General features: G+C 43.8%; 57 protein-coding genes and 1 riboswitch (1 of these 58 running past the window's edge). Of the genes, 36 read left to right on the top strand and 21 right to left on the bottom strand.

All coding sequences use genetic code 11. The annotated features are described in order from the left end of the window. On the top strand, nt 1-199 hold the end of the coding sequence (locus tag ACKLNH_RS13940; RefSeq protein WP_413112872.1) for a bifunctional metallophosphatase/5'-nucleotidase. 1,457 nt of this gene lie to the left of the window's left edge; the window shows 199 of its 1,656 coding nt (coding positions 1,458-1,656); its start codon lies off the left edge, out of view; its stop codon occupies nt 197-199. Between the two features lie 272 nt (nt 200-471). Here the strand turns inward: ACKLNH_RS13940 and ACKLNH_RS13935 are convergent, their stop codons facing one another. Next, on the bottom strand, nt 472-1,380 hold the full coding sequence (locus ACKLNH_RS13935; RefSeq protein WP_413112871.1) for a hypothetical protein: 909 nt from the start codon (nt 1,378-1,380) through the stop codon (nt 472-474). 153 nt (nt 1,381-1,533) lie between these two features. Here ACKLNH_RS13935 and ACKLNH_RS13930 point away from each other — a divergent pair, with 153 nt between their 5' ends. Together ACKLNH_RS13930 and ACKLNH_RS13925 are read left to right on the top strand one after the other, a co-directional pair. Continuing rightward, the gene (locus ACKLNH_RS13930) at nt 1,534-1,704 is read left to right on the top strand and encodes a hypothetical protein (RefSeq protein ID WP_413112870.1); all 171 of its coding nucleotides are present in this window, start codon (nt 1,534-1,536) and stop codon (nt 1,702-1,704) included. 115 nt (nt 1,705-1,819) lie between these two features. Next, a complete protein-coding gene (locus tag ACKLNH_RS13925; protein WP_413112869.1) occupies nt 1,820-2,098 on the top strand; it encodes an HlyU family transcriptional regulator in 279 nt (92 codons plus the stop codon). 40 nt (nt 2,099-2,138) lie between these two features. On the opposite strand, the gene ACKLNH_RS13920 is transcribed toward ACKLNH_RS13925, so the two are convergent. Both ACKLNH_RS13920 and ACKLNH_RS13915 read right to left on the bottom strand, forming a co-directional pair. Further along, nucleotides 2,139-2,819, bottom strand: a complete 681-nt coding sequence (locus ACKLNH_RS13920; protein ID WP_413112868.1) for an MOSC domain-containing protein — start codon at nt 2,817-2,819, stop codon at nt 2,139-2,141. Nucleotides 2,820-2,902: 83 nt separating this feature from the next. Then, nucleotides 2,903-3,703, bottom strand: coding sequence for an AraC family transcriptional regulator (locus ACKLNH_RS13915; protein WP_413112867.1), 801 nt, complete (start codon nt 3,701-3,703; stop codon nt 2,903-2,905). A gap of 131 nt (nt 3,704-3,834) precedes the next feature. Here ACKLNH_RS13915 and ACKLNH_RS13910 point away from each other — a divergent pair, with 131 nt between their 5' ends. From ACKLNH_RS13910 to ACKLNH_RS13875, 8 genes are all read left to right on the top strand, one after another. After that, complete coding sequence (locus ACKLNH_RS13910) at nt 3,835-4,785, top strand: bile acid:sodium symporter family protein (protein WP_413112916.1); 951 nt, start codon at nt 3,835-3,837, stop codon at nt 4,783-4,785. A gap of 341 nt (nt 4,786-5,126) precedes the next feature. Then, nucleotides 5,127-6,677, top strand: coding sequence for a Re/Si-specific NAD(P)(+) transhydrogenase subunit alpha (locus ACKLNH_RS13905; protein WP_413112866.1), 1,551 nt, complete (start codon nt 5,127-5,129; stop codon nt 6,675-6,677). A 13-nt stretch (nt 6,678-6,690) separates the two neighbouring features. Continuing rightward, complete coding sequence (gene pntB / locus ACKLNH_RS13900; protein WP_413112865.1) at nt 6,691-8,067, top strand: Re/Si-specific NAD(P)(+) transhydrogenase subunit beta; 1,377 nt, start codon at nt 6,691-6,693, stop codon at nt 8,065-8,067. 84 nt (nt 8,068-8,151) lie between these two features. Continuing rightward, a complete protein-coding gene (locus tag ACKLNH_RS13895) occupies nt 8,152-9,582 on the top strand; it encodes an ATP-binding protein (protein ID WP_462476586.1) in 1,431 nt (476 codons plus the stop codon). Continuing rightward, a complete protein-coding gene (locus tag ACKLNH_RS13890) occupies nt 9,557-10,222 on the top strand; it encodes a response regulator transcription factor (protein WP_413112863.1) in 666 nt (221 codons plus the stop codon). The genes ACKLNH_RS13895 and ACKLNH_RS13890 overlap by 26 nt, the downstream gene beginning before the upstream one ends. Before the next feature lie 2 nt (nt 10,223-10,224). Next, nucleotides 10,225-11,100, top strand: coding sequence for a DUF2861 family protein (locus tag ACKLNH_RS13885; protein WP_413112862.1), 876 nt, complete (start codon nt 10,225-10,227; stop codon nt 11,098-11,100). 101 nt (nt 11,101-11,201) lie between these two features. Next, nucleotides 11,202-11,345, top strand: a complete 144-nt coding sequence (locus ACKLNH_RS13880) for a YoaH family protein (protein ID WP_413112861.1) — start codon at nt 11,202-11,204, stop codon at nt 11,343-11,345. A gap of 82 nt (nt 11,346-11,427) precedes the next feature. Further along, nucleotides 11,428-11,937, top strand: a complete 510-nt coding sequence (locus tag ACKLNH_RS13875) for an HD domain-containing protein (protein ID WP_413112860.1) — start codon at nt 11,428-11,430, stop codon at nt 11,935-11,937. 29 nt (nt 11,938-11,966) lie between these two features. On the opposite strand, the gene nadE is transcribed toward ACKLNH_RS13875, so the two are convergent. Continuing rightward, nucleotides 11,967-12,803 carry an NAD(+) synthase gene (nadE, locus tag ACKLNH_RS13870; protein WP_413112859.1) on the bottom strand — a complete coding sequence of 279 codons (837 nt, stop codon included), beginning with the start codon at nt 12,801-12,803 and terminating at the stop codon, nt 11,967-11,969. Between the two features lie 131 nt (nt 12,804-12,934). On the opposite strand from nadE, the gene ACKLNH_RS13865 reads away from it, so the two are divergent. Both ACKLNH_RS13865 and ACKLNH_RS13860 read left to right on the top strand, forming a co-directional pair. Continuing rightward, nucleotides 12,935-13,459, top strand: a complete 525-nt coding sequence (locus ACKLNH_RS13865) for a nicotinate-nicotinamide nucleotide adenylyltransferase (protein WP_413112858.1) — start codon at nt 12,935-12,937, stop codon at nt 13,457-13,459. Beyond that, entirely contained in the window at nt 13,456-13,902 is a 447-nt protein-coding gene (locus ACKLNH_RS13860) for a hypothetical protein (protein WP_413112857.1), read from the top strand. The genes ACKLNH_RS13865 and ACKLNH_RS13860 overlap by 4 nt, the downstream gene beginning before the upstream one ends. A gap of 28 nt (nt 13,903-13,930) precedes the next feature. On the opposite strand, the gene ACKLNH_RS13855 is transcribed toward ACKLNH_RS13860, so the two are convergent. After that, nucleotides 13,931-14,557 carry an AraC family ligand binding domain-containing protein gene (locus ACKLNH_RS13855; RefSeq protein WP_413112856.1) on the bottom strand — a complete coding sequence of 209 codons (627 nt, stop codon included), beginning with the start codon at nt 14,555-14,557 and terminating at the stop codon, nt 13,931-13,933. A 204-nt stretch (nt 14,558-14,761) separates the two neighbouring features. Here ACKLNH_RS13855 and ACKLNH_RS13850 point away from each other — a divergent pair, with 204 nt between their 5' ends. Further along, nucleotides 14,762-15,868, top strand: coding sequence for a 1-acyl-sn-glycerol-3-phosphate acyltransferase (locus ACKLNH_RS13850; protein ID WP_413112855.1), 1,107 nt, complete (start codon nt 14,762-14,764; stop codon nt 15,866-15,868). A 19-nt stretch (nt 15,869-15,887) separates the two neighbouring features. Here the strand turns inward: ACKLNH_RS13850 and ACKLNH_RS13845 are convergent, their stop codons facing one another. From ACKLNH_RS13845 to ACKLNH_RS13835, 3 genes are all read right to left on the bottom strand, one after another. Continuing rightward, nucleotides 15,888-16,787 carry a LysR family transcriptional regulator gene (locus ACKLNH_RS13845; protein ID WP_413112915.1) on the bottom strand — a complete coding sequence of 300 codons (900 nt, stop codon included), beginning with the start codon at nt 16,785-16,787 and terminating at the stop codon, nt 15,888-15,890. 1,180 nt (nt 16,788-17,967) lie between these two features. After that, nucleotides 17,968-18,948, bottom strand: a complete 981-nt coding sequence (gene nagZ, locus ACKLNH_RS13840) for a beta-N-acetylhexosaminidase (protein ID WP_413112854.1) — start codon at nt 18,946-18,948, stop codon at nt 17,968-17,970. A gap of 25 nt (nt 18,949-18,973) precedes the next feature. After that, entirely contained in the window at nt 18,974-20,077 is a 1,104-nt protein-coding gene (locus ACKLNH_RS13835; RefSeq protein ID WP_413112853.1) for an anhydro-N-acetylmuramic acid kinase, read from the bottom strand. 163 nt (nt 20,078-20,240) lie between these two features. Here ACKLNH_RS13835 and ACKLNH_RS13830 point away from each other — a divergent pair, with 163 nt between their 5' ends. Together ACKLNH_RS13830 and ACKLNH_RS13825 are read left to right on the top strand one after the other, a co-directional pair. Beyond that, entirely contained in the window at nt 20,241-21,347 is a 1,107-nt protein-coding gene (locus ACKLNH_RS13830; RefSeq protein WP_413112852.1) for an efflux RND transporter periplasmic adaptor subunit, read from the top strand. A 6-nt stretch (nt 21,348-21,353) separates the two neighbouring features. Beyond that, on the top strand, nt 21,354-24,506 hold the full coding sequence (locus ACKLNH_RS13825; protein ID WP_413112851.1) for an efflux RND transporter permease subunit: 3,153 nt from the start codon (nt 21,354-21,356) through the stop codon (nt 24,504-24,506). A 106-nt stretch (nt 24,507-24,612) separates the two neighbouring features. Here the strand turns inward: ACKLNH_RS13825 and ACKLNH_RS13820 are convergent, their stop codons facing one another. Continuing rightward, nucleotides 24,613-25,599: a lipid A deacylase LpxR family protein gene (locus tag ACKLNH_RS13820; protein WP_413112850.1), complete on the bottom strand. Its 987-nt coding sequence runs from the start codon at nt 25,597-25,599 to the stop codon at nt 24,613-24,615. A 191-nt stretch (nt 25,600-25,790) separates the two neighbouring features. On the opposite strand from ACKLNH_RS13820, the gene ACKLNH_RS13815 reads away from it, so the two are divergent. Further along, nucleotides 25,791-26,651 carry a sulfurtransferase gene (locus ACKLNH_RS13815; protein ID WP_413112849.1) on the top strand — a complete coding sequence of 287 codons (861 nt, stop codon included), beginning with the start codon at nt 25,791-25,793 and terminating at the stop codon, nt 26,649-26,651. 48 nt (nt 26,652-26,699) lie between these two features. Here ACKLNH_RS13815 and ACKLNH_RS13810 read toward each other — a convergent pair whose 3' ends face one another. Both ACKLNH_RS13810 and ACKLNH_RS13805 read right to left on the bottom strand, forming a co-directional pair. Continuing rightward, nucleotides 26,700-27,533 (bottom strand): phosphate ABC transporter substrate-binding protein, encoded by an 834-nt coding sequence (locus ACKLNH_RS13810; RefSeq protein ID WP_413112848.1) that lies wholly within the window; start codon nt 27,531-27,533, stop codon nt 26,700-26,702. An 80-nt stretch (nt 27,534-27,613) separates the two neighbouring features. Continuing rightward, nucleotides 27,614-28,555, bottom strand: coding sequence for a LysR family transcriptional regulator (locus ACKLNH_RS13805; RefSeq protein ID WP_413112847.1), 942 nt, complete (start codon nt 28,553-28,555; stop codon nt 27,614-27,616). Nucleotides 28,556-28,667: 112 nt separating this feature from the next. Between ACKLNH_RS13805 and ACKLNH_RS13800 the strand changes: the two genes are divergently transcribed. Continuing rightward, nucleotides 28,668-30,005, top strand: a complete 1,338-nt coding sequence (locus tag ACKLNH_RS13800; protein ID WP_413112846.1) for an MATE family efflux transporter — start codon at nt 28,668-28,670, stop codon at nt 30,003-30,005. A 20-nt stretch (nt 30,006-30,025) separates the two neighbouring features. Here ACKLNH_RS13800 and ACKLNH_RS13795 read toward each other — a convergent pair whose 3' ends face one another. Beyond that, nucleotides 30,026-30,925 (bottom strand): endonuclease/exonuclease/phosphatase family protein, encoded by a 900-nt coding sequence (locus ACKLNH_RS13795; RefSeq protein WP_413112845.1) that lies wholly within the window; start codon nt 30,923-30,925, stop codon nt 30,026-30,028. A 374-nt stretch (nt 30,926-31,299) separates the two neighbouring features. On the opposite strand from ACKLNH_RS13795, the gene nrdD reads away from it, so the two are divergent. The 3 genes from nrdD (at nt 31,300) to ACKLNH_RS13780 (ending at nt 35,557) form a co-directional block, all read left to right on the top strand. Beyond that, nucleotides 31,300-33,426, top strand: coding sequence for an anaerobic ribonucleoside-triphosphate reductase (nrdD, locus tag ACKLNH_RS13790; protein WP_413112844.1), 2,127 nt, complete (start codon nt 31,300-31,302; stop codon nt 33,424-33,426). Between the two features lie 76 nt (nt 33,427-33,502). After that, nucleotides 33,503-33,967, top strand: coding sequence for an anaerobic ribonucleoside-triphosphate reductase-activating protein (nrdG, locus tag ACKLNH_RS13785; RefSeq protein WP_413112843.1), 465 nt, complete (start codon nt 33,503-33,505; stop codon nt 33,965-33,967). A gap of 609 nt (nt 33,968-34,576) precedes the next feature. Beyond that, nucleotides 34,577-35,557, top strand: coding sequence for an OmpA family protein (locus ACKLNH_RS13780; protein ID WP_413112842.1), 981 nt, complete (start codon nt 34,577-34,579; stop codon nt 35,555-35,557). Between the two features lie 45 nt (nt 35,558-35,602). Here ACKLNH_RS13780 and ACKLNH_RS13775 read toward each other — a convergent pair whose 3' ends face one another. Next, nucleotides 35,603-36,409 carry a M48 family metallopeptidase gene (locus tag ACKLNH_RS13775; RefSeq protein ID WP_413112841.1) on the bottom strand — a complete coding sequence of 269 codons (807 nt, stop codon included), beginning with the start codon at nt 36,407-36,409 and terminating at the stop codon, nt 35,603-35,605. 132 nt (nt 36,410-36,541) lie between these two features. Between ACKLNH_RS13775 and ACKLNH_RS13770 the strand changes: the two genes are divergently transcribed. Further along, nucleotides 36,542-36,973, top strand: a complete 432-nt coding sequence (locus tag ACKLNH_RS13770) for a hotdog fold thioesterase (RefSeq protein WP_413112840.1) — start codon at nt 36,542-36,544, stop codon at nt 36,971-36,973. After that, the gene (locus tag ACKLNH_RS13765) at nt 36,973-37,206 is read left to right on the top strand and encodes a DUF3389 family protein (protein ID WP_413112839.1); all 234 of its coding nucleotides are present in this window, start codon (nt 36,973-36,975) and stop codon (nt 37,204-37,206) included. The genes ACKLNH_RS13770 and ACKLNH_RS13765 overlap by 1 nt, the downstream gene beginning before the upstream one ends. Before the next feature lie 17 nt (nt 37,207-37,223). Here ACKLNH_RS13765 and ACKLNH_RS13760 read toward each other — a convergent pair whose 3' ends face one another. Continuing rightward, on the bottom strand, nt 37,224-38,036 hold the full coding sequence (locus ACKLNH_RS13760; RefSeq protein WP_413112838.1) for a DUF2797 domain-containing protein: 813 nt from the start codon (nt 38,034-38,036) through the stop codon (nt 37,224-37,226). A gap of 217 nt (nt 38,037-38,253) precedes the next feature. Beyond that, nucleotides 38,254-38,955, bottom strand: coding sequence for a DUF2786 domain-containing protein (locus ACKLNH_RS13755; RefSeq protein WP_413112837.1), 702 nt, complete (start codon nt 38,953-38,955; stop codon nt 38,254-38,256). Between the two features lie 194 nt (nt 38,956-39,149). On the opposite strand from ACKLNH_RS13755, the gene ACKLNH_RS13750 reads away from it, so the two are divergent. After that, complete coding sequence (locus ACKLNH_RS13750) at nt 39,150-39,488, top strand: XRE family transcriptional regulator (RefSeq protein ID WP_413112836.1); 339 nt, start codon at nt 39,150-39,152, stop codon at nt 39,486-39,488. Nucleotides 39,489-39,553: 65 nt separating this feature from the next. On the opposite strand, the gene ACKLNH_RS13745 is transcribed toward ACKLNH_RS13750, so the two are convergent. Next, nucleotides 39,554-40,270 carry a DUF3581 family protein gene (locus tag ACKLNH_RS13745; RefSeq protein WP_413112835.1) on the bottom strand — a complete coding sequence of 239 codons (717 nt, stop codon included), beginning with the start codon at nt 40,268-40,270 and terminating at the stop codon, nt 39,554-39,556. A gap of 539 nt (nt 40,271-40,809) precedes the next feature. Between ACKLNH_RS13745 and ACKLNH_RS13740 the strand changes: the two genes are divergently transcribed. After that, nucleotides 40,810-41,094: a hypothetical protein gene (locus ACKLNH_RS13740; protein ID WP_413112834.1), complete on the top strand. Its 285-nt coding sequence runs from the start codon at nt 40,810-40,812 to the stop codon at nt 41,092-41,094. A 45-nt stretch (nt 41,095-41,139) separates the two neighbouring features. On the opposite strand, the gene mobA is transcribed toward ACKLNH_RS13740, so the two are convergent. After that, nucleotides 41,140-41,727, bottom strand: a complete 588-nt coding sequence (gene mobA / locus ACKLNH_RS13735; protein ID WP_413112833.1) for a molybdenum cofactor guanylyltransferase MobA — start codon at nt 41,725-41,727, stop codon at nt 41,140-41,142. A gap of 337 nt (nt 41,728-42,064) precedes the next feature. On the opposite strand from mobA, the gene ACKLNH_RS13730 reads away from it, so the two are divergent. Both ACKLNH_RS13730 and cobB read left to right on the top strand, forming a co-directional pair. Continuing rightward, nucleotides 42,065-42,559, top strand: coding sequence for a L,D-transpeptidase family protein (locus tag ACKLNH_RS13730; protein WP_413112832.1), 495 nt, complete (start codon nt 42,065-42,067; stop codon nt 42,557-42,559). A gap of 100 nt (nt 42,560-42,659) precedes the next feature. Continuing rightward, nucleotides 42,660-43,379: a Sir2 family NAD+-dependent deacetylase gene (cobB, locus tag ACKLNH_RS13725; RefSeq protein ID WP_413112831.1), complete on the top strand. Its 720-nt coding sequence runs from the start codon at nt 42,660-42,662 to the stop codon at nt 43,377-43,379. A 49-nt stretch (nt 43,380-43,428) separates the two neighbouring features. On the opposite strand, the gene ACKLNH_RS13720 is transcribed toward cobB, so the two are convergent. Together ACKLNH_RS13720 and ACKLNH_RS13715 are read right to left on the bottom strand one after the other, a co-directional pair. Further along, nucleotides 43,429-46,476 carry an efflux RND transporter permease subunit gene (locus ACKLNH_RS13720; RefSeq protein ID WP_413112830.1) on the bottom strand — a complete coding sequence of 1,016 codons (3,048 nt, stop codon included), beginning with the start codon at nt 46,474-46,476 and terminating at the stop codon, nt 43,429-43,431. Continuing rightward, entirely contained in the window at nt 46,476-47,546 is a 1,071-nt protein-coding gene (locus ACKLNH_RS13715) for an efflux RND transporter periplasmic adaptor subunit (protein WP_413112914.1), read from the bottom strand. Before ACKLNH_RS13715 ends, ACKLNH_RS13720 begins: the two co-directional genes overlap by 1 nt. 241 nt (nt 47,547-47,787) lie before the next feature. On the opposite strand from ACKLNH_RS13715, the gene ACKLNH_RS13710 reads away from it, so the two are divergent. The 5 genes from ACKLNH_RS13710 (at nt 47,788) to pepT (ending at nt 52,075) form a co-directional block, all read left to right on the top strand. Continuing rightward, on the top strand, nt 47,788-48,381 hold the full coding sequence (locus ACKLNH_RS13710) for a TetR/AcrR family transcriptional regulator (protein ID WP_413112829.1): 594 nt from the start codon (nt 47,788-47,790) through the stop codon (nt 48,379-48,381). Between the two features lie 115 nt (nt 48,382-48,496). Continuing rightward, nucleotides 48,497-49,291 (top strand): DUF2189 domain-containing protein, encoded by a 795-nt coding sequence (locus tag ACKLNH_RS13705; RefSeq protein ID WP_413112828.1) that lies wholly within the window; start codon nt 48,497-48,499, stop codon nt 49,289-49,291. A 4-nt stretch (nt 49,292-49,295) separates the two neighbouring features. After that, nucleotides 49,296-50,066, top strand: coding sequence for a glucosaminidase domain-containing protein (locus ACKLNH_RS13700; protein WP_413112827.1), 771 nt, complete (start codon nt 49,296-49,298; stop codon nt 50,064-50,066). Between the two features lie 10 nt (nt 50,067-50,076). Continuing rightward, nucleotides 50,077-50,652: a DUF2987 domain-containing protein gene (locus ACKLNH_RS13695; RefSeq protein ID WP_413112826.1), complete on the top strand. Its 576-nt coding sequence runs from the start codon at nt 50,077-50,079 to the stop codon at nt 50,650-50,652. Nucleotides 50,653-50,839: 187 nt separating this feature from the next. Continuing rightward, the gene (gene pepT, locus ACKLNH_RS13690) at nt 50,840-52,075 is read left to right on the top strand and encodes a peptidase T (RefSeq protein ID WP_413112825.1); all 1,236 of its coding nucleotides are present in this window, start codon (nt 50,840-50,842) and stop codon (nt 52,073-52,075) included. Between the two features lie 70 nt (nt 52,076-52,145). Here the strand turns inward: pepT and ACKLNH_RS13685 are convergent, their stop codons facing one another. Continuing rightward, complete coding sequence (locus ACKLNH_RS13685; RefSeq protein WP_413112824.1) at nt 52,146-52,634, bottom strand: ATP-dependent zinc protease family protein; 489 nt, start codon at nt 52,632-52,634, stop codon at nt 52,146-52,148. A gap of 264 nt (nt 52,635-52,898) precedes the next feature. On the opposite strand from ACKLNH_RS13685, the gene yciH reads away from it, so the two are divergent. Together yciH and ACKLNH_RS13675 are read left to right on the top strand one after the other, a co-directional pair. After that, complete coding sequence (gene yciH, locus ACKLNH_RS13680) at nt 52,899-53,219, top strand: stress response translation initiation inhibitor YciH (protein ID WP_413112823.1); 321 nt, start codon at nt 52,899-52,901, stop codon at nt 53,217-53,219. Beyond that, a complete protein-coding gene (locus ACKLNH_RS13675; RefSeq protein WP_413112822.1) occupies nt 53,220-53,471 on the top strand; it encodes a hypothetical protein in 252 nt (83 codons plus the stop codon). It abuts the gene before it with no gap. Nucleotides 53,472-53,485: 14 nt separating this feature from the next. On the opposite strand, the gene ACKLNH_RS13670 is transcribed toward ACKLNH_RS13675, so the two are convergent. Further along, on the bottom strand, nt 53,486-54,661 hold the full coding sequence (locus ACKLNH_RS13670; protein ID WP_413112821.1) for a cation:proton antiporter domain-containing protein: 1,176 nt from the start codon (nt 54,659-54,661) through the stop codon (nt 53,486-53,488). Between the two features lie 67 nt (nt 54,662-54,728). Then, nucleotides 54,729-54,815: riboswitch (Fluoride riboswitch) on the bottom strand. 163 nt (nt 54,816-54,978) lie between these two features. On the opposite strand from ACKLNH_RS13670, the gene ACKLNH_RS13665 reads away from it, so the two are divergent. After that, complete coding sequence (locus ACKLNH_RS13665) at nt 54,979-56,313, top strand: alpha-amylase family glycosyl hydrolase (protein ID WP_413112820.1); 1,335 nt, start codon at nt 54,979-54,981, stop codon at nt 56,311-56,313. Between the two features lie 45 nt (nt 56,314-56,358). Beyond that, nucleotides 56,359-57,630 (top strand): MgtC/SapB family protein, encoded by a 1,272-nt coding sequence (locus ACKLNH_RS13660; protein ID WP_413112819.1) that lies wholly within the window; start codon nt 56,359-56,361, stop codon nt 57,628-57,630. Nucleotides 57,631-57,671 lie beyond the last annotated feature (41 nt).

Here is a 57,671-nt window from a genome sequence, read left to right as displayed (position 1 = left end):
TATTGTGGATGATGAGAGTTATTGGGTAGTATCTTCGCGGTATACCGCCATGGGAAAAGGCGGATATGAAACACTCGCCGGCCTCGGTTTATCCTATGAACCCCTTGGCTATACGATGGCTGAAGCGTTTATTCACTATGCGGCAGCGTGTGAAACTCTGACGCCACCAACAGAAAACTTAACAGTGATTCTAGAATAGCGCATCAGAGTTGATGGAATAGACCCCGTTTAAAGAGCAAAGTATGAATTAAAGGCCGATAAGCGTTGTGCAATCGGCCTTTTTTCAGCCTCATAGAAATAGCCCACGATTACATTTATTCTTAGCGGAACGTTATTAACGAACTTATGGGTGAGTTAGTGAGGTGTGTATGTTTAAGCGAGAATGGAAATGTGTTTTATTGGTGATCGTTTGGGTTTCGGCATGGGGAGGCCTAGCATGGTTAGTGCCCCCCACGGGTATATAATTCACTTTTATTTCATCAGCGCATGCAGTTTCTTCACGATTATAGGTTGCATATAGATAGGAAGCTGTAAAGCGCCGATTAGCGCGAGGTATTCTGAGCCTAAAAAAGGACCTGCAACGGTCCATGTCAGTAATACATTTCTGTTACCAGAGGTAATTGCAGCAGTAAGTGCGGCATCTTTCCCTTGTGGCCAATAAAAAGCAAGCAGCAAGCTAAAAAAGCTGACACACAGAATACATGCAATTAGCATCAACGTGATCGCGTAACTTGGCTGGTAGTCAAATACCTGCCGATACTCTCCGATAAGCCCTAATGGAAAACTAAATACCAATATGATGGTAACTTGCGAGAGTTGTTTATGGCAACGTTGCAGTGACGCTTTGGGCACGAAGCGGTATAGCAATACTGAGGAAATCATCGGTAATGCGATAAAGAGACATAAGCGTTTTAAATATTCAATTAAATCTAAATGAAATGCGTTTGCCTGTAAGATCGTAAGGCACACATAGAGCACTAATGGCATCAATAATGTGGTTGCGATGGTTGTAGCCATACTCGGTATAGGATTAAGTCCAATGGAGCGCACAATGGCGGGTGTCGCGAACAACGATCCTGTCGCGCCAATTGCAGCTAAAGCGAGAAGTAGTTGTGAATTAATGCCGAGCCACTTTCCAATGCAAACCAGGAGCAGGGTTATAACGACATTATGGGTTAGAGCATACGTCCAAGTCTGCGGTTGTTTTAAACAGTGAAGCACATCTGACTGCTGCATACCAGCGAGGGTAAACAACATCAGAAAGAACAAAATATAGGGTAGTGAAGGAAAAACCGCCGCTGATAGGCTGGGGAATAGGAAACCAATTATGGCAGCGAGCAATAAAAAAAGTGCACTGTGTTTGGCGAGATAACTCAGCATATTACTCTTTCCTTGAAAATGTGTGGCTGTGGATAGCCGAAGGACTTTTAAATTAGAAAAACTAATCCATAAATGAACAATTTGTCATTGGCTCAATAGGGCGTTGGACGGTTAAAATATACCCATATATTGAATGAGTTAACAGAGGCAATTATGGTAAATGTAGTATATTGTGAAGACACAGTAGCAGCACGAAAACCCTATGCACTGACATTCAAAGGATTGATAGCACATGTGTGGGATATTTTGTTTGTTCGAAGCGAGCAGAAAGTGATGAATGTATCAGCACTCTCAGAGCACATGCGCAAGGATCTCGGCTTGTAATGATAAATAACAATAGAGAAAAGTTCGTTTAAATGCGGGGCAGGTAGCGTAAAAACAGTGACCCTATTGGCACTTCATGGCATCATTGATGCCTACAGCAGAAGGAGTGTGTTTAGTGGGTTTTTTTTCGAAATTGTTTGGTAAATCAGACAATGAGACGGCCAAAGTTGTTGAACCGATAGAGTATAACGGTTTTCTTATCTACCCTGAACCAGTAAAGGAAGGGGGTCAGTACCGCATTGCAGGCCGCATTTGTAAGCGAATTGATGATGTAGAGAAAGAACACCGTTTCATTCGTTCTGATCTGCTTTCATCAGAGCAAGATGCCGTTGAGTTTATGCTGAATAAAGCTCAAATGTTTATCGATCAAACGGGCGATAAAATGTTTAATTAAGGGCCTAATGGCCCTTTTTTGTCGCGGCTTTTTCAAGGCTTTAACCAAAGAGGCGAGATGACCACTCTTCAACATGCCCAGTCTCGATTCTATGCTCAATAATTTTTTGCCAGTCATTTTCGATAGGCACTTGGCGCGCTTGGATTAGTTGTTGCTTATCAAGAACGCCACCATAGATCAGTGTCAGCAAGCGAGAAAATGGCCAATCCGGATTTGGGCGTTCAAGCAGCTCTATTTTATCGCCCGCAGTTATCGTGCCCGTTTCAAGAACCCGAAAATACCAGCCACAACGTTGGGTCATCTGCACGCGCAGCGCCATATCGGAGACTGAAAATCGTTCGTTAAGCTTCCAGCAAGGCATTCTACCTTCTGAGAACTGCAACAGGGTTGAACCTATTTTTATCTTGTCATTTAGACAGATTGTATCTTCGGTTATCCCTAATGTGCTGAGGTTTTCGCCAAATGCGCCAGCGCTATTTAACGCATCTAAATGGCCAAGTTCGTTTTGCCATTGCTGATAATGCTCGAAGGGGTAGAGGTGCAACGCTTTACCTTCTCCACCATGAAATCGTTTATCCGCTTGTTCATCGCCAGTTACGCCAGTGAGGGTCACCAATACCGGCCCATTGATAGGTTGCTTGTTAATGGCGCTGGACTCACCTCTAGCAAAGGGTTTTATTTTACCAACGAGCACATGCTGAACGGTTCCAATTATTGTCATGGTGACACTGTCCTTATCGTGAATTACTGGCAGAATTTTAGCGAAAAAGTCCTTAGAGCTAAACCATTGCAATACTGCGGCGATTATAACGGCGACTTGGGGTCTGAAGGAAAGAACTGTCCAGGTGTAATACCAAAATGTTTTTTAAATGCGGCGACAAAGGCGGAAATTGAATCATAACCACACTCTAACGCGACATTGGTGACGCTGTCACCTGACTCTAGCAGAGACAAAGCATGGTATAAACGCAGTCGTTGACGCCATTGCTGGAAGGTTATCCCGGTTTCGGCACGAAAGTGGCGGCTGATACTTCGGCCAGTGAGATTTATTTTTTCCCCTAACGCTTCGATGCTTAATTGACTATCTGGATGGGCCTGAAGGTAACGGCACAGTGTAACCAACCTTGTATCTTTCGGCATCATTAATTTACTGTGGTTCTCTTTTAACTGATTTAGCTCATCGATGAGGACTTGCACAAGGCGTGACTGTTGTTCGCTCTGCGTATAATCAGGGTCTGATTGACAGAAACGAACAATTAATTCTCGGCACAGGGGGGTAACTTTACACACGAAGGGAAACGCCCATTTTTCCTCGCGGAGAAGACGATTGTCCACATATAAACTTTGCATCGTTGCTGCGCCCGTAGAAATCACCTTGTGCTGAGTATGTGAAGGAACCCAAATGGCAAACTGTGGGGGAGCGGTATAGTAACCGTCGTTCGTGGAAACACTCAGTACGCCTTGGCTAGCATAGGTGAGCTGCCCCCAGCAATGGCAGTGCCATTCTGTCGTACTTCCTTCTCTACCCCAACTTTCAGGCCTTGCATAAATAGGGTGTGGCAGAGCCTCTAACGAAGGAATTTGCCGTCGATGTCCTTTTGTCACTATTTGTTGTCCTATTATCGGTTGTAGGAAATAGAGAAAAGCGTACGATAACGTGACTGATCAATGATGGCAACGAATGGAATGCGATTAACGTGGTAAAAGTGATAAAGAAAGAGTGGTTCTTGGTCGGGATGGTGGTCGCTATTGTATTGGCGGGGCTGATCCCTAATGTGGGGCGTTCTGGCGGTGTACTTCATCTCGACACTGTAACAGGTTTTGGTATTGCAGCCATTTTCTTCTTACATGGTATTGGTTTATCTCCTCAGGCGATAAAAGCGGGCGTCAGCAATTGGCGGCTCCATATTTTTGTTCAAGCCGCGACATTTGTCGCTTACCCACTGCTTTGGGTTGTTTTTGGTCCAGTGCTACATATTATGATGCCGAGTGCCTTGGCATTTGGCTTTTGCTACTTATTTGTCTTGCCAAGTACGATATCGTCATCTGTCGCGATGACAAGTATCGCAAAAGGAAATGTACCGGGAGCGATATTTAACGCTTCTCTTTCTGGGGTTATTGGTGTGTTCATTACCCCAGCCCTGATTCAGGTCTTTATGGGGCTAGATGGCGTTGAGATGGACTTGCTTGGGACTGTTTTGTCAATCTCGCGTTTATTATTGTTGCCAATGGTAGCTGGACAACTACTGCGTCCGGTATTAAAGCCATTTTTAGATAAGCATAAAAATGTTGTTAATAAAGTTGATAAGAACGTTATTCTATTAATTGTTTTTAATGCATTTAGTGACTCAGTGGCACAGGAAATCTGGAATGGTTTTTCATATGCGGCTCTATTGGTTGCTTTGGTACTCTCTTTTGCTGTGTTGATGCTAGCCGCGCATACTATTACTTGGGTTGCAAAACGTATTGGTTTTAGCAAAGAAGACGAAATTGCGGCTGTTTTCTGTGGAACTAAGAAGACGTTGGCTGCTGGGGTGCCGATGGCGAAAGTTATTTTTGGTGCTGATCCTATGCTGGGTATGATCTTGCTACCAATTATGTTCTATCACCCTATGCAAATATTTTACTGTGCCATTTTGGCCAACCGTTATGCTGCAAGGCAGTTAGCTGAAACGGTAGCGAAATAGTCTCTTCTATAAAACACGGTCAAATAAGTCGTAGTAACAGTCTGTTTACTATGACTTATTCTATTTTCACTCTCTTTTACCTTCCTCTGTTGGTATCGCATGTCATGCAACCCTGAATGACGTGCCTTTCGCTGTGCAAATTTTATATTTATCTATGCAGCCTATCGCACATTTTTACTTATCAAGCTATCCTAGAATATGGGCTGTAACAATATGTTACGCGTTATTTCATCTGTTGGCGCTATAAAGGAAGAACATCGTAGTGAGCGGCGCTAGGGTATCGACCCAAGCTATGTTGCACTCATTTTGGATGTTTAATTGAGTTACGTTAAGGATAGACAATGCAAATAGGAATACCTAAAGAAACCCTTGTTGGTGAGAATAGGGTAGCTGCAACCCCAAAAACAGTGACACAACTGATTCAGCTTGGATTTGACGTTGTGCTTGAAAGTAATGCAGGGCTAGCCGCTAGCTTTGACGACGCCGCTTACATTGAAGTGGGTGCCGATATTATCCCTGCACCAGAAGTGTGGCAAAGCGACATAGTATTTAAGGTTAACGCACCCCAGATAGAAGAAGAGCTTGACGAAGTAAGCCTAATGAAAGAAGGCGCGTCTTTGGTGAGCTTTATTTGGCCAGCCCAACAAGAGGAACTGCTTAATCGATTAGCAGAGCGGCAGTTGACGGTGATGGCGATGGATGCTGTTCCGCGTATATCCCGTGCGCAGGCATTAGATGCCTTAAGCTCGATGGCAAATATTGCTGGGTATCGTGCTGTAGTAGAAGCTGCGCACGAGTTCGGACGCTTCTTTACTGGGCAAATTACTGCGGCAGGAAAAGTTCCTCCAGCGAAAGTGCTGATAGCTGGAGCGGGGGTAGCAGGTCTTGCTGCCATTGGGGCGGCAGGCAGTTTAGGTGCCATTGTACGTGCGTTTGATGTTCGTCCTGAAGTTAAAGAGCAGGTTGAAAGTATGGGCGCTGAGTTTTTATCTGTTGATATCGATGAGGTAGCGGGCAGTGGCGACGGTTATGCTAAAGAGATGTCTGAGGAGTTTAACCGCGCGGCCGAGGCTTTGTATGCAGCGCAAGCCAAAGAGGTCGATATTATCGTCACAACAGCCTTGATCCCGGGTCGGCCAGCGCCACGGCTAATTACTAAAGAGATGGTGGACTCGATGCAGGCAGGCAGCGTGATTGTTGATCTTGCGGCTGCCAATGGGGGGAACTGCGAATACACAGTCGCGGATCAAGTTATTACGACAGAGAATGGCGTTAAAGTGATCGGCTATACCGATATGGTTTCTCGACTACCGACGCAATCCTCTCAGCTTTATTCTACCAACTTGGTTAACCTTATTAAGCTATTGTGCCCAGAGAAAAATGGCGAAATAAATGTCGATTTTGACGATGAGGTTATTCGTGGTTTAACCGTTGTTCGTGATGGTGAGCTAACATGGCCTGCTCCACCAATTAAAGTCTCTGTTCAAAGTGCGCCCGAGGTTGTTGAAGTGCCACTAAAACAGCAGCGTGAGGAAGCCCCTCCGTCACCGCTAAAAAAAGCCCTCTTGGTGTCTGCTGCCATCGCGGTCTTTGGTTTTATTGCGCATTATTCTCCCGCTGAATTTTTAACGCATTTCACCGTGTTCGTATTGTCTTGCGTGGTGGGGTATTACGTTGTTTGGAATGTTACTCATGCATTACATACGCCCTTAATGTCAGTAACGAATGCGATTTCAGGCATCATCATTGTTGGTGCGCTATTGCAAATCGGTCAAGGTCATGGATTGGTGAGTGTATTGGCATTTATTGCGGTGCTGATTGCGAGTATTAATATTTTTGGTGGATTTACAGTAACGAAACGTATGCTGGAAATGTTCCGTAAGGATCGATAATAAGGAGTGGAACATGTCTGAAGGAATAGTACAGGCTGCGTATCTCATTGCTGCCGTGTTGTTTATTTTGAGTTTGGCAGGTCTGTCAAAGCAAGAAACCGCAAGAATGGGTAACTATTATGGCATTATGGGGATGGCGATCGCGTTAATCGCAACGATTTTTGGTCCGTATTCACAAAGTACTGGGCTTATTTTGATTGCGATGTTGATAGGTGCAGCGATTGGCATCTACTACGCGAAGAAAGTTGAGATGACCGAAATGCCAGAGCTGGTGGCAATGCTGCATAGTTTTGTTGGTTTAGCGGCAGTGTTGGTTGGTTTTAATACCTACCTGCATCATGGTGAACTAACGGGAGCAATGCTCAATATTCATCTGATTGAAATCTTTTTAGGGGTGGTTATCGGTGGTATTACCTTTACGGGGTCGCTGGTGGCATTTGGTAAGTTGCGTGGCTTGATTTCCAGTAAACCACTAATGTTACCTCATCGTCATAAGATGAATTTAGCCGCGCTTATTGTATCGTTAATCCTGCTGTATATTTTTGTTCAAGTAGAAGGATCGGCGTTTGTATTGATTGTCGCTACGATCATTGCTTTAGCGGTGGGTTATCACCTGGTTGCATCCATTGGTGGTGCCGATATGCCTGTCGTGGTTTCAATGCTGAACTCATACTCCGGCTGGGCTGCGGCTGCGGCTGGTTTTATGTTGGCGAATAATTTGCTGATTGTGACAGGGGCACTGGTTGGTTCCTCAGGCGCAATTCTTTCTTATATTATGTGTAAAGCAATGAACCGCTCGTTTATTTCTGTTATTGCAGGGGGCTTTGGCAGCGATGGGACAGCTTCGGCGGATGAGCAATCTTATGGCTCTCACCGAGAAACTTCCATTGATGAAGTGGTCGAGTTATTGCAAGAGGCAAAGAGTGTCATTATTACTCCTGGATATGGCATGGCTGTCGCACAAGCGCAATACCCAGTCCACGAAATTACAGATAAGTTGCGACAGCGTGGTGTCGAGGTTAGATTTGGTATTCATCCCGTCGCTGGACGTTTACCCGGGCACATGAATGTGTTGCTCGCTGAGGCTAAAGTGCCATACGATATTGTTTTAGAAATGGACGAAATCAACAGCGATTTCAAAGAAACGGATGTGGTACTCGTGATTGGTGCGAATGATACGGTTAACCCAGCTGCGCAAGAAGATCCGGGGAGTCCGATAGCAGGAATGCCAGTATTAGAAGTGTGGAACGCAAAACAGGTGATTGTGTTTAAACGTTCGATGAACACAGGCTATGCCGGTGTACAAAATCCTCTGTTCTTTAAAGACAATTCAGCCATGTTATTTGGTGATGCGAAAGCAACATGTGTCGAAATTTCATCCAAATTATAACCTAAGTCGATAAAAGGGGCAGTAAAGCCCCTTTTCTTCACGAAAAGCTGACATTTCCACTGATGGTAGTGTTACCATTTTTATATGAGATGGCTTGTAGTATGCATTCTAGTGTTTTCTCACGTGGCAAAGGCAACCACGGTTCCGCAACGCTTAGAAATGATCAAAGCGGATTTTGCGGTAGAGCAGAGCATTACGGATTACGATTATCGACAGTTTCAGGTAAATTTCCCTGAGGCTTTACTGTTGCCGGAATATCAGCTTCCACAAACGGCTAAATACCCGATTGATGCGTTACAGCGATTGTATCAAAATGCTCAGAACTGCAAAGGGCCGTGGCCTGTAAACCCTTTAGTAACCCAACCAGTTGTTTTTACAAGGGCAATGTGTAATCGCATTGTATTACCTGTTGGTTGGTTTGCGCGTGCTGGCTATATACACCCCGGTGGTGGATCGTTTGCTCGACGTTATGTTGCGCTTTTCCCCGAGCGCCATGAAGAGTTACTTCCGTTTTTCCATATTAGCGAACGGTCTTTGGGAGAGGATGGCTCTCTACTCTATCGTTTACAAACTATGCCTGAAGACGCACTACGATCTTTAATTGCAGGCGCCGACTTTTTACTGGCTGGCGATGAGTTGTGGGTAAGACATGAAGATAGGTATAAGCTCTATGATCAGAATATTTGGACGAAAACATTAGAGCGTTACAAGCTAACATTTAACTTAGTGAGAGACGTAGAATATTGCGTAACCTATAGTGGCAACATTTGCTGGCAAAGTGAAGAGCAAGCTAAGTGGCCTTATTACTTAGCAATTCTATTGATTAGTTTAAACGTTGTGTTTTTATCCGGTTACGGCTATCACCGGTATAAAGATCATCAAAAGATGTTAGCAGAAAGAATGCTAGTGTTGCAGATTTTAACCCACGAGTTAAGAACACCGATTGCCAGTTTAGGCCTTACGGTAGAAGGCTTTCGGCGAGAATTCGATACATTGCCGGAATCGGTATATGATGAATTTAGACGATTGTGTGAAGACTCACGACGATTAAAGCAGTTAGCAGAGGCGAGCAAGGACTATTTGCAATCAACGCAGGGACAGTTAAGCGTTGAGCATGTCCCGTCGTTTAACGAATGGGTGGAGTTTGTCTGTGAGCCATTTGAGGTCTCATTGTCACTGGGTAAAGACTGTGCTGTAGATATAAATGTTTATTGGTTAGCAACATGTTTGAGTAATTTATTAGCAAATGGACAAAAATATGGCTTAGCACCAATGACATTGGAGACAAAAAGTTCCAATGGAAGGATTGTAATACGTATTTGTGACCAAGGGCATTTAAGTGCAAAAGATTGGCCACGGATACGTAAACCGTTTGTTAGCGAACGAGGCATGGGCCTAGGGCTGACAATTGTAGAGTCAATGATTAAACGTATGGGGGGTAAGATATCATTACAGGGCCCCCCAACAACATTTGTAGTGGAGATTCCTTGTGAACCAAAAACTCCTACTGGTTGAAGATGACATGAACCTGGCCGTTGGTCTATTGGCTGTATTGAAAGACGCCGGGTATGATTGTGTCCATGCAGAGTGTGCTGAGGCTGTGCCTGCACTCTGGAACAGTGCGGATTTAGTTATTTTAGACCGACAGTTACCCGAAGGTGACTCGTTAGACTTTCTAGATAACTGGCTAAAACTTAAGAAGTTACCTGTCATTTTACTGACAGCGATGGTATCGGTTGATGATCGTGTTCGTGGTTTAGACTCAGGAGCCAATGACTACTTAACCAAGCCATTTGCTGAACAAGAGTTATTGGCGCGTATTCGTAGCCAGTTACGCCATACTCAAAATGATGATGGGGAAGCCCCAGAGCTATTAGTGGTTGAGCCGGTTAGTATTGATGTAGAAAGCCGTGAAGTCATCGTGGATGGAGAGAAAGTCACATTAACGCGAACAGAATTCGATCTTCTCTATTTCTTAGCTAAACACGTTGGTCGTGTCTTCACGCGTGATGAATTGCTCGATCATGTTTGGGGTTATAATCATTATCCAACAACGCGTACTGTCGATACACATATCTTACAGTTACGACAAAAACTGAAAGGGATCAGCATTGAAACGTTGCGTGGTGTTGGTTACCGGATGAAAGCAAGTTAGTTATGTTTCGGCTATTGGTTGTTACTGCTGCTTTTTTATCGTTTTTTACTAATGCTCGTTGGTTCGAAGACCAAGGTCCTTTAGCTACAGCGCATGGCCTCCTTTTATCTGGGAGAGTAACAGCCAGCTTTGAGCAAATGGTACAGCTATGGCAACAACAACCTACCTTGCTCATTGAGGAGAACTTAGATGGGCTGCTTTCTGCCGCGGTCGCAGTAGACTGTGGTAGAAGTCTTGATGAACTTCTTTTGCCGGAATGGTTGCCTGAAATTAGTTTACAACGAGAAACGATTCAGCATGTTAACCAAGTTAATTACAGCGTTAATCTTAAAGGGGTATCTACAAGCAGCACACTAGATGTCGAGTTAGTTCGTTGGCCAGACACATCGATTGTCAGTGGTCGAACATCGGTAGCAAAAGATGGCAACTTTGAGATGAGTTTCCGCCATTTTTCAGCGCTTTTGCCTCGTGGTTTATATCAGTTAAAGGTAACGACGAGCGGTGAAATTCCTTGGATTACTTGGGTAATTCTTGGTGAAAGTGAGTCCAAACAGAGAATTAGTTGGGTTGACTCGCTCAGTTGGCGTATCGATAAAGATGCATTACCGCTAAAAACCTGTCCAGCTTCCGTGTTAGAACAACAAATCTACCCGTTAGATAAGCTCTATCAATCTGTTCAGTGGAATTTGCGCCATCAAGGTCGATTGCCTACCGAATTTAACCCTGAAGACACCGAGTTGGAATCGGGACGTTATTGGCTTAGTGTTGGCTTAGTCGAAACGCGTTGGCAGGGTGGGCTGCAACTGCAGGAGATTCAACGTTTGATCAAACCAGTTGAGTTGCACACGCCAGATAAGCTTGATGTCAGTATGTTCTAATTTGCCATGATGATCAGGTCTGATTGATAATTTAAGTATACAACTCGTGACACTGCGTCGACAAAGACATAAACTGTGCTTTAGATATACTGGAGGCTAGAATGTCAGATCCGACTTTAACTCATGAAGAGCAGCAAGAAGCCGCAGAACGTATCCATGCCCTAATGGCACAGGGTATGAGTAGTGGCGAAGCTATCATGAAAGTGGCGAGTGAAATTCGCCAGCAGAAAAAAGACGAAAACTAAAAAATACCCGTATTAAGTGTTCTTGATGCGGGTTTTTTTTGTTACGATCTGTCTACTTTGTCTAGCATGGAAGGTGATAAAGATGAACAATCGATACCTAAGAGCCAGAACGTTAGCAAGATCTCGGCACGTGGGACAACGTTATGGTGAGAACCCTTATAGCTACCACTTAGATCGTGTAGCAGAGCTTGCAACGCCGTTTGGTTCAGAGGCAATGATTGTTGCGCAGTTACATGACCTGTTGGAAGATACAAATACATCGGTTGATGAAATTGCGGCAGAGTTTGGTTTTACCATTGCCGATGCCGTGCTGTATTTGACTGACAACGCCTCTAAGCCCAGAGAAGAGCGAACACATAGTACATATGATCGTTTACGCAGCTTGAACATTTATGAGGAGCCAGCAAGATTGGCGCTCATCGTTAAGGCGTGTGATCGCTTGGCCAATGTTAGGGCAAGTAGATACCTTTCTGCAAAACATTATCATAGATATGTTGATGAACACCGCCACTTCAAACTGGCTTGTTATCGTCAGGGGTTGTGTGAGGCTGTTTGGTGGGAATTAGATAATTTGATAAGCAAAGGGGAATAGACTCCCCCAGCTTAATGGTTTAGCTTGATTCACATGTCGTCGTAAATGGTTGGTATTGGCTGACGCTTATGCTGTGTACGCATGTAGATTGTGGTTAACTTATCTGTAACATCATTTGTGACAGGTTTACCCTCAAGGAAATCATCAATTTGGTCGTAGGTTAGTGCCAACGCATCTTCATCGGCTTTTTGTGGCGCTAACTCTTCTAAATCTGCAGTCGGTACTTTTTGTACCAGTTGCTCTGGAGCGCCTAAGAATGTGGCAATTTGACGAACTTGGCGTTTACTTAGCCCAAACAGTGGCGCGAGGTCACATGCACCATCGCCATATTTAGTGTAAAACCCTGTGATGTTTTCTGCACTATGATCAGTACCAATAACTAGCCCATTAGTTAGCCCTGCGACTTCATATTGTGCAACCATTCGGGCACGAGCTTTGACGTTGCCTTTTGCAAAGTCTACCCCAGCTTCAGTTTCAACTTTATTTGTGACAGAACTCAGTGAGCCAAGTACTGTTTCATGCAATGCATCAACACCAGCTTTGATATTAATGCTAATAGATTCGCTTGGTTGAATGAAGCTAAGCGCGAGCTGGGCTTCATCCTCATCTTTTTGTGCACCATAAGGTAACCGGACAGCAATAAAACGGTAATGAGAAGATGGGGCCGTTTTATTTAATTCGTTAACAGCGAGTTGTGCTAGACGTCCACAAGTGGTTGAATCGACGCCACCACTAATGCCGAGTATGAGCGTATGAGTCTGAGAGGCTTTAAGTTTGTTTTGAATAAATTCAATACGGCGTTTTACTTCAAAAGCTGGATCAATCTCACTGAGAACCTTCATCTCCTTACGAATATGTTGTTCCATGTCTATTCATTCCTATCGAATTCAAGTAAAGGGTAATTTGTCGATGATCGCCTAACTCAACCTTTTGATCAATGTTCATTACTCAATAAATCGCGTAAAATTTACAAACGATGTAGAAAAGAGGCGTTTACGTGAAAAATATAGCAATATTTGGCAGTGCATTTAATCCACCGACAAGAGGCCACTTATCTGTCGTTCAAAGATTGAACCATTATGATGAAGTTTGGTTAATACCTAGCTACGCTCACGCTTGGGGAAAAGGCATGCTGGCCTTCGATATTCGCTGTCGTTTAGTTGAGCGTTTTATTGCTGATAGTCATCTGCCTAATTTGAAGTTAGTCAGCATTGAACAACAGTTAGCCGAAAACGTTAGTCCAGTGACAACACATGCAGTATTAACGGCACTCTCTTTAGCACATGCTGATACACAGTTTACGTTTGTTATTGGACCTGACAATTTTCTTAATTTTAGTAAATTTTATCGATTTGAAGATATACTTAATCAATGGCAGGTATTATCGTGCCCACAAACATTAGATATTCGTAGTACATATGTTAGAGAAGCGATAAGCGAAAATAAGTCCTTTGCTCATTTAGTCACATCAGGAGTAGCGTCGTTACTAATAGAGGAAGGGCTATATTTGGATATTACATGAAAAAATTCAAGCACTGTTGTATAGGGACTGTACTATTCTCGCTTGCTATGAGTGCAAACGCGATGCAAATTCCATGCAGCGCACCATTTCGTGTTGATAGCTTTATGTGTTCCATATTTGAACGCCAAGAGCTAACACTGCTGTTTCCAAACGTTCAAAAAGAGGACTTTTGGTATGCTTGGCAAGCAGAAGAGCCTTTGGTTTCTCAGACGATTGATGGAAATACCTTCTATGGTATTGGTATATTTACACCGGACGATATTAATGAATTAGGCGAGTTTTCTTCAGAAGCCGTCGTTGAGTGGATTAAGCAACATGGAGTGACGATGAGTTTTGGTTTATCGCAACAACTCACCGGCAGTGCCAATTTTCGTATTGATTATCGCTGGCGTGATCGTGAAGATGTAGACCTTATGCTGCAGATGCGACTTCCATTTAAATAATTAAATGGCCAAAAATAGCATATCTAAATTACCAACGTTCTTGCAGTAATTCTTGTGCTTCAGCCCTTAATTCCTCGGGAGTTAGTTGTAAATCTTGAACAATATGCTCAACAGACTTTCCTGACCGTTTTGCTCGAACGGCTTCAGTCATTCTAATACAACGCAATAATCGCTGTTTCTCGCTATCTGAGAGTGCAATCTTCAACTCAGACATGTCACCCTGTAACATACAGTCAACGTTAATGGCTCTGTCTTTTGCATTTTGTTGTGGTTGCTGTGCGGCAAGGTGAAGGTGAATGGTTTTGATGAGACTGGATTTTAACGCATCAGACGGTGATTCTGTCAGGGTGCTAAAACATGCCTGGATTAGTTGGCTGTTTGAAAGAAAACCAGCGGTTTGTGGTAATGGCGATTGAGAGCGAATTGATACTTGTATCTGTTGCCATTCCGTTTCGGGTAAAACGATGAGGCTATGCAAGCAATCTATGTTGATCCAAAAGAGATCACCAGATTGTAAGTAGTAATGTGTGTGACCAATACGCACAATGATACCACCTGAAATTGGCGCTAACAGCATGCCATATAAGGATTTTTTTCTGCCACTAACGATAAGTGTTGTGGCGTGCTTTTTATCGTACTCAATAGTTTGTTGCATAGTGTGTTTTGCCTTTTATTCGCTCGGGCTAATAGTGTGCGTTTTTGTGCATTAGGTCAAATAAATTGGTGTAAAAAGATTGAGTTACTTTATACCAAATGCGAGTGGTTAGACCTCCAACCAACGTAATTGAGTGAAATGAATACTGTTTCGTGACGTTTAACTGCGTAAAATACCCTTACAAAAGTTGTTAGAAGATTAATCGTGGAAAATGATATTTACAGGGATATTCGCCCTTACAATGATGCAGAAGTTCAGCAAGCACTAAGTGCATTAGTTGAAGATGATGAGTTTATAACGGCCATTACGCAATACCGGTTTTCTTGGTTACCAACGTGTGTTTCTGGGCTCGTAAAACCCCTGTTAAAAAGGGTGTTAACCCATCGTTGGTCATCGATCAAATCGGTAAAAGAAGTGCAGCTTCAGGTTGCAAACTATATGGAGCAAGCAATACTGTCATCTAGTGACGGTGTCACCTATTCTGGCTTGGACAAACTAGACCGAAATAAGAGTTATCTCTACATTTCAAATCACCGTGATATTGCCATGGATCCTGCGTTAGTTAATTGGTGTTTGCACCATGAAGGATTTGATACATCGCGCATTGCGATTGGCGATAATTTGTTAAAGAAAGCGTGTGTCGCCACGTTAATGCGACTAAACAAGAGTTTCATCGTCAAACGGGACATTAAAGCACCAAGAGAGCTAATGAAGGCGTTGGGGCAATTGTCTGCCTATATTAGACACTCACTCTGTGAAGATAATCAGTCGATTTGGATTGCACAAAAGGAAGGTCGGGCGAAGGATGGTAACGACAAAACCGATCCTGCTATTCTTAAAATGCTCCATGTACAAGGGCGTAAAGAAAAGCAACCCTTTGCAGATTATATGCAGTCGTTAAATATCGTACCGGTTACGATTAGCTATGAAAACGATCCGTGCGATTTAGCCAAAGCCAACGAGTTAGTGGCGAAACGTCAAACCGGGTATTACCAAAAGTCTGAGTTTGAAGATATTGATAGTATTATTCAGGGTATTGTCGGAGAAAAGCGACGTATTCATGTTTCATTCGGTGACGTTGTCACTGGAAAGTATGAGTCCCCAGAAGCACTGGCAGTGGAAATTGATCACCAGATCATTAATAATTATCAATTATTTCCGGTGAACTATATTGCTGCAAATAAGAACCATACGTGCATTACAGAGAATGAGCGTATACGATTTAGCCATAAACTCTGCGCCGTGGATGACGCTGTTGCGACGATGATTACTCAGATGTATGCACTTCCTGTAACTAGACGCTGCTCCTGATCCTATTTTAAAGCACGACTCACTGCCGACTGAGTAGAGCGCTGTTGGCGGTGCCGTGCTGCGTTAAGACGAAATCAATGAACTGCCGAACCTTTGGTGCTAGATGCTTGCGGCGCGGAAAGACTGCGTACATGGTCAGTTGCATTGTAGGTGTCCAACCCGGTAATACATTCACCAAAGTACCATCATGAATTTCATTGTTTAGAAGGTATGTTGCAATGTACGCAATCCCTAGCCCAGATTTTGCGGCTTCCATAATGGCGGGGGCATTATCAATTCTTATGTCGCCTTTCACTCGTACATCGACTTGCTCATGGTCACGTTCAAAAGGCCACACTTCAAAGCTTCTATCAACACTCGCGTAGCTAATACAGTTATGTTGACGCAAATCGTTGGGATGGGAGATGGACGCACGGTGCTTTAAGTAGGTTGGGCTGGCAACTGCCATAAATTGACAACAGAAAATTTTCCTTGCGACCATAGACTCAGGTAGTTCGTTATCCATGGCTAACCAACAATCATAACCTTCGTCAAGAAGGCTAGGGCGGTGGTCGAACAGGCTGAGTTCAATTCTTAATTGTGGGTGCTGCAATTTGAATTCAGCAATGAGCGAAGAAATAAACGTGCTACCTAAGGATATCGCCGCAGCGATCCGCAGCGTACCGCTGACCTCATTCTTATGCCCTGAAACCAATGCTTCAGCCTCTTCAACATTTCGGATCAACTTGTCTCCGTATTCAGCTACCTGCAAGCCAATATCAGTAAACTTAACGGTACGTGTACTTCTTTGTACTAATTGACAGCTAAGGCTTTCTTCTAAAGCACTGATTTGTTTGCTTACGTGAGACTTAGATATCCCGAGTTTGTCAGCCGTGCGAGTGAAGCTACCTTCGTGGGCAAGGGTAGCCAAAATCACCATTTGTTGCAGGTTGTCGAGTACCACATTTATATCCTCTGATAATTTAGGTTTAGCTTAATACCTGCTTAGTTTGTAAGCAAGCACTAACCTTATAAATGCGTTGATGATCAATATATTATGATTATAGTTTCCTAATGGAAACTTATATGGTGCTGCATTCAGGTTGAATGATCACGCAATGATCATCGATAGATCCTGTTAGTACTCATCCGAATAATAATGTGGATTAGGGTGAATGTTTTCATTTATGGGGTAGAATTGGATAGATCTCCCTCTACGTTTTAGGGAACTCTTGACGTTTGTTTGCTTTTATTGTTCCGAGCACAACGTCAGCGATAAATGCTGCGCGTGATCTATTGATATGCGGTTTAGGTTGGTTTTTGTTACGTAATTTATTGATTTAATTGAGTACTCCCTTTTTATCTTTGTAGTAAAAGGGAGTTAAGTGCCTACATATTGTATATAGGGGGCATTGTATTGGCTCTTGGTGCCGCATAGATAAACGATGTGGCTTACATTTCGATCATGGCAGAGTATTCGTTCGATTTTAACTTTGCTTTCTGTCATGGCATTGTTGATAACTGTAATTAGATTCTGTTGATTTATTTTGATATTGCCCAAAGTTTGTTTTTTATAGTTAAAACAGTGGCTTGTACGCATTTTTATTTGTAGTAGTGAAAAGTAAACCTGTAATAGGGTCAGCTTTGTATCGCTAAGTGCGCTAAAAAGGGTTTTATGGCTGTGACGAGTGCCTTTGTATATATAAATGATTTCAATGGATCTTATTTCCATAATTGTCCTTATAAAGCAGTCTATTACAGTTAATTATACTTTCTCTGTGCAAGTTTAGTGAGATCAGAAGCATGTTTGCGCGGTTCTAAGCGAACGCCAGTGTTAAAGTGCACAAAACATCGCATTTTGTACTGCACTTTCATGGAATCCAGCGTGTTGATTCACATAAATTGCTCAATTTACAAAAATAGTGTGATTTGCAATGTCATTTGACTATTCCTTTGCTACTGTATTTATGAGATGAATACATTGAGGGGGGGAGTATGGAGTTAGCGCTAATTTTGGTGTTTATTATCGTCGCTGTTGTGGTTGTTGTGAGGGAGTGGAGGAAAAAGAATATGCACAAGACTGACTAAGGGCAGTGTTGTGCATATGTGAAGACGATGGTTTATAGCGCAGTGATGGTTTGCACTGCTTCTTTCCATTTTGGTGTTGCCATTTGTTGAACTGCGGCGGTTTTGTTTTCAATATATAGCTTGGCAAGCTTATTGTTTGCAGGCTGTATAGGTAAGTTGTTTAGTAATTCTTTCAATCCTTCTCGGTTATTGCACAGTAAAAGGACGTCACACCCAGATGCTAATGCTTGCATGCCTCTTTCAGCATAAGAACCCATCACATCAGCGCCTTTCATGTTTAGATCATCTGAAAAGATAACGCCTTTAAATGCCAATCTATTTCGAAGAATTGTCTTTAGCCAAAAAGACGAGCCACTCGCTGGTTGTGGGTCGTAGGCGGGATAAATAACATGGGCAGGCATGATGGCATCAAGCTGGTCATTCTCAATGAGTTGTTGAAACACCTGCATATCGGTTTCTAATATGTCATTTCGTTGGTCATAAGGTGTAGCGAGATGAGAGTCAATCAGTACGCCGCCGTGTCCAGGAAAGTGCTTACCAGTGGTCGGCATTCCCGCGCTCTTCATCCCCGAGATAAAGGCACCAGCATATTGTTGTACTTCTTCAACCGTAAGGCCAAAAGCACGATTGCCAATAGCGGCACACTGTTCACCAATATCGAGTACCGGTGCAAAACTAAAATCGACCCCTGCGGCGAGTAGCTCTGTTGCCATAACCCAACCGGCAGACTGGGCTATTTCTTTTCCGTTTGAATGCTGACGATAGGCGCCTGCAGGAGGGATAGCGCTAAAGCCATCACGAAAACGCTGTACTCTACCGCCTTCTTGATCAACGCAAATGAGTGTCGGTGTTGTTTTGCACTGACGGATCTCTTCGGTCAGACGCAGTAACTGCTCTCTATCCTGATAGTTACGAGTAAAGAGGATGACACCAGCAACATTGGGGTGATTAAGCAGTGTGCGGTCTTCGTCCGTTAGTTGGGTGCCGTCGATGTCGATTAAAACAGGTCCCATTATTTGCTCCAGTATTGTTAATTGATTATGGCTGATAGATGGCGCCAAGTATGGCTGGTTGCGTTGCACCAGTGACCGCTTTGCAGTTACCAGGTAATTGATTGATGCGCTGGTGCGCTAGCCAAGCGAATGCAGCAGCTTCTACATAGTCAGGGTCGACACCTAAATGCGCCGAGCTGACCACATTAATTGTCGGAAGGCAGTACGCCAACATTTCCATTATAACGGGGTTGTGCACGCCTCCGCCGCATACAATAACAGTCGATGTATCGCTAGGTACAGCGTCGGCAATGGTCGTTGCTGTGAGTTGACAAAGAGTTGTCAAGACATCGAGTTTTGACGGCGTATGTGGCAGCTGACAGAGGTGATCCTTTAACCAATGTTGGTTGAAGTACTCTCTGCCAGTGCTTTTCGGTGCAGGTTTCACAAAATAAGGATCGGTTAGTAATTGAGAAAGTAGCGCTTCATTAACCTTTCCTTGCTTGGCGAGAGCGCCATCTTTGTCATAGGGCTGGCCAAAATGGTGTTGTACCCAGATATCAACGAGGGTATTGCCGGGGCCAGTATCAAAACCGAGGGGCGCTTGATGAGGCTGCAGTATCGATACATTGCCAATGCCACCAATATTTACCACAACGGTTGTGTCGGTATTGCCAGGGTGAAAGATCTTTTCGTGGAATGCAGGCACGAGCGGTGCACCTTGTCCGCCATAGGCCATGTCCATGCGACGAAGGTCGCCTACGACAGGAATACCCGTCATCGCTGCTACTAAACTGTTGTCACCGATCTGCATTGTAAACGGTGTTTCGGACTCAGGCTCGTGCCAGATCGTTTGACCGTGATTACCAATGGCAGTGATAAGAGAATGTGGAAACTCTAATCTTGTTAACCATGCGTTAATCTTTTCACCGTAGAATCTACCCAGTAAGTGTTCGCATTGTCCAAGTTCAGATAGGGAAGTAGAGCCCGAGGTGATAAGGCGTTGAAGCCTTTGGCGTAGGGCCTTGGGGTATTGTTCGTTTGTTGTGTGTTTGATCGCAAAGGAGTCGGTAGTGATTGCTGCAATGACTAAATCAATGCCATCTAAACTGGTACCGGTCATTACACCGATAAAGACGTTCTCTTGCATAAATTACTTCCCTGAATGTGTGCGTCGCTATTTGTATGTTAATTCATTGATGCTAAAGTATTAACGAGAGTGATTAATCTGTATTGATATTGTGTTCTGTTGGCGATGTATCTACTGTTCCGAGCAATATTGTAACGTTACTTTATCGTAGAAAGGGTTCTTAGTGAAATATTCAAAACTTTCAATTGGGGTTGTGAGCAGCCTATTTTTATTTGGGTGTGGTGAAGCTCAACAAAGTCAACAATTACCAGTACTCAACGTTTCTGCAGCCAGTGCAGAGTTAGTTCAGTATACGCCTAATGAAGTTTATTCTGGTCGCTTGGAAGCGAAAGAAGATGTCACCATCTCAGCGCAGGTGTCGGGGTATTTGCAATCTCGTCACTTTAAAGAAGGCGATAATGTTGAGAAGGGGCAATTGCTTTTCCAACTAGATCCCGCTATTTACAATACGCAAGTTGCCGCAGCGAAAGCGTCGTTGGCACAAGCAGAGTCAGCCTTAAATTTGGCACAGGTGAATGCTGAACGTGCCAAAGAGTTATTACCGAAAGGAAGTATCAGTCGTTCTGAGTACGATGGTATTACCGCCACCCGTAGTCAAGCTGCATCGCAAGTGAAAGTGGCTAAAGCGTCATTACAAGCTGCGGAGTTGAATCTTCAATACACCCAGATTACGGCACCAATTAGTGGACGAATTAGCCGCTCGTCAGCCAGTATTGGCGATTTGATTGCGCCCTCATCAGGGCCTTTGGCGACCCTAGTGAGTATCGACCCTATCGATGTACAGTTTTCTATCAGCGAAAGGGAAGTTTTTCAATATTCAAAAAGTATTGAAAACCCGAAGTCATCAGACGGTGGGGTTATCGCACTGTTGAGCTTTCAAGGGGAGCAGTACTCAGAGACAGGTAAGATCATTTCTGTTTCAAACCGAATTGATCGAGCGACGGGGACATTGGAGATGAGAGCTGAGTTCCCGAATGATAAAGGAATCTTGTTACCGGGTCAGTATGCTGATGTCACGTTGCAAATGGTGGAGACGGTTGGTGTTATTACCGTGCCACGCTTATCGGTGCAAAGTGATGTTGGTGGCTCTTACGTTATGGTGGTGAATGACGATAACGTGGTTGAGCGTTATGGTGTAACGATGGGTGGTGACATTGGTACCGATGTTATTGTTAAAGGTATTGAGGAAGGGGCTCAAGTCTTAACATCTGGCCTGCAGCGTGTGAAGCCTGGTGTTGAAGTTAACGTTCAACTGGGCGAGAAAGAGTAATCTATTATGATAAGTCGGTTCTTTATTCAGCGTCCCAAATTTGCGCTAGTCATCTCTATCGTTATCTCTCTAGCAGGTATTATCAGTTTTTTAAGCCTACCTGTAACAGAGTATCCGCAAGTTAGTCCACCATCAGTTAGCGTATCTGCGTTCTATTCTGGTGCGAGCGCAGAAACAGTCGAAGAAGCAGTCGCAGAGCCTCTTGAATCTGCCATTAATGGTGTCGAAAACATGCTGTATATGTCTTCGAAAAGTGCCAATGACGGCTCTTATAGTTTGAGCGTCACCTTCGATATTGGTACTGACCCAGATCAGGCGCAAGTCAACGTGCAAAACCGAGTTCAATCGGTGACAGCTAAATTGCCTCAAGATGTGCGTAATATTGGTGTCACGGTGAAAAAGCAATCACCGGATATTCTCATGGTATTGAACGTATATGATGAAAATGGCGTATACGACGAGCAATATTTAAATAACTATTTAAATATTAATGTGACGGATAGCCTCTCTCGCATTAAAGGCATTAGTGACGTATCGGTTGTTGGTGGTGGTGAGTTTGCAATGCGAATTTGGGTTGATCCCGATAAGCTAGCACAGCTCGGATTAACAACCACAGATGTGAGCAATGCGTTGCAAGAGCAGAATGTTCAGGTTGCAACTGGCACCGTTGGAGCCGCTCCATCGCGAGATGTACGTGATGTTCAGTTCAATCTTGTTACTAAAGGGCGATTAGAAACTGTTGAAGAGTTCGAGAATATTGTTATTAGAGCAAATAATGATGGCTCGATGATACAAGTAAAAGATGTCGCTCGGGTTGAACTCGGTAAACGTTTTTACACGGCTAACGGTATTTTTAATAGCTCTCCAGCCAGCATATTGATCTTAACGCTGCAATCCGATGCGAACGCATTAGAGTCTGGACGCTTGGTGATGGAACGTCTTGCGGAATTAAAGACTCAGATGCCAGCAGGGATGAATTACGAAACCAGTTACGACACGACAACGTTTGTTAGCGAGTCGATTAAAGGGGTTCTAATTACGTTAGGCCAAGCCATCTTTTTGGTCATTGCAGTGACATACCTGTTTTTAGGTAATGTACGCTCAACGCTAATTCCGGTTATTGCCATTCCAGTTTCGCTGATTGGTACCTTTGCGTTCATGAGCATTACTGGGTTTACTATCAATACCATTACGCTTTTTGGTCTTATTTTGGCGATTGGTATCGTGGTAGATGATGCAATATTGGTGATTGAAAACGTCGATACCATTATGCATAAAGATCCCACGGTGACCCCGGCTCAAGCAACTTTGCGGGCAATGAAAGAGGTAACAGGGCCAATCATTACTTCCACACTGGTGTTGTTGGCGGTATTTATTCCCGTTTCATTGTTGCCGGGTATTACCGGTATCATGTATCGGCAGTTTGCGTTGACGATCTGTATTTCCGTTTGTCTCTCTTCGATAAACGCACTGACGCTGTCTCCTGCATTGTGTTCACTCGTGTTAAAGCGTGGGGCGACGGATGCTGGCTGGTTTAAAGTATTTAACCGCGGCCTTGATAAAGTGACGGATCGCTACGGTAAGCTAGCGGGCTTCTTAGTAAGAAAAACCGCCGTGTTGCTTACAGTGTTTGCCATTGCCGTTGTGTCTGTGTCTTGGCTGGCTAAGAATACGTCTTCTGGTTTTGTTCCTCAGGAAGATAAGGGGATTTTGGCGGTAAACGTGCAGTTACCTGATTCGTCTACGCTAACACGTACGATAGAGGTGACAGAAAAACTCGAGAAGATCATTAATTCAGAGCCTGGCGTCGAAAACATGACGATCGCAAATGGCTTTGCGTTTTTGACGGGAGCTGCACAATCGAATGGGGCATCACTGTTTATTAAATTAAAAGATTGGGATACGCGATTAGGGTTAGACGGTGACCACAGTGCGAACGCTATTGCCCAGCGGATCAACATAGCAGCGGCCACAACACTACTCGAAGCTTCAGTGTTTGCCATTGGCCCTCCTGCTGTACCGGGCATGGGGGCGACATCTGGTTTCGAGTTCGTGCTCCAAGATACGCAAGGCCGTTCACGTAGTGACATGGCTGCACTATCAAACGAACTGATCGCGGCGGCTTCCGCACAACCAGAGATCGTGGCTGCGTTCACTACTTTTAGAGCGAACGTGCCGCATTACTACCTTGATATTGATCGTGTTAAGGCCAAGCAGTTAGGAGTACCTCTAACCGATGTCTTCGCGACACTGTCAAGTAACCTCGGCGGGCAATACATTAACGACTTTACCCTATTCGGTAAGAGCTTTAGGGTCACGATGCAAGCAGAAGACTGGGCAAGAGGAAGTATTGACGATTTGCAACGCTTCCATGTACGCAGCGCAAGTACAGGGGATATGATCCCTCTAAGCACTATGGTGGCAGTACAAGAAGTGTTTGAACCTGATGTGGCTTGGCGTTACAACATGTTCCGCTCTGTAGTGATTAACGGCACAGCTGCGCCGGGTTATTCATCAGGAGATGCGATTGCCGCGATGGAACGCGTGGCAGCAGAGCTACTTCCAAATGGCTATCAATATGAGTGGACGGGTCTGGCTTATCAAGAGAAATTGGCTGGTAATCAGGCAATTATTGCGTTTGCCTTGGCACTGGTATTTATTTACTTGTTCTTAGTGGCGCAGTACGAGAGTTGGACCATTCCATTGGCAATTATTCTGGTTGTTCCGTTGGCTACATTGGGGTCATTTGTTGCGATGCAATTAACGGGTACGGAGTTGAACCTGTACGCGCAGATAGGGTTGGTAATACTGATTGCTATCGCAGCTAAGAACGCCATTCTTATTGTTGAGTTTGCGAAGAATGAACGGGAAGAGGCTGAGTACTCGATTGATGAGGCTGCAGTTCGAGGCGGCAAATTACGTTTTCGAGCGGTAAACATGACCTCGTGGTCGTTTATTTTTGGTATCGTGCCGCTAATTTTTGCCTCTGGAGCGGGTAGTGCGAGCCAGAATTCATTGGGCATCTCATTGACCGGCGGCTTACTGTTTGTACTATTGGCGGGAACCATGTTAATTCCTGGCTTCTTTGCTTTTGTACAGCGACGTCGAGAGAAGTATCATGGTGGCTCAACCAAACTGGTTGAGTTAGAGGATGATTGATTCTAATTGAGGTGAGAAAGGAGGCTTAAGCCTCCTTTTTTGTATTAGTAGTGCGCGGTATGCCGTACTTTTTCTGTGAGCGCATATGTATGGGCTAAGGCAAAGGTTAGACACGCCAAAACATATTTAGTGAACCATAGTGAGAAAACGTATGCCTATCTTCGCTAAAAGTTTTGGTTGTTGTAATAAACGACAAGCTTGCACCCCACCTCGGTTGATAATACGTAGCTCCTGTTATCATGCTGGCTTGTGGACGCTGAAGAGTCACGGGGTAGATAGGCTCTGGTCGATCGCTACTCAAGGTGACGTCATAGAGGCGGTAGCGCATCTCTATACCGCTATAGATAAACCAGCCTTGTCGGCTAGTGGCAAATAAACCCGATTCGACATGACGTCCAGGTACAAAACTTACGGCTCCAAACGATTGCCCCAGAGGCGAACCTAGTCGCCACACGCCACCGCTGGCTATTTCAGAGCGAAAATTACCCATTTGCGCTCGCCCTTGGAGACTAAACTCACTGTCGAGACCATTCAGGTATGAGTGAGTTTGTAAGGCATGTTGGCGTTCATAACCCAACTGGAATAGGCCGCGATTGTTAACTTGATAATCCCAGCCATTAGGGCTGTCTGAACCAATTAAGTCGTGGAGCCAACGTTGGCCATACTTGGTGAGTGCTGCTGGTCCAACAACCCCTGCTTCAAGTTGGAATTTTTCGCTAAAGTTGTTCGTGTACTGATAAATTTGACCACCGAGAAGTAGGGTGCCAGCATAAGGGCGCTCATTCGGTTGAGGTTGCTCGAGTTCAATATCGGAAGGCGTCCATATACTCTGAGAAAGACGAAATGACCAGCCTTGCTGATACCCTTCGTTCAATAGCCACTTTGCTGGGTATTGGATGAGGGGGGGAGCATCTATAGCAAGATAGCGACTAGACGCGGAATAAAACTCGAAGAACATGCCAGCAGAGTAATGGCGATCAGTTCCGGCGATTCCATCGTTATCATGGATGAAAGCGATGCTACCCATATTAGACGCAGATACGGTAGTACTAAATAGCAGGGCTACGGCGAGTAAGGGTCGGTTGATATTCATGGGCATTCCTTGAGCAACATCGAGCATTTTAAATGCATTAAACATGAAAGATGCACTTTTCTATATTTTTTAGTATGTTATAACTAATTTGCTTTTGAGAGTATGTTTTATCTCAATAGTTTTAGAAAGAATGACTATTCCAGCTGAGAAGGGATAGTCTATCTAGATTTGAGTTGTCAAAAGGAAGTGACATGCCTGAAGTTGAAGTATTTTCTCCATTAGTTAGCGTTGAGTGGTTAGCAACGAATATTTGTGATCCAAACTTGGTTATTTTAGATGCTACTTGGTATTTGCCAGGTAGTGAGTTAGAGGGGAAAGCGCAGTTTGAAAAAGCGCATATACCCGGAGCACGCTACTTCGATTTTGATGCCACAATAATGGACGCAACTTCTTCGTTACCGCATATGATGCCAACAGTAGAGCAGTTCAGCCAGCAAGTTGGTGATATGGGGATATGCAACTCAAAACGAATTGTAATCTACGATGGACAAGGTCTATTTTCTGCACCGAGAGTGTGGTGGATGTTTAAGGCGATGGGGCATCGAGATGTTGCCGTACTTGATGGCGGTTTACCCGCATGGATTGATGCTGGTGGTGAAACCGCGCATGGTGTCGAGGGTAACATCGTTTCATCGTGTATCTATCAAGCACAATTGCAAGCAACGTGGATTATTGATGCTGAAGAGCTCAATCGAACAAAAGAGAATCCTCATACCGTAATTTTGGATGCACGCTCATCGGAGCGCTTTTATGGACGCGCCCCAGAGCCACGCCGTGGTGTGAGACGTGGTCATATTCCATATTCTAAGAACTTGCCTTTTGTTCAATTGGTTAAAGATGGGCATTTTCTTTCAGAAGACAAATTGGCGTTACGTTTTAAAGCGGTGGCAGACCGTGAAGAGAGGTTAATCTTTACTTGTGGCTCTGGGGTTACCGCATGTATTTTGGCACTCGGCGCGTATATTGCGGGTTATCGACAGCTATCAGTGTTTGATGGCTCGTGGGTGCAATGGGGAGGTGACCCTCGTTTTCCTGTATCATTCCCAAAATAGTCAACATAGTATATAAAAGGGCGTGATTAGCGCCCTTTTTATTATTTACTAGGAGGGTTGCTTTATTGGTAAGTAACCGAATGCTTCGACGATATCTTGGCCATCTTCTGATAAAATAAATTGAATAAATTGCCGCGCTTCCGTGCTCAATTCGCCATCTTTGTACATGATAAGAAAAGGGCGAGTTAGGTTATATTTATTGTCATGAATATGCGCTAAGGTTGGTGCTATACCGTTAAAGCTTACCGCCTTTATTGAATTGTCGACGCTACCCAATGAGATATAACCAATAGCATGAGGGTTATGGTTGACGATCGTTTTCACCATACTATTAGAGTTGGCAATCAATACTTCGTTATTAATACCTGACACAGTGATGCCATTGATGACTTGCAGTAAATCAAGGTTGCTTTCGAACGAAAAGCGTGTGCCTGATGCATTTTCTCGACTAACAGCGGCGATAGCTGAGCTAGGTTCATCTCCCAGCTCGGACCAATCAGTGATCTGACGTTTGTATATCGCATTTGCGTGCTCTGCTGTCAGATTATTGATCGGGTTCGAAGGGTGAACGACCATTGCAATAGCATCATGCGCGATTTCGACGAGTTTAAGGTTCGGCGATGCTTCTTCATCCTTCAAAAAGCGCGAACTCATGCCAAGCTCAGTGGCACCATTTTTAACCGCAGTGATCCCTGCTGATGAACCTGTACCGTGTACGGCAATAAAGATGTCACTTTGTCGCTTATTAAAGGTTTCAGCAAGGGCGTCCATAATTCGGCTAACAGAAGTAGAGCCGGATATTGATACGGTTTTAGGGGCGGCCGCGAGATTAAAGCTAAGCGCCATTGTTAAATAGAACAAGGCGGCTGTTTTTTTAAACATAATATTTTGAAACTCCATGACAATTTTCAGAGAAATTGTATGACGCTAATATGACATTTCCATTAACAGCTAACGATTTATTACAACAATTGCCAATTATTCTGGTTAGCAAGGTGATGTAGCCGTTGGCTATCAAGGTGGATTTGTTGGATTACCCACTCCAACAGGCGTTTTACTGCAGCATTATTGTGCGGCGTATGAGCCATGTATTGCCATTGACTGTGTTGAATAGCAACGCCATTAGGGCAGAGTAAGAAGCCTTGTTCGAGCTCGGTAAGTACCAGCAGTAAGTCAGTGACGGTGACGCCGAGTCCTGCCAAGCTCGCGTTTAGTGCCATATCTAACGTTGAAAACGTGGTTTGCTGGCAAGGGTGCGCTGTTATGTCGCGATGATGGTTTATCCAACTTTTCCAATCTTGGTGGTCGAGCGTGGCATGGATGCGATGTAATGAGTGAATGGTAGCGAGCGTGTGATCGGTAAGTTGTAGATTGGCTGAATAAACGGGTGCCATAAACTCGGAGCGTAACGGAGTAACATTTGCTTGGTTGCGATATTTGTGTGCTGACCGCGTATTGAAGATCAATAAGTCATAGTCATCGCGGGGGGGAGAAGATAGCTCCTCATCCATAATAGGGATAATAATGATTTCATGCTGTGGGAATAACGCATTTAACTCATGCAACTTTGGGATGAGGTTACGTGTAGCAAAAGTGGTAGCAGCTCGGATCGTAAGGGATTGTGGTTGTTGATGCCAAAGGGAAATAGTGTGCTCTATCGCATGATAGGACGTAGATAATACTTCAAGTAATTGTAGCCCTTGCGTGGTTAACGTAATGCTACGATAATTTCTTGTAATTAAAGTAATATTTAGTTGTTCTTCCAGTTGTTTCACCTGACGACTAACAGCACTTTGGGTAATGTTGAGTTCGTTTGCTGCCCGTGTAAAACTGAGGTGACGGCCAACAGCTTCAAAGACTTTTAGCCCGTTATGAGAATGAGGAAGTAGAGTATAAGGGGCCATTGTTTTATCGCATGAGTTTAAGGAATGTCATCGTGACATATTAGTCAATTGAATACGAGTGAGATATCTCGTATTTTTACTGCTAATACAGGTTAATTTTGATGTCTCGTTTATGAAAACCTTACTTTCTTTGTCATTTCCTCTGATTATTTCTCAGTTGGTTGCTCAGCTATTGGTGCTAACCGATGTTTGGCTTATGTCCCGTTTAAGTATTGAGGAGCTTGCTGCTGGTGGGCTTGGCGCGTCGGTATATACTTTTATTTTCGTGATAGCGGGTAGTGTCGTGGGTAGTGTCGCGAACTTAATGGCGATTGCTTATGGGCAAAAAGCAACCCGTGTTGAATATGGCGAAGAACAGATACGCCGTGCAGTAAAAGGGGGCGTGTTACTGTCGTTTATGTTTACTCTATTACTGAGTGGACTCTTTCCCTTTTTGCCCAGCATGTTAGCTTTAGCGAATCAACCTGCTGACATAGTAGAACTTGCTATGGATTACGTTAGTACGCTTAAATGGGCGATGCTACCCACACTTCTTCTGTTGGTGCTGCGAGGGCTGACCAGTGCATTAGGCGATGTTCGATCGATTATGGTAATGTCGATCGTTACCGTAGTATTGAACGTTCCGATTAGCTATATTTTGGCCTTTACACTTGATTTGAGACTGGCTGGATTAGGGCTTGGCACAGCGGTAGCGGCCTTTGTTGTTTTAGGTGGTTATGCGACGTGGATATTTTTAAAGCCTCGTTATCGCCATTATTCACCATTTAACGGTTTTCACGAGTATCAAATGTCTTTAATTGCGCCAGTCTTAAAGCTAGGCGTTCCTATTGCGCTGGCAACGATGCTAGAAATGGGATTGATCTATGGTGGAACATTAATGGCAGGTATGATCAGTGTTTCAGCGCTCGCTTTGCATCAGATATTACTGCAATGTCTTAGCTTTACCTACAATATCAATTTTGGTTTTTCTCAGGCCACCGCCATTTTAGTAGGGCGCTCTTTTGGTGAACGTGATCTTGATGGGATTCAAGCGTTGGCGAAACGCGCTTTCATTACGGTGTCACTACTTAGCTTGGTGTTGAGCGGTGTGTTTATTGTGTGGCCAGAGATTATCGTCGCTATCTTCGAATTAGACCATGCTGGTAGTGGTATGGCGGAGCTGTTGGTATCTGTTTTGGTGGTGGTGGCACTCTGTTTTGTTGTAGATGCTTGGCAGCTATTAGCTTTGAATATTCTACGAGGTATGAAGATTGTTTTTGCGCCGACAGGCTTAACAGCGATTGGTTATTGGATATTCGGCCTTCCTGCGGCATGGATGCTTAAACAGAGTTGGGGTTTGGCGGGGATATGGGCCGGTATCGGGATTGGGCTGGCGGTTTCTGGTGTTTTACTGTTGATCCTCGTAGTAAAAGCGTTAACACCGCATAGATTTGCGCTTAGAACGATATAGTATTTACACGATAATATGACCTAAAACTCAGCGTAAGGCACTCTTATCATGATTGGACAGTGATCTGATAATGTAAATTGTTTTAGCTCTTTGAGCGACAGTTGAATTTGCATGACAGAGCCCCTTGTCTGAATGGCAGCAGCGAGTGCAGGGTCGGTGATAGCATGATCGATGAGTTCGTCGTAGCGGTTGTAGCCACCGCGTCTGTTTTTTGCATAACAACTGGCGTTCAGCTTGCCAGTAACCAGGGTGGGAGAGGCATCAAAAGATGCCCATTGGTGATAACTCTTGCTGGTGGCTAATCGGTGATTAAAGTCGCCAATAACCATGTAGTGACCTTGGCTGTCGCTGTGGGCAGAAACCCACTCTTTCAGTGAGGAAAACTGTTCAGATAACGTCACACAGCTTTTTCTCTTTCCCTTATTTTCTATTTTGTGGTTAAACTCTTCGAAGCAACCAGACTTAAGGTGGACATTCATGATAGTTAATGGCGTGCCTCTACGCCCACTCAGAGTAATGACCGTTCCGTACCGTAGGCGCTGATTAGGGGCGAGAGACGTTAAAGCTGGCTTTACTGTATAAGAGAGGGTATTACGTACTGCAAAGCCTGTATATTGCTGGGAGCGGCCGCTATTAGGCGCGTCACGGCCTGATAGCAAGACATCATAACTCGAATTTGGCAAGATCTTGTATATCGCCTCTATTGAATCCACTTCTTGAAAAGCAAAGATATCAGGGTTGAGGTCCGTGATGAGTTGAGAAAATTTTTGGTAGTCTCGTGGCTCCCTGATCACTTTGTCTTGTTTTAGCGACATCCATTGCAAGTTCCAACTAACAATCGTGAGTGTGTTGTTGCTCCATGCCAGCGCATGCCAACTGATGCAAAAAAGTAACAGAAGAGATGTGCCGCAACGAAGCATTAACTTTACCTTGATGATTTTTCCGTTCTGATGTTTGAGAGTGATCTATTTGGGGGGTGAATGGCAACGAAATTCGCGTCTCATTGTGACTCAATTCACGGCATTATTTAGTGCAAAGTCAATCTAAAAAACTGCACTTTATGGCATTATTTTGGTTGACATCCACTGGGATGAACGTCACAAAATTGGCTTGCATTTGACGATGTGAAGGATATCGCTCGTTGGGCAATCTATCTTTATTAAACCCTGATCCAGATCAATGTTTCTTACGCTGAATTCTCGCTTAATACACCACATATTGTATTCCACCTGTTGTTGATGCCTACATTTAGTGTTTCGGTGACAGTGTCATGATAATAACTAAGGAGCCTTCAGTGAAACCTGTAGTGATTAAACGAGATGGATGTCGAGTCTCTTTTGATATCGCGCGCATTCAACAAGCGGTACTCAGCGCGGCAGAAACTGTCGAAATTATGGACAGCAATTATGCATTGGATGTTGCTCACACCGCTTTTACGCAGTTCGAGCATGCAGAGGAAGTCGAGATTCACCAAATTCAAGATGCTGTAGAGAATATCTTGATGGAAGGCCCGCATAAGGCGGTTGCTCGTGCGTATATCGAATACCGCCATGATCGAGACATTGCCCGCGATAAAAAAAGTCAGCTCAACAACGATATTCGCGGACTGATCGAACAGAGCAATGCAAGCCTATTAAACGAGAATGCCAATAAAGACAGTAAGGTTATCCCGACTCAGCGTGACCTTCTGGCAGGCATTGTTGCGAAGCACTATGCGAATAAGTATATTTTGCCTCGCGATGTTGTGATGGCACACCAGAGAGGCGATATTCATTATCATGACCTAGACTACTCGCCGTTTTTCCCAATGTTCAACTGTATGATTGTTGACCTTGAGAATATGTTAACTAACGGCTTTCGTATGGGTAATGCAGAGATTGATACGCCGAAATCAATCCAAACTGCGACAGCAGTCACCGCACAGATTGTCGCGCAGGTGGCAAGCCATACTTATGGCGGAACAACGTTAAACCGTCTTGATGAAGTATTGGCTCCGTACGTAACTGCTAGCCACAATAAGCATTTGGCTACGGCGGAAGAGTGGGGTGTTGCGGATCCAGAGGCGTACGCCAAGACGTTGACCGAGAAGGAAGTGTATGACGCGTTTCAATCACTCGAGTATGAAATCAATACACTGTTTAGCTCGAACGGACAAACACCTTTCCTTAGTATTGGTATTGGCTTAGGGACTTCGTGGGAATCTAAGTTAATTCAAAAATCTATTTTCCAAAATAGAATTAAAGGCTTGGGTAAGAATAAGAAAACAGCGGTATTTCCTAAACTCCTGTTTTCTATTCGTGATGGGGTTAACCATAAACCATCTGACCCGAACTACGATATTAAGCAGTTAGCCCTTGAGTGTGCAACGAAGCGAATGTACCCAGACATTTTGAACTACGATAAAGTGGTAGAAGTGACAGGGTCATTTAAAGCACCGATGGGTTGCCGTAGTTTCCTTGGCAAATGGACCGACGAAAACGGTAAAGAGATCCATGAAGGGCGCAACAACTTAGGTGTAGTCAGCTTAAATCTACCTCGCATTGCTATCGAAGCGAAGGGCTGTGAGGCGCGATTCTTCGAGCTGCTTGATGAGCGCACCCAACTTGTTAAGATAGCACTCGATACACGCATTGAGCGTTTACGTGGTGTTAAAGCGCGTGTTGCGCCAATCTTGTATACCGAAGGCGCACTGGGTGTACGTCTTAACCCTGATGATGAAGTGATCGATATTTTCAAAAACGGTCGCGCTTCTATTTCAATGGGCTACATCGGTATCCATGAAACAATCAATGCATTGTATGGGCAAGTTGGTGAGCACATTTACGACAGCGAAGAACTGCGCCAAAAAGGCATCGCGATTGTCGCACATTTGAAGAAAGCGGTTGATGCGTGGAAAGAAGAGTCTGGGTGGGGTTACAGCCTTTACAGTACTCCGTCAGAAAACCTCTGCACGCGTTTCTGCTCTTTGGATACTAAAGAGTTTGGTGTGATTGATAACGTAACAGAAAAAGGTTACTACACTAACAGCTTCCACTTGGATGTTGAGAAAGCGGTTAATCCGTACGATAAAATTGACTTTGAAATGCCGTACCCTGAGTTGGCTAATGGTGGTTTTATCTGTTATGGCGAATACCCTAACATGCAACACAATGTTGAAGCGTTAGAAGACGTATGGGATTACTCTTATTCTCGTGTGCCTTATTATGGCACTAATACGCCAATCGATGAGTGTTACGAGTGTGGTTTTACCGGTGAATTTGACTGTACTAGCAAAGGCTTTACTTGTCCGAGCTGTGGCAACCACGACCCTAAAAAAGTCTCGGTAACTCGTCGTGTTTGTGGTTACCTTGGTTCACCAGATTCTCGTCCGTTCAACTCAGGTAAACAAGAAGAAGTTATTCGTCGTGTGAAACATATGTAACTGTCATGGTAATTGAGTAAACTGAAAGCAGGTGATTTCACCTGCTTTTTGTTTGTACAGGCGAAGAGAACAAACTATGCATTATCAAAAATACTATCCGGTTGATGTCGTCAATGGTCCAGGCACACGTTGTACTCTGTTTGTCTCTGGATGTGTTCATCAATGCCGTGGTTGTTACAACCAAGCAACTTGGCGCCTCGACGCTGGGCATGTGTTTACCCAAGCGTTAGAAGATCAAATTATAGCCGACCTTAATGACCAACGGATAAAACGGCGTGGCTTATCGCTGTCGGGGGGTGACCCATTGCACCCCGAGAACTTACCAGCGGTACTGAAATTGGTGCAACGTGTTAAGCAAGAGTGTGAAGGTAAGGACATTTGGTTATGGAGTGGATATTTACTCTCTGATCTTTCTGCCGAACAGCGCGCCGTGATTAATCATGTGGATGTAATGATTGATGGTAAGTTTGAGCAAGACAGGTTCGACGCCAATCTTCTGTGGCGAGGAAGCTCAAATCAAGTAATACATAAGCTAAAGTAACATGGTGAGTGAATAAAAGGGGCTTCACAATCACTTCTATTTATTCGAACCAATTGAGGCTTTGTTCAACCGCGATAAAAGTGCGTAGATTGGCTGGGTTTCTGAGAAGGTTAGCGCCGATTAGATCATCATTGACGAAATGAACAAACATCTTACCCCTAAGAACCCGTTCAGGATAGCCTATGATGTCAGTGCTAGCACTAATAACTAATCGACGCTTAGCTTTTACTTAATAAGCAAAAAGCGCGAGCAATATACCACAGCTTTATTAACAAATCGATATTAATTTGTTGAACTTTTTCTAGCTTTTTTCTTTATTTTCAAACGATTAATCAATAGCCCTTTAGCGACTTATCCCGCGTCTTATATACCTTTTCTAATTATAACTAGCCTATGCTGCGCTCATTTTATGCGCTTTTCACATACAAAGTGCGCGATGTTAACGCGGTGTAAATCATAAAACGCAGATTTATAATACGAAAGTTACCAATTTAGCATTATAATGCATATTGTTTAGCATGTGATGAGTTGGTATTTGCTCGGAGTATATTTGGGGCTTATGGTTGCATGGTAATCACTTTTAGTAGTGGCAATATAAGGAAGTTGGATATGAATAAAAAATTGAGTGTGTTTTCTTTGACAACATTAATGGCATTTTCGGTCACTGCGGCTCAAGATCAGCCATTTTATGCTGGGGCTAGGATAGGTAATGCCCACTATACAGACGCAAAGTACGATAACGTATTTTCTTTTGATGATAGAAATAGTGTCGCCGGAGGTGCATTTTTGGGTTATAACTTCACCCCATATTTTGCTTTCGAAGGTGGTTACACCTATTTAGGAAAGGGGAAATTGTCGGAAGGAAGAACATGGGAAGCTGATGGTATCGACTTGTTGGGTAAGTTATCTTATGGCCTAACAGATAAGTTGGATTTGTTCGGTAAGGCTGGTGCATTTCGTTATGATAATGAATTGTCTGGAGAGCCAACAGATACAGGCGATAATGGCTGGGCACCTACCGTTGGGGCGGGTTTGGAGTACTACTTTAATAAAGCGCTTTCTGCACGCGTAGAGTACCAGTATTACGATGATCTTGAAGAATCAAATGTTCACTTCTGGGGCCTTGGGTTGGTCTATAATTTTGGTGCCGCAGCGCCCGTTCCTGTAGTGTTGCCAGAGCCAGAGCCAGAGCCTGAACCAATGCCATTAGATCCTGTTGTTATCGAGGTAGAGCCACTAACACAGAATCTTTATTTTGAGTTTGATAGCGGCACGCTAACTGATGCAGATCTAGTCAAGCTAGCGCCAATTGTCACCCGATTAAATGAATACCCTGAATCAGAACTTTATGTTATTGGGCATACAGATTCCAGTGGTTCAGTGGAGTATAATCAAACATTATCAGAGGAACGTGCAGCCACTGTGGCAGAATACTTGAAAGAACGCTTTAACATCACAAAAGAGCGAGTATTCATAGAGGGGCGTGGAGAAGAACAACCTATTGCGTCAAATGAAACAGATGAAGGACGCGCACAAAACCGTCGTGTAGAGGCATTTACACCGGGATTTTCTTATGAAATGCCACAATAGGCTCGATTAACACGATGAAAAAGCAGCACATTTGTGCTGCTTTTTTTATGGTCTTTTGCAATTGGGCTTAGAGACTTGATTGCTGGGTAAACGATTAATTTCTTCGCTGAGCTCCCCTATTCGGGTATTGTGGGATGGGTGGGTAGATAAAAACTCGGGAGGCTGTTCTCCACTGATTTTGGCCATGTTCTTCCATAGCTCGATACTGGCGTTGGGATCGTAGCCAGCTTGATTCATTAGTTGAACACCAATAATGTCCGACTCAGATTCTTGCGAACGGCCATAAGGCATTAGTACGCCATATTGAACGCCAAGCCCGAGTCCAGCCATGGTTAGATCATGATATTCACCATAGCCGGAACCTTGCACCGCCACACTGGCGACTTGTAAACCTAAGCCCGCCAATTGGCTACGTGATAGCCTTTCATTGCTATGGTTAGCTAATACGTGGCCAATTTCGTGACCAATAACACTGGCGAGCTGATCTTCTGTTTTAGTGACATTAAGTAAGCCAGTATAAACACCAATTTTGCCGCCGGGCAAAGCAAAGGCATTTACCTGCTCACTATCAAAGACCACAACCTCCCATTGTTCAAAGCCAGGGCGAGTACCGACGATATTGGTAATTGAGTTGGCGACACATTGAACATATTGATTGACGGCTTTGTCGGTTGAGATTCGTTCTTGTTGTTTGAGTTGCTCGAATGACTGACTTCCTAACTGAGACATTTCATTTGTCGAGAACATCAGTATTTGATCTCGTCCTGTTGGTGATTGAGCACATCCCGCCAATAGGACGCTGCTAATAACAGCCAGTTTGCAGTAATGAAAGCGGAAAGGGGATTTTGTCATCCTGATAGAACGCCCTCTGTTCATCTATTTCTCCAAATGCTTAACAAAGTGATTTTTAGTCTAGCCTGATTTTGAATGCTTAGCATCAACGAGTATAGTATCGCCAGTTAATTTTTTTATGGAGAGGTTTTTGTGACAATCTGGCAAAGAAAGATGTGTTTAACATCATTGAATGCACTCAATAAAGATACTTTGATGGAGACATTAGGAATAGAGTTCGTTGACTTTACAGACCGTTCATTGACAGCAAGCATGCCGATAGGTCCAAAAGTACATCAGCCTCTTGGATTGTTGCATGGTGGCGCTTCTGTCGCGTTAGCGGAGTCTGTTGGTTCGCTGGCTGCCAATTTAGCCGTTCCAGAAGGGAGCTATTGTTTAGGGCTTGATATTAATGCTAATCACGTGAAGTCGGCTCGAAATGGGCGAGTATTTGCCAAAGCAGAACCCTTACACCTTGGCAAGCAGACTCAGGTGTGGGGCATTGATATTAGCGATGAATCAGGCGGTACAATTTGTATTTGCCGCCTGACCATGGTGGTACGCCACAATAAAAAGGCAGGGTAATGAAAATAACGTTTAGCCGCGGCGTCATCTATGTGCTTGCTCACGAAGTTGTAATTCGGATAGCCGATGATAGTCAGTTAACACTAAAGGCTGACAACGAAAGTATCAGCCTTTTTGGTCCTGCACGAGTCATCGCGGCTCGGGGAAATGGTGTCGATTGGTCACTTAAGCTTGATACTGATGAACAAATCATGCAAATCGCAACGGAAGGCGGTATTGAAGTGAAATATTAGATGCTATTGTTTGAATGTTATTCAATCCATTCAATCTCGTAGCCACTATATTTTCGAATATTAATAACAGCGCTATCTAAGATTAGGTATTGCCCTTTTATCCCCAGCAGTGTGCCCTCAAGAATTGGATTCTTATCTAAGTTATGTGAACTGATTTTTTCGGGGTAGGTGATAACGGGGTAGTCTAACGTTGTCTCAATATCATCAATAAATGTTATAGCTTGGTCACCATATTGCTCTTGTAATTGCGCTAGGTTGTCCTTTTCAAGCTCCAAAAGATGGTGTTTTATTTCACGTAGATCTAGTGGTGCACTTCCACCTTTAAGCATGGCTCGCCAGTTAGTTTTATCAGCGATATGCTTACCTAAGATTACTTCCACTAGGCCCGATAAAAGGCGGCTCTGAACTTTGAGTATCGGTAAGGCTTGTGTTGCACCTTGATCTATCCAACGAGTTGGAATTTGAGTATGGCGAGTGATGCCTACCTTTGCGCCTGATGTATTAGCAAGATAGACAAAATGAGGGCTCATACAAAATTGTTGTCCCCATTCAGGCTCTCTACATGTGCCATTTGCATGATGGCATGTTTCTGGTTTGAGAATACACATGTCACAACAGGCGAGGGTTCGCATGCACGTATAGCAATGACCCTGAGAGTAGCTTTTTTTGGTACGGTTGCCACACGCGATACAGTGTATTTTTCCAGTATGACGAAAGGAAATGTTTTTACCAATATAGGGGTTGAGAGCAACTGCATTGTCACCAAACGTTAGTGTGTAGTTAATCGGTTGGGCATGTGAAACTTGGAGTTTACGTAATATTCCAATCATTAGGCATTCGGGTCGTATGTGTTTGGTTTGATACTAGCAACTTTGGTAACGCGAATCGAGGAAAAACGCCACCCTAGCGCACTATAACTAATGTTATTGAAAATAAAACACTAAAATAAATTAGCGTACCTAATAACAACATAACCTAAGCACGCCAGCAATCTACTAGGCTGTCGTGCAGATCGCTGCGGACTCTAATCTTTCAATTGAAGAGGCGTTAGTTTGTTAAACGTTTAGTTGATTCAGGGCTATGTCCGCCGCCCACGGGTTGGTTAATACGGATAGTGCGGCCTTTTTTCATGCCCTTTTCGTAGTCTTCGGTCATTGCAGCCATGGCTTCTTTTAATTGTTGTTTAAAAGTTTCGCGGTCAATGTTTTCAAACTCACGGTCAATGTAACTTTTGATTTTTGAATCGTGATCATCTTTACCACAAAGTTCGGGAAGCTTCTCTAAAGCACCTTCCAACCAGCCTGCGACAAATGAGTTAACGCGGCGTGTTACCGTTACGTTATCTGTGCCTGAGCCGGCAAAACTGTTGCGAAACTGTCCGGTTTGCTGGTTCATTTCCCTGTATACGATATCGAAGGCGAACGCTGCAAATATCGCCCTTTCAGCAACGCCAATAAACTCTGCCTTTTTCAGTCCCTTATGATTGGTGAGTACGCATTCAACACCAAATTTTCGGTTTATACCGCGAATGATCTTCAGAATTTGATTGCTGACATCAGCAGGAAGAAGGGTTTGAGAAATGGTTTTACCCATTTTAATTAGATCAATATCTTCTTTATCTAGGCCGTATTTGAGCATAAGCCGATGCGCCATTTTAATGGCTTGCGCAGCTTCATTAACATTGGCAGAGTTACCAAGCTCAAGACATTTAGCAATTTTTTTAAGTGCTTTACGGCGTTGGTCAGACATGCATACTCTCTTACATCAAAATTCGACCGACCATTTTACCAAAATGCACCACTCTCATGCGAGGAAAAATTATCTTAATTTGGCTGATATCTTTCACGCTGAATTGACAATGTAAGAAATAGAGCAGGTTAACCTATAAGTGTCATCAATAATGATGAGATAAGCATAGTGTGAAGAAGTAGGAGAGTATGGTAATGCATTTTACTCAGCAGGATAGAGCGGCATTGTATGATATATGGATGGCCCAAAAGGCCAAAATGCGTATGACACAGATGGAAATGGCGAAAAGACTAGGCATGCCACAAGTTGATTTTGCTAACCTGATTAAAGGCAGTGAGCCTTTAACTTTAGGATTCGTGACGCGTTTTTGTGAGTTGATGTGTATTAATCCAGCAATGGTGCTACCCGCGTATCAACCTACAGCAGATGGTGCACCGAGAATACTCAAGAATCGATTCTTTATTGAAGGAGAGATCAAGAATGTCTATACACAAGGTTCTGAAATTGTCGTTGAATATACGCCACCATGCTAAGCCAGAAGGACTAAGGTTGATCGGTAGCAAGCCATTGCAGCCGGGGAGTGCCCCGGCAATAATGGTTATTCAACGTTCGCAAGGTAACTAGATTTTCGACGATTAAACTCGTCGACAAGATCCGAAACCGCTTGCTCACAAAATGGCTTAAGCCCGCTCATGCGTAACACCTTTTTACCATGACCTACTTCTTTACCATTTTCAGTAAAGCGAAACCCAAGCACCACACATCCACGTCGCCCATCAACTTGTATATCTGATTGCGTTAACTCTACTTCAGTCGAGGTAAAGTCGAGCGTGATAAACTCAACCTCCATGCTCTCATAGATAACAAGCGGCCGATCCGGGTTAATCATCGCCTTTGCGCTGCGCATCAGCGGTACCATGATGTGGGGGAAGTTCATTCCTGAAAAGCGCACATACTGTTTTGTCACTTGTTCTATTTGCTCAACCGACTGAGTGACTTCTCCTTCGTATTGAACATCGAGATACGCTTTACCTTCGCGGTCTTCTAAGAATAACTTTTGACTATCCTCGTTTCGTATATGTAACTGCTGTTTTTCCGTTACCATCCCTGAAAAAGAGAATTTCATTTTACTATGTAAACCATGATGACTTAAAACCATCGCGAAGAGTAAATCACCCGGTACACAAAACCGTTTGGCGTCTTCATCATGAATGGGGTTAAAGTCTCCTGCTATATGTTTCGCAAAGTTGCTTGCTTCTTGGCGAGTAAACTGCCAATCATTGCCTTGTTGGGTGTAATAAGGGCGTAAAAACATCTATTTAATAAACCTACATTAATCAACTGTTATGTAGTTTACCTTAAGGCTTACCCAGAAATGGTCTATCCAGATTGCTTAAAAATTGCAACGATGTGCATTTGTTGTGCTCGTGTAACAAGGTGTGTCAATTGTATCGTAAAAGAAATAACCTTGGCGGCGATTAGCTGCTCCCTTTTTCCGCTTGGCAACGCATTTTAGCAGACAATGGCAGTTCTTCTTACTGAAGAAAAGTAAGGTTATATTTTGTAAATGAATTTTAAGTTTCTGAATATTAGACCTTTTTAGTAGTGGTCAATTTGCATTCTTACTGTGTTTTGATTTAGCCACAATACGATCCGCCCTAAAATACCAAGTAATCAAAATTGACAAATAAGATTTCATAAATGGTATCGCGTTACATTGTTGTTCCTACTTTGTTACATCTGTCGTGGTGACATATAGGTGCACTAAAAGGTAAATTTAGTTTCATTGCTTGAGTGATTGCATGACATGCAGAGCATTTAGTGTTGGAATGATTTATTGAGGTTTATAGCGTTATGATTGAAGTACATTGGTCTATTGGTGCTTTTATCCTATTAAGCCACATTGGCTTATTAATAAAGAGTGGTTTAGCGAAAGGGTTGGCTCGTTTTATCGATAAGATATGTCGAGCCGTTGCGCGTAACATGTTCCGGACGTTGTATGTCCGCATGCAAAGCTCATCGAAACCGAGACCTGTCAGCGAAATACCGTACTTTTTACGTGGCAAGCCAGCCTCGATGCATCTTGGGAGCTACATTCAGATGCAAAAGGAGAATGCAGCTAAGACAAAGAAACAGTAGGCGCGTTGGAGTTACCTAGACACCGAAATACCAAATATATTGAGATTAAAGGTCGTTTATACCTTTTTTAATTTCTGCTTCTATGTTCTTCAGCTCTTCAACTGTATTTATGTTGAAAAACCCATCTTGTTGAAAATCTATGGTGGTATACCGTTGAGAGAGAATGAAATCTAGCGCTTTTCTTTTACCTTGCAATAGATAATCAGTGAGCTTGGGCGCTACGCGCTGGTGCATGAGGCAGAATACAGGTTGTATTCGCTGGCCAATAGATACGACAATGACATCAGTATCCTCGTTACAGTGTAACTCAAGCCGTGCAAATAGATCTGAAGGTATCAACGGTGCATCGCAAGGAATAAATCCTACCCACTTCTCATTGAGAGATTCTAAAGCCGCTTGCATTCCACCTAAGGGACCAAGTTGTGCCTTGGTTAAATCAGCGATAAGTGGCCCATAATGTTGATATTGTGCTTGTTGGGTGTTGGTATTGATATAAATATTGTTGGTATGCCTAATCAGCTTTTGGTAAATATGATCCACCATTAATTGATCGTTCAGCTTCACTAAACCTTTGTTTGCTCCTCCCATGCGAGATCCCAGCCCACCAGCAAGTATTACCCAAGCCACTTCCATTGTTTGTCCTTGATCTAAAATAGATAGAGTACCATTGGAGTGGATTGATGCCTAGTGACGGACAGAGAGTAGGAGTCTCACACATTTAGAGTAGAGCGCTGAGCCCAGCACGTTCACATGGCGAAAAGACCAATGAATAAGACGCAGACAGCAACACTGCAAATACGTCCGATTAGGCCCATTTGATTTGGTTTTATCATTTCATTTTGTGACATTGTAACCTCCGAGCATTGTGAAAGACTGCGTATAACTAAGGTATATATAAAGTATATACAAAACTAAAAAAAAAGCGATAGCTATGCCTGTAATTTCATATTTATGTCATAAAAGTATGCGTGTGAGCAAAAGGGGCGCGTTTGGCGTTTGTTTGCTACTGCTAAGCTTAACGCCTCAGATGGCTCATCCAGCAGCAATCGATGCGTTGGTCATCAACAAAGAGCAGCGTCAACTCCTCGTGATGGCGGGAGAGCTAACACTGAAAGTAATACCGATTCGCTTAGGGTTCGACCCTATTGGTCACAAGCGTTGGCGGGGTGACGGACGGACACCGGAAGGAAACTATTACATCAGATCAAAAAACGCAGGAAGCCAGTTTTACCTAAGCTTAGAACTAAATTATCCCAACGATAAAGATTTGCGTTTTGCTGAGAAATTTGAGTTGGATCCAGGTGACAACATATTCTTGCATGGTCATCCTATCGAAAGGCGTCAAACGACGAATCAATACCTTTCGAGTGATTGGACAGAGGGCTGTGTTGCAATGGCTGATGAAGATATTGTTTTCCTATTTCACAATGTAGAAATAGGCACAAAGGTCATCATCCAGCCCTAAATAAAATCGATGTATAGGGAATGTTCGACTAATGTCGCAGAGAAAAGTAGATAAAATTGTATAAAATCAAGATACTAATTTTCGCTAAATAGGTGCACATATGTTAGTTCCATACCGAAATATTGTCATTTTAACTGGGGCTGGAATAAGTGCGGAGTCCGGCATTAGAACATTCCGTGACCAAGATGGGCTATGGGAGAACCATCGAATTGAAGATGTAGCAACGCCAGAAGGTTTTCAGCGTAATCCAGCGCTAGTTCAGAATTTTTATAATGAAAGGCGTCAGTTGTTAGGCTCTGATCACGTAGCCCCGAATGCAGCGCACTTTGCTTTAGCGAAGTTAGAAAAAGAGCTCGATGGTAAAGTGACTATCGTGACACAAAATATAGATAACCTGCATGAGGTTGCTGGTAGCCGCAATGTTATCCATATGCATGGCGAGTTACTAAAAGCACAGTGCTCTACATCAGGTCAAACAATAGAGTGGAGTAAGGACATCTCGTTAGATGATTATTGCCACTGCTGTCAGATCCCATCACTGCTAAGGCCTAATGTTGTATGGTTCGGTGAAATGCCAATTGGTATGGATCGTATCCATGAAGCGCTGAATGAATGCGACCTATTTGTGTCGATCGGCACCAGTGGTGCTGTTTATCCCGCTGCGGGTTTTGTGCATGAAGCGGCATTACAAGGTGCGCATACCGTGCAGCTAAATTTGGATCCGAGCGAAGTTGAAAGTGAATTTGCCGAAAAGCGTTACGGTAATGCATCAGTGGTGGTGCCCGCGTTTGTGTCTGAATTGCTGGAATTGAATCATTAAAGGCATAGGTAGGAGGAGCAAGTTTTTGCCACTCCTACCTTTTTATCGCCTAAGCACACGTTATCTTAACGCGAAAGAAAATGGCATAAAACAGTGGGATGATGATGAGTGTTAGCACCGTAGCAAACAATAAACCAAACATAATTGTTACCGCCATACTCTTAAAGAAAGGGTCGACGAGTAGTGGAGCAACACCCAATATTGTGGTTAATGCCCCAAGAACCACCGGCCTAGCACGAGTTAAAGCCGCATCGATGATCGCGAAATAGGGCGCTTTACCATTACCAATTTCGACATCGATTTGCTCTACCAGCACAATGGCGTTTTTAACCATCATCCCAATTAGGCTCAAAAAGCCAAGAATAGCCATGAACTCAAAGGGGGTTTGAAATACGATCAGCCCAACAGTAACACCGATCACTGCTAATGGGGCAGTTAACCAGATAACGAGAGGCTGACGCAAGGCATTGAACATGAATATCACGGATAAGATCATGGCACTAAACCCGTACGGGGCGGATATCGCAAGCCCTTTATTAGCATCTTTTGAAGCCTTGTATTCACCATACCAAATTAGCTCGTAGCCAGGAGGTAATGTGATAGCCTCTATTTTGTCGCGCACACTGTTAAAAGCTTCAGCCGTTATAATATCAGGCGCAGGATCCGCTTGAGCAAGAATGGTAGGTACCCTATCTATACGTTTAACAATTGCATCTTGCCAAACGATATCGACTGACTCGATCATTTGCTCAACGGAAATAAATTGAGAAATCGCATTGCTGAACACTTCTGCGCTTTGTACCGCTCTTTCATGTAGGCGCTCATTTTCTGGTGCACGAACAACGATGGGAATCAGATTATCAGCCTCCCGATACATACCGACATTACGACCGGACAGTGTTTGCGCAATGGCGAGGTTGAGTTCTTGTGTTGTTAGGCCAAAGCGCTGTGCCTCTTCAGCAGAGTATATCGGTTGAAGTACAGGTACCTGCTCACCCCAATCGTCTTGAATGGCGATCAATTTAGGTTCACTACGCATGATCTGCTTAGCTTGCTCAGCAAGCTGGCGCAGTATTTTACTATCTGGACCTTTGAATCCAGCTTCAATTTTTTTTCCACCGCCACGCCCTAACATGAACTTCCACACTTTAATTGAAGCGTCGGGATAGCTTATTTCTAGCTCAGTTTGAAGTTGGCTTATGAGTGAGGCAATAACGTTATAGTCGTCAACATCGACCAATAACTGAGCATAACTTGTATTACGAGCCTCTGGGGCGTAGGTCAGCATAAAACGTAATGCGCCACCGCCAATAAAGCTAGATAGGTTAGTGACGCCCTGTTTATGACGAATATCATGCTCGATGTTGGTAACGAGTTGTTCTGTCCTCGCAATATCGGATCCCTGCGGTAAATAGACATCAACCACAAATTGTGGTCGTTGCGATTCAGGCATGAAACCCGGTGGAATGAAGCGCACACTGTAAATGGCCGTTGATAAAATAAAGAGAACCAGCAAACAGCATAATTTACGATGCCCCAGTACCCACATAAGCAGGCGCTTGTACGCTAGGATAATAAAGCTTTGTCGTTGATGCCGGTCTCGAGATTTTATCTTCAGAAGATCATGGCATAACATTGGTGTGACGGTGACAGCAAGTAACCAGCTTAGCAACATCGAGTAGAGAATTACCCAAAATAGAGATCCTGCGTATTCGCCCATATCTGAAGGAGAGAGTCCGATAGCGCTAAATGCACAAATACCAACGACGGTCCCCCCAAGCAGAGGCCATTTAGTCGCTGTGACGACGTCAGATACAATCGTCTTTCTATCTTCATCGGGATTGTTTTGTAATCTAACCAAAATGCCATCGGTGACGACAATAGCATTATCAACCAACATACCAAGGGCAATGATCAACGCGCCTAACGAAATGCGCTGCATCGCGATATCTTGGACTAGCATGATACACAATGTACCAGCAACCGTTAGTAGCAATACAAACCCAATAATGATGCCTGAACGTAACCCCATAAACAGAAGTAACACCAGAAATACAATTGCAACTGCAGCGACCAGATTATCAATAAAATTGGAAATCGATTCGCGGACTGAGTCTGACTGCATCGAAATAGCATGCAACTCTATCCCCACTGGTCGTTGATTTTCCAACTCAGCAATACGTTGTTTTACTCGGTCACCCATTTCAACAACATTGCCACCTGCTACGTTTGAAATGCCAAGACCGATAGCGGGCATACCATTGTACCGCATCAACATTGATGCTGGCTCTTGATACCCTCGTGTAATATCGGCAATGTCGCCCAAACGTAGTACAGCATTCTTTCCGATTGCGACTTGCAAATTCTTTAAGTCATTAAACGTGTTGATGTTTGATTTGGGTATGACAGGGATACGCATATCACCTGCTCTTAGGTTGCCTGCGACTGTCACTAGGTTTTGCTTTTGGAGAACTTGATATATGGACTCGGATGAGAGCCCAAGCCGAGCCAGTTGTTCACTCGATATTTCAATGAAAATGACTTGTTGTTGCTCTGCCAGTGTTACCGTTTTAGCAACGCCAGGAACAAGAACGAGTTCGCGCCGTAAAGTATCCACATAGTTTGATAGTTGTTGCTGGCTAAACCCTTCTCCTGTCACGGCGTAAAACAGCGCATAAACGTCAGCAAAATCGTCATTTACAATTGACGGTGTTGCACCTGGCGGGAGTTGACGTTGAGCATCCGACACTTTGCGTCGTAATTTGTCCCACACTTGTTGCAGTTCAGCATTCGATTTAGCAAACTCAAGCTTGATCTCGACAGTAACTTCAGAGATACCTTGCTTCGATACTGACGTGATCTCTTTCACTTCTTGCAATGATTGAACTGCGCCTTCGATAACATCTGTTATCTCATCAGACACTTCTTGCGTGGTCGCGCCGGCATAGGAGGTATAAATAACGGCTTTTCGAATGGTGAATTCGGGATCTTCGTAACGTCCTAGTTTAAGATAGCTGATGTATCCACCAAGTAACATCAGGGATATCAACACCCAGACACTGGTGCGCTTAGCTATCGTATAGCGAGCGATATCCATTATTGACCTCCGGCATTTTCATTGCTGTAAGGTCTTACTTCTTGACCATTGCTAAGGCTAGATACTCCTGCAATTGCAATACGTTCGCCTTGCTTTAAATTGTCTTTGATAACTACCCGATCCTTCTTGAGATGTCCGACCGCAACGTATCGTTTTTGCACGGTATTATTGTCGTCAATTACCCAAACGTATTGTTGGCCCTGATTATTGGGAACAACAGCGGTTAACGGGATTGATATCAGTTGCTCATCACTTGTCTCACTTGATAACTCAGGGGAGTGCGGGAACACTTTTACTGCCATACCGGGTAAGATCCGCATTCCTTTTAGGTCATCAAACCCAAGAGCAACAGCGTAAGTTTGGGAAATAGGGTCAGCTTGTGTTGCATAACTACGTAACGTTAAAGGGAAACGATAGCCAGAAAGGGCAGAGAGCTGTGCAAATGCCTTCGTTCCGCGATGGCTTGACAGCATAACACTATGTGGAATATTAACGATGACTTCGAGATCATTAAGATCGTGGAGAATTGCAACGGGTGAGTTCGCTTGAATTTCAGTATGAATATCAACCATTTTCAAACCCACGATACCATCGAACGGTGCACGTAATTGGGCGTATTCGACCTGACGTTTGGCCTCTTCATAGCGTGTTTTAATCAAATTAAAACGTGTCATCACCGTATCTAGAGCACTTTCAGAAATAGCGCGGCTATTCTCATAAATGGCTTTAGCTCGCTCATACTCAATAGTGGCATTTTCCATTTCAATGGCAGCGGAGTTCAAGGCTGATTCAAGATCGCGTGAATCAAGTTTTGCGATTAACTGACCGCTTTTTACATGGTCGCCTTCATCAACGTAAATATCTGTTATATGGCCTCCAACACGAAACGCGAGATCAGCCCGTTTAGCCGCGCGAACGACACCATTAAACGCAGGTTGATTGTTTTTCCTATCCGTCACTGTTTCGGTTAAAACAGGTCTAATCACATGTTTGGTTGGGTTGGTTTCTGGGCTTGTGCGACAACCTGAAATAATGATTGAAACCATTAACACAGCCAGTCCTAATATCATCTGTCTGTGATTGCCTGTTGTTAGTGAACATCCTTTGTTACTCACCGAGTACCTTCCTATTACTAATGCGATGAATTACCGGTGTATATGAGACATATCTTGATGCTCAATTAACACCATAAAAGTAAACTTGGAAGTTTATATTAAAGGGCTATACTATAAAGGTAAACCGTTAAGTTTACATGCGCACGTAATCATTGGTACGATGAGACACAAACTTAACGGTGAAGTAGGAGGCGAGATGACCCGTTCAGAGAAAAAACATATAGCAATGATTGCCGCTGCAAAAAATGAATTTATCGAGCGTGGTTTTTTGGCCGCTAACATGGACAGTATCTGTACACGTGCCGAAGTGTCTAAGCGAACGCTCTATCGTCACTTTGAAAGTAAAGCGGTGTTATTTCAAGCGGTATTGGGGGAGATTCAACTAACTGTCGATGATACTGTCGACTACCCCTTCGATAACGCATTGAGCTTATATACTCAACTAACAGCTCTCACTTATAAAGAAGTCGATATTTTATACTGTACTTACGGGCTCGCTCTCTCTAAAACAATTATAATGGAGTTCCTTCGCGAACCTGAATTAGCGAAAAGCGTCATTAGTACGGTGTATGCCACGAGAGGAATTTCTAAATGGTTTGCCGAAGCGATACAGCATGGCAAGATTAAGCAAACGAATGCAACTGAAATTACAGAGGTGTATAACAGCCTGTTTCAAGGCTTTTTTTTGTGGCCACAGTTAATGCAACACAAGCCGATACCAGAAGGCCTCGAATTAGAACAAAAAATCAGTACCGTGGTCTCTGTTGTGCTGAATGCGTATCAGCAATAGGGTGCGACGGCTCGAATTTGAATCAGTTAAACTTCGCTTGCATGTGATCCTTTTTGGTAGAACGCACTGGGTAACGTATACTGTCGGCCAAGTGTTTTATTATGTCATATTGATCATGAACCCAAATCAGATTAAGAAAGGTTTTCACGTTGGTGGCTCGCTGGAAAAAGCATTAAAAGGGCAGGTTGTCATTAAACCTGTCGATATTTTGAAAGAGGCTTGGACTGTCACCAACAAGCATTATCTGCGCTTCCTTCCAGCGGTCATCTTTATGTTTGCCGCTCAAGTCACCATTTTTATCCTCTCCTTGATTATTCAATCTGGTGATTTACATACTTTGCTGAGTGACATTGTTGATGTTTCCAAACCGATTACTATCGAACAACTGTCAATGATTCAACTGGCTGATTTTTGGAAAGATATATTGAGTGCACCGTTTGTTGCCGGTGTTAGTTTAATGGGATTAAGTCATGCATTAGGACTTCCTACGCGTCCTAGACATGTCTTTAAAGGATTTTCTTATACGCTAAAGGCGACCATCTTTATGCTCTTGGTAGCATCGCTGCTTGGACTGGCAAGTTCGATTAGCCCTATTATTGGTGGTTATCTAACGATGTCATTTAGCATGGGATTATTGCTGGTGTGTGAGAAAAAAGTCACGCCACTGCGTGCGATCCTCTATTCATTACAAGCTGTGAATAGAAAACTAATGCTAATCTTGCCAATCTATCTAGTCGTGTTGATTTTATTTGTATTTTCTATGTTTACCATGGGGCTAGGACTACTAATTACATTACCATTTTACTTCAATGTAAAAGGGATTCTCTATCGTGAAATGTTTGGTGTGACGTTACATGTTGTCGCGACGGAATCAGAGTCTACGCCATCAAAAAATACCTTTGAGGCGTAACAGCATGAAGCATTTATATATGGCGACCATAATGAGCATGGCGGTGCTTACGGCAGGGTGTGATAAACAAGATGAAGAGCAGGGCGCTGTCTCTTCAGGTGTCGAGCCAATTGTCATGCCCGGCCGACCAGACTTTTCTGCCATCACCAACGTAACAGAGAAGAAAGAGGCGTTTTTCCAATATTTATTGCCGTATGTTGAACGGGAGAATCAGCGTATCGCTTACGAACGGCAACATTTAGTTGATTATCAAAAAAAGTTACTCCGTGGCGAAGTGCTAAGTAGTGAAGACGATGCTTATGCTGCTCGCTTAGCGAAACTATACAGTTACTCCATTGCTGGCAATGTTAGCCAAGCGTGGTTAGATGAAATGTTGATAAGAGTCGATGAATTGCCCCCATCTTTAGTGTTGACTCAAGCGGCGAAAGAATCAGGTTGGGGCACCTCGCGATTTGCAGTTGAAGGAAATAACTATTTTGGTCAATGGTGTTACCAGCAAGGATGTGGACTAATACCCAATTCACGAAACGCGTCGGCAACGCATGAAGTTGCACTCTACTCGTCAGCAGCAGAATCGGTACATGCGTATTTTATGAACATTAACCGTAATCGCGCATATCGATACTTGCGCAGCATTCGTGCTGAACTTCGGTTAGATGACGAACCTGTGACAGGGGAGGCGTTAGCTAACGGCTTGTTAAGTTATTCTGAGCGGGGCCAAGCCTACGTTTCTGAAATTCAGTCAATGATTAGGCAAAACGCAAACTTCTGGTAAAGGACTTGATATGCCACGGATGGTAAAGTTTATTCGCATCGTAATGATACTCTGTTTTTCTATCTCATCAGTGAGCGCAAATGCAGTACAAGAAATCACTCTGCACTACAGCGAACTCTATAACAAGATGAAATATAATGGTGATGAAGCACACCCTAATGTGTTTGTGCGCCACTACTTCATTGCCCCGACTACCCATGATGTTTGCTCATGGCAATCTGCCATTATGTTTAAAGGCAAGAAGCAAGAGCGATTGTCACCGCCAGACGATTATTCCTTGGCTGTTCCTATCGATAGTTACCTACGACAGGCGAACCCTGAAGTGACGTTCGTAATGACAGAGAACATTGACTGTGACTTGTCGGTAGAAGTGCTCTCTCTTGATATCGACACGCCTTTCTATACATTACATCATCAATTCGTATCACTTTACGAACAATTAAGTGGTTCAATTGGAAAGCGATTCTTACCCGATATTACAGGGCTTAACTACTACTACCATGATGGGCGCAAGCAAACATTTCAGCACCCCCCTTCAGCAGCCCAGCGTGAAGGGGCAATGAAAATCACCGCATCGTTTAAATGACAGATATCATAAATAGCTTGCCTCAATCTTTTGAGTGAGGTGAGCTTATTTAACCAAGTATCCTCATTTTAAATTGACGCACACTTCCTCAATTTGTAACAACACCGCTTTTAATGACTTATCGCAAACAAAACGTTCACAAAGTAAATAATAATGCGGGCAAAGAGTGAAATAATTGAGTGGTATTATGGATACGTTGCTTTCCCGTTTTTTAACTTACGTTCAAATTGATACACAATCTGATCCGAGCGAGTTGGGCTGCCCATCAACGCCAGGCCAATACGTATTGGCAGAGGAGCTTGAAGATGAATTGCATGATCTCGGCCTTGAGTGTATTAGTCGGGATACGAATGGTTATGTGATGGCCAAACTTCCATCCAATCTACCAAGTGGGCATAAGGTGCCCGCCATAGGTTTTATTGCTCACATGGATACAGCACCAGACGCCAGTGGTGCCTGTGTGATGCCACAGCTTGTTGAAAACTACCGAGGCGGTGACATTGCACTTGGTGCTGGCGATGAGGTGCTATCTCCGACGCGCTATCCAGAGCTACATAATTTGATTGGTGACGACTTGATCACCACTGATGGCAAAACATTGTTGGGTGCCGATGATAAAGCGGGCATCGCTGAAATTATGACGGCGATTTCCGTATTAATGGCACATCCAGAGATTAAGTACGGGGATATTTGGGTCTGTTTTACCCCAGATGAAGAGATTGGTCGTGGTGCAGATTATTTTGATGTCGCGCGTTTTGGTGCTGAGTGGGCTTATACCGTTGATGGCGGAGCTGTCGGGGAATTACAGTATGAGAATTTCAATGCTGCGGGCGTAAAAGTACGTTTTAAAGGGGTCAGTGTGCATCCCGGCACTGCTAAAAATAAATTAGTAAATGCACTAAATATGGCGACGGATTTCCATCAGTCCCTTCCTCGAGATGAAACGCCAGAGCACACTGAAAAATATGAAGGTTTCTATCACTTAACCGAGATGTCTGGAAACGTGACAAACGCAACGTTGAGTTATATTTTGCGCGACTTCGACCACGATGGCATTACACAGCGAAAACAACACATAGAAGAGATAGCCAATAAGATTCGTCGTTCCTATAAGCATGGTGAAGTGTCTGTCTCCATTACCGATAATTATGCCAATATGCGTGTTGAAATAGAGAAACACCCCTATATTGTCGATATCGCTAAACAGGCAATGATGCTGGCAGATGTAGAACCAGATATAAAGCCGATCCGTGGTGGCACAGATGGCGCACGCCTTTCATTTATGGGACTACCGTGTCCTAATATTTTCACCGGCGGTTATAATTTTCATGGCATTCATGAGTTTGTCACCTTGCAAGGAATGAACAAAGCTGTCCAGGTTATTGTAAATATTGCCAAACTCACTGCAGAAAGACACGCCTAAAACGCCGCGGCATCTTTTTTGTCCGATAAAAAAGGCCGTTTGCACGGCCTTTTATAATGGTATCTGTGTATTAATGAGCGGCTAAATCAACATCAACCAAATAGTTACCGCGTAACCAATTTCTACCGATCAATAACTTGTAAGTCATTTTGGAGCGATCACGTAAGTTTACCATTACGGGTCTTGTTTCATTATCCCACGTTAAGTCCATCATAATGCTATAGCGTCTCTCTTCACCTTGTGCATTACGGATAATACTAACTTTCTCAATAACAGAGCTGACCCGTGATTCCTCACCGAGTTCATTAACCGTGGTGAATGTAATGGTTTTACCGACGTTGTCACGCATATGCGTAGTATGTTCATCGCCATCGACCTCAATATCGAACGCATGAATAGAGGTGCTATTTGCTCCGGTATCAATGCGTGCTAGAAACGGTAATGTCGCACTTTCGACTTGAATGAACTCAGTTTCACCAACAATCTTTTTCGAATCAATACTGGCATTGGCCGACAGTGGTATCATCGCCAGTAACAAATAAGCAATTAACGCTCTCATTTTATCTCCGCTAACATTGCGCAATTTAAGCTCCATTTGCTAATTCATTCCTAGCCGCAATGATATGCATTCTGTTATCTGTGACTAGGGCTTTCACACACTCTGTTACACATTCAAATCGGCCACACAACAGGGTGTGAGATTACTCCAATACGAATGAACGAAAAAATCGCTACGTAGCAAAATTTGCGGCTGATATATCTTGTTGTTGTCTGACAGCGATAGCATAATATCCGCAGTTTTAACTATTGAGATGTATGAGCGATGAGTGACAGCAATCTGGTCTATTCAACTGAGACAGGAAGAATAAAGCAAGCAACACCTAAAACAGAACGCCCGAAAGGGGATGGTGTTGTTCGTATTCAGCGTCAAACAAAAGGGCGCAAGGGCAAGGGCGTCTGCTTAATCACAGGATTGGATGTCGCTGATGCCGAGCTGAAACTACTGGCTGCGGAACTAAAAAAAGTGTGCGGTTGTGGCGGCGCAGTAAAGGAAGGCGTTATTGAAATACAAGGTGATAAACGCGATCAGATTAAAGCGCACCTAGAGAAGAAAGGCCATACCGTTAAGTTTGCCGGGGGCTAAGTGGCCAAACCGCATAGTCGCGGGCCAACTCGTACAATCGATATTTTTTGTGCTAAGTGTCGTACCCCTCTTTTTCATTATCGAAAAGGCGGGAAGGGTAATCTTGTTAAATGCTTCAAAGAGCGGATAGTGAAAGATTACACCGTAACGCCATGCTGTTGTCCCAATTGCGACAGTCTATTTGCTCGTGAGACGCTAATTCGGGGCGCTCCAGCGTTAAAGATGATCGGAGGCAAGGTGACGTTTAAATAGTCACCTTTTTAATCTTAGTGTTCATTTTTAGCTAACAATTTGGTACCAAAGAGGTTAAGACCAATCAGCCCTATTGGCGCCGTGAAGATGATAGCCAGTACAGCAAGCGCTAGGATCGTTTCACCGTCAGGCAATCCAGCGGCCAACGCAGCACCACCCAGCGCTGCTTGAACGGTTGCTTTGGGCAAATAGGCAATAACACAAAACAATCTCTCCTTGATGTTCAGCGCTGAAAATTGAGTCGCAATCAATACCCCAATTGAGCGGAACACTAAACCAGCCGTTATGGCCATAATCCCTTTAACACCAGAATTAAGTGCAATGTCCATATCGACAGAAAGTCCAATTAATACAAATAGGGCTATTTGTGCGAAAAACCAGATATGCCCCAATAGGGTCGATAATTCAATGGCGCTGCGTTCAGCACGATCCAATAAGATAAAGCCAACGGCCATAACCCCGAGCAAAGCGGCGCTTTCTAAATAGTGACCAACTTCGACTAATAAGGTCGATAGCGTTAATAGTAGTAACACTTTCTCTATCATTGGTACTCGATAGCGGTTAAATACAAAGGCAAGAATACCACCAAGAATTAATCCCGGGATAAGGCCAACTAAAATTGAAACAGGAATCGATATCAAGGCCTGATTAATGGCGATATCTCCCGTTGTTGCCATTCCCATGCAGACAGAGAACAAGGTAATGGCAATAACATCATCTACAGAAGCGCCGGCCAATACGATAGTAGGAACTTCTCTTTTTTCACCATATCCTTTGCTTTTTAAATCTAGCATCGAAGGGACGACTACAGCGGGAGAAACTGCTGCCAGCATAAAGCCAGTTAATCCTGCCACGGCGTAATCAAAACCAAATAGATGATGGAAAATGACGGTTAATGCCAAGCCCTCAAGTATGCACGGAACAAATGCCATTAAGATGGCGGAAAGACCAGCACGGCGCAATTGATCCACGCTAATCCCTAAACCCGCTTTAAGCAAAATAATGGTTAACGCCAAAGATTTAATAAAGCCAGAACTTTCATTTAAAGACGCGGGTAATTCGAACATCGTTCCAATAAAGATACCCACGAATACCATACCAAGCACGCCAGGAAGCTTTAGCAAAGAGACAAACTTGCTAGCATACAAACCAAAGAATAGCGCGGCAAAAAACAGAAAACCTAATGACATGAAGCCTCCAAAAACATAGCAAAGAGAAACAGCAGCTAGATCTTGCCTGTGCTTCCCTAAATAGGAACATAACACAGGAGTCATCAGCTGAATAAGTACTGTTTTGGATAACTTATTGAGCGGTTAAAGGTGGAACCCCATCACCCGAAAGATCACTTTCAACGCCGATTTTACGGACAGAAGGAGGTATGTCAAGCCACAAAAGTATGAGGGCTATATTACCTACTACCATAATGTTAATGACCTCATACCCAGTTTAGGGGGATGCACAAAACGTGACGAGCGTTTAATATGACGTTGAATCAATGGAGAGCATTATGACATATCCATCAAACGTAATTCTTCACGCTTTTGACTGGCCATTCGCCCTTGTCACACAAAGAGCTGCGGACATTGCTGAATGTGGTTATACCTCAGTCCTGGTATCGCCACCTAATCAATCAGAAAAAAGCCCGCTTGGAACCGAGTGGTGGCAGCGCTACCAACCCACTGATTACCGTGTCATAGATAATCAGTTGGGGAACACGCATGATTTTAAGTTGATGACCGATACATTAAATGGTTACGGCGTCACTGTTTATGTTGATGTGGTGTTTAATCACATGGCAAATGAATATGGTCGAGAAAACCATCTTGAGTTTCCGGGTCAACAACGTCTACAGTCTTATGCAAATAACCCTACTAAGTACGATGAGATCCGGTTATTTGGTGATCTGAGCGAAAACCTATTTACCGCAGAGGATTTTGTCGATTTTGGGCCTATTACGGATTGGGAGTGCCCTGAGCAGGTTCAGAACGGTAGAATATCGAGTGGAGCAGGGGATTACGGTTTACCACCGTTAGCATGTAAACCGCACGTTATCGACGCACAACAACAGTACTTGCTTGCCTTAAAACGCCTCGGGGTTGGTGGGTTTAGAATTGATGCCGCTAAACATTTATCGCTTGAGCACCTTAACGCTGTTTTTACCCCAGAAATTACTGAAGGTATGCACGTGTTTGGTGAAATAATCACTGATGGCGGTGTAGATAGAAACGAATATCAACTGTTTCTGGAGCCATATTTAAAAGAGACACGTTTAAGTGCCTATGATTTTCCGCGTTTTCATGCGATATGGCATACGTTAACACAGGGTAAATCAATGACTGCGTTGATAGACCCATACTCCATTGGTCAGGCATTGGAGTACCACCGTGCAATAACATTTGTGGTAACACATGATATTCCAAATAATGATGTATTCTTAGACCAGGTGTTAACAGAAGAATCTGAGGCATTCGCCTATGCTTATATAATGAGCATAAACGCTGGTGTACCGTTGATATACAGTGACCTTGATACGAGTGGAATAAATAATTTGGCCGGTAAACCGCGCTGGAAAGATGTTTATAACACCGCATTTCTTAAAGCGTTGGTGAGGTTTTATCATTATACTTTCGGTACCACAATGAAGGTAGCAGCAACGAAAGATACGCTACAAGTCACTCGCGGGAGTAAAGGTATTATGCTTCTTAATCGCTCAAATAAAGCGCAAACCTTTAACTTGCCAGAGGACCTGCCATTTAGCGATCTGTTGGCGCCGGAGCAGGGCAAGCATTTAAATCGTATCGCTATTGGGGCAGGTAAGATTGCTGCGCTCATTGTAGAATAATTGGCAATTTTCTCCCACTACACGGCCGTTAAGGGTAGGGATACTATGGATTTTGCTACACAAATAGATACTCAGGCTGGGCGGCTGCTGATAGGGCTTATTCTTGGCGCAATTATCGGTATTCAACGTGGATGGGTTGAGCGTCATGAAAAACCAGGTAGCCGAGTGGCGGGGATCAGAACCTTTTCCCTCATTGGGTTAATGGGTGCACTGTGTGGCCTTATTAGTGAATACAGTGGCACACTATTTATCGGTTTAGCCTTTATTGCACTCGCAGCAATCGCTTGTGTGGCATACATTCATCGACGTCGGCGCAATAGTGATTTAAGTATTACCAGCCTTATCGGCGTACTGATCACCTTCTTGCTGGGTGTGCTGGCGATGGCTGGTGATATGATATTGGCAGCTTCAGCGGCCGTGGTGACGGCGGTAATCCTCGATAACAAGCAAGAGCTACACAGCGCACTCGCGCGTTTACAAGAGTACGAACTCGACGCAGCACTAAGGTTACTGCTTATTTCTGTCGTGATGTTACCACTATTGCCTAACGAGGCGATGGGCCCTTGGCAAGCCATCAATCCTTATGAAATATGGTGGATGGTTGTGCTCATTGCTAGCATCTCATTTGTTGGCTATTTTGCGATGAAGATAGGTGGCACAGAAAAGGGAATATTATTTACTTGCCTGTTTGCAGGCGTAAGCTCATCGACAGCACTAACGTTACAGTTTTCCCATTTATCGAAGCGCCAACCCGAACTGAGCGCTATGTTGGCAAGCGGTATATTATTAAGCTGCGGCACGATGTTTCCACGTGTTCTTCTTGTCTGCTTGTTGATAAATCCAGTACTGGTAACCCATATTGCTGTGCCATTGTTAACCATGATGACGCTATTTTATTTGCCAGCGGTGTGGATATGGCTACGTCATCGAGGCGAGGCAGTGACAAAACCCAATCAACAACAAAATCCGTTGGCGTTATCCGCCGCGCTATGGTTTGGGATTATCTTGCTGGTAATTATGGTGTTGGCAAGCGGGTTAAGGGTGTGGTTTGGTGATACAGGCGTGTTGTTATTGTCGGCCATTTCCGGGATTACCGATGTTGATGCGATAACGTTAACACTGGCGCGGCAAAGCACCAATCAGGTCGTTATTGCGACCGCAGCACTCGGCATATTCATTGCGGCTGCCGTTAACAGCATTGTTAAAATGGTGATGGTATTTACCATTGGCGATAAGCGCATGCGACTACTTGTCGGCATTCCTGTAATAAGTGCCGTCTTGCTTGGCGTGTCGTCACTGATCTTTTTAGCGTACTAATAAATATCATAGTTAACCCTGCAAGGCGTTAACTAAGGTGT

Source organism: Thaumasiovibrio clandestinus, from assembly GCF_047250365.1.
In the GTDB taxonomy this organism is placed as follows: domain Bacteria; phylum Pseudomonadota; class Gammaproteobacteria; order Enterobacterales; family Vibrionaceae; genus Thaumasiovibrio.
Note: the sequence above shows the minus strand (reverse complement) of the source record. Positions and strands in the feature narration are given on the sequence as shown.

Coding starts and splice junctions, on each gene's coding strand:
- ACKLNH_RS13765 (WP_413112839.1), top strand. CDS start 36,973: ATGAAAATAACGTTTAGCCGCGGCGTCATCTATGTGCTTGCTCACGAA.
- ACKLNH_RS13935 (WP_413112871.1), bottom strand. CDS start 1,380: ATGCTGAGTTATCTCGCCAAACACAGTGCACTTTTTTTATTGCTCGCT.
- ACKLNH_RS13795 (WP_413112845.1), bottom strand. CDS start 30,925: ATGCTTCGTTGCGGCACATCTCTTCTGTTACTTTTTTGCATCAGTTGG.
- ACKLNH_RS13745 (WP_413112835.1), bottom strand. CDS start 40,270: ATGTTTTTACGCCCTTATTACACCCAACAAGGCAATGATTGGCAGTTT.
- ACKLNH_RS13715 (WP_413112914.1), bottom strand. CDS start 47,546: ATGATATTAGGACTGGCTGTGTTAATGGTTTCAATCATTATTTCAGGT.
- pntB (WP_413112865.1), top strand. CDS start 6,691: ATGTCTGAAGGAATAGTACAGGCTGCGTATCTCATTGCTGCCGTGTTG.
- ACKLNH_RS13705 (WP_413112828.1), top strand. CDS start 48,497: ATGAACCCAAATCAGATTAAGAAAGGTTTTCACGTTGGTGGCTCGCTG.
- ACKLNH_RS13845 (WP_413112915.1), bottom strand. CDS start 16,787: ATGGTGATTTTGGCTACCCTTGCCCACGAAGGTAGCTTCACTCGCACG.
- mobA (WP_413112833.1), bottom strand. CDS start 41,727: ATGGAAGTGGCTTGGGTAATACTTGCTGGTGGGCTGGGATCTCGCATG.
- ACKLNH_RS13815 (WP_413112849.1), top strand. CDS start 25,791: ATGCCTGAAGTTGAAGTATTTTCTCCATTAGTTAGCGTTGAGTGGTTA.
- ACKLNH_RS13685 (WP_413112824.1), bottom strand. CDS start 52,634: ATGAGAGCGTTAATTGCTTATTTGTTACTGGCGATGATACCACTGTCG.
- ACKLNH_RS13825 (WP_413112851.1), top strand. CDS start 21,354: ATGATAAGTCGGTTCTTTATTCAGCGTCCCAAATTTGCGCTAGTCATC.
- ACKLNH_RS13755 (WP_413112837.1), bottom strand. CDS start 38,955: ATGTCTGACCAACGCCGTAAAGCACTTAAAAAAATTGCTAAATGTCTT.
- ACKLNH_RS13810 (WP_413112848.1), bottom strand. CDS start 27,533: ATGTTTAAAAAAACAGCCGCCTTGTTCTATTTAACAATGGCGCTTAGC.
- ACKLNH_RS13930 (WP_413112870.1), top strand. CDS start 1,534: ATGGTAAATGTAGTATATTGTGAAGACACAGTAGCAGCACGAAAACCC.
- nadE (WP_413112859.1), bottom strand. CDS start 12,803: ATGGAACAACATATTCGTAAGGAGATGAAGGTTCTCAGTGAGATTGAT.
- nrdG (WP_413112843.1), top strand. CDS start 33,503: ATGCATTATCAAAAATACTATCCGGTTGATGTCGTCAATGGTCCAGGC.
- ACKLNH_RS13660 (WP_413112819.1), top strand. CDS start 56,359: ATGGATTTTGCTACACAAATAGATACTCAGGCTGGGCGGCTGCTGATA.
- pepT (WP_413112825.1), top strand. CDS start 50,840: ATGGATACGTTGCTTTCCCGTTTTTTAACTTACGTTCAAATTGATACA.
- ACKLNH_RS13895 (WP_462476586.1), top strand. CDS start 8,152: ATGAGATGGCTTGTAGTATGCATTCTAGTGTTTTCTCACGTGGCAAAG.
- ACKLNH_RS13720 (WP_413112830.1), bottom strand. CDS start 46,476: ATGGATATCGCTCGCTATACGATAGCTAAGCGCACCAGTGTCTGGGTG.
- ACKLNH_RS13855 (WP_413112856.1), bottom strand. CDS start 14,557: ATGCAACAAACTATTGAGTACGATAAAAAGCACGCCACAACACTTATC.
- cobB (WP_413112831.1), top strand. CDS start 42,660: ATGTTAGTTCCATACCGAAATATTGTCATTTTAACTGGGGCTGGAATA.
- ACKLNH_RS13670 (WP_413112821.1), bottom strand. CDS start 54,661: ATGTCATTAGGTTTTCTGTTTTTTGCCGCGCTATTCTTTGGTTTGTAT.
- ACKLNH_RS13760 (WP_413112838.1), bottom strand. CDS start 38,036: ATGATTGGAATATTACGTAAACTCCAAGTTTCACATGCCCAACCGATT.
- ACKLNH_RS13805 (WP_413112847.1), bottom strand. CDS start 28,555: ATGGCCCCTTATACTCTACTTCCTCATTCTCATAACGGGCTAAAAGTC.
- ACKLNH_RS13800 (WP_413112846.1), top strand. CDS start 28,668: ATGAAAACCTTACTTTCTTTGTCATTTCCTCTGATTATTTCTCAGTTG.
- ACKLNH_RS13740 (WP_413112834.1), top strand. CDS start 40,810: ATGATTGAAGTACATTGGTCTATTGGTGCTTTTATCCTATTAAGCCAC.
- ACKLNH_RS13860 (WP_413112857.1), top strand. CDS start 13,456: ATGAAAAAATTCAAGCACTGTTGTATAGGGACTGTACTATTCTCGCTT.
- ACKLNH_RS13750 (WP_413112836.1), top strand. CDS start 39,150: ATGCATTTTACTCAGCAGGATAGAGCGGCATTGTATGATATATGGATG.
- ACKLNH_RS13665 (WP_413112820.1), top strand. CDS start 54,979: ATGACATATCCATCAAACGTAATTCTTCACGCTTTTGACTGGCCATTC.
- ACKLNH_RS13835 (WP_413112853.1), bottom strand. CDS start 20,077: ATGCAAGAGAACGTCTTTATCGGTGTAATGACCGGTACCAGTTTAGAT.
- nagZ (WP_413112854.1), bottom strand. CDS start 18,948: ATGGGACCTGTTTTAATCGACATCGACGGCACCCAACTAACGGACGAA.
- ACKLNH_RS13780 (WP_413112842.1), top strand. CDS start 34,577: ATGAATAAAAAATTGAGTGTGTTTTCTTTGACAACATTAATGGCATTT.
- ACKLNH_RS13885 (WP_413112862.1), top strand. CDS start 10,225: ATGTTTCGGCTATTGGTTGTTACTGCTGCTTTTTTATCGTTTTTTACT.
- ACKLNH_RS13910 (WP_413112916.1), top strand. CDS start 3,835: ATGGTGGTCGCTATTGTATTGGCGGGGCTGATCCCTAATGTGGGGCGT.
- ACKLNH_RS13920 (WP_413112868.1), bottom strand. CDS start 2,819: ATGACAATAATTGGAACCGTTCAGCATGTGCTCGTTGGTAAAATAAAA.
- ACKLNH_RS13905 (WP_413112866.1), top strand. CDS start 5,127: ATGCAAATAGGAATACCTAAAGAAACCCTTGTTGGTGAGAATAGGGTA.
- ACKLNH_RS13700 (WP_413112827.1), top strand. CDS start 49,296: ATGAAGCATTTATATATGGCGACCATAATGAGCATGGCGGTGCTTACG.
- ACKLNH_RS13880 (WP_413112861.1), top strand. CDS start 11,202: ATGTCAGATCCGACTTTAACTCATGAAGAGCAGCAAGAAGCCGCAGAA.
- ACKLNH_RS13695 (WP_413112826.1), top strand. CDS start 50,077: ATGCCACGGATGGTAAAGTTTATTCGCATCGTAATGATACTCTGTTTT.
- ACKLNH_RS13820 (WP_413112850.1), bottom strand. CDS start 25,599: ATGAATATCAACCGACCCTTACTCGCCGTAGCCCTGCTATTTAGTACT.
- ACKLNH_RS13875 (WP_413112860.1), top strand. CDS start 11,428: ATGAACAATCGATACCTAAGAGCCAGAACGTTAGCAAGATCTCGGCAC.
- yciH (WP_413112823.1), top strand. CDS start 52,899: ATGAGTGACAGCAATCTGGTCTATTCAACTGAGACAGGAAGAATAAAG.
- ACKLNH_RS13710 (WP_413112829.1), top strand. CDS start 47,788: ATGACCCGTTCAGAGAAAAAACATATAGCAATGATTGCCGCTGCAAAA.
- ACKLNH_RS13775 (WP_413112841.1), bottom strand. CDS start 36,409: ATGACAAAATCCCCTTTCCGCTTTCATTACTGCAAACTGGCTGTTATT.